This is a genomic window from Sphingopyxis selenitireducens (assembly GCF_051550705.1).
GTDB lineage: Bacteria > Pseudomonadota > Alphaproteobacteria > Sphingomonadales > Sphingomonadaceae > Sphingopyxis.
Window position 1 is genome coordinate 739,018 of sequence record NZ_JBPULG010000001.1, and the last position, 55,913, is coordinate 794,930.

51 protein-coding genes and 1 pseudogene (2 of these 52 only partly in view) are annotated in these 55,913 nt (G+C 65.5%); 21 read left to right on the forward strand and 31 right to left on the reverse strand.

Going from position 1 to position 55,913, the window contains the following annotated elements; translation table 11 throughout:
* The 4 genes from ACSYDV_RS03430 to ACSYDV_RS03445 form a co-directional block, all read left to right on the forward strand.
* On the forward strand, positions 1–340 hold the 3' end of the coding sequence (locus ACSYDV_RS03430) for a M20/M25/M40 family metallo-hydrolase (RefSeq protein ID WP_438322337.1). Its footprint begins 971 nt before the window's first position; the window shows 340 of its 1,311 coding nt (coding positions 972–1,311); its start codon lies beyond the left edge, outside the window; its stop codon occupies positions 338–340.
* Between the two features lie 95 nt (positions 341–435).
* The gene (locus tag ACSYDV_RS03435) at positions 436–1,869 is read left to right on the forward strand and encodes an aldehyde dehydrogenase family protein (protein WP_438322338.1); all 1,434 of its coding nucleotides are present in this window, start codon (positions 436–438) and stop codon (positions 1,867–1,869) included.
* 165 nt (positions 1,870–2,034) lie between these two features.
* Entirely contained in the window at positions 2,035–3,264 is a 1,230-nt protein-coding gene (gene argJ / locus ACSYDV_RS03440; protein WP_438322339.1) for a bifunctional glutamate N-acetyltransferase/amino-acid acetyltransferase ArgJ, read from the forward strand.
* A gap of 101 nt (positions 3,265–3,365) precedes the next feature.
* Positions 3,366–4,379, forward strand: a complete 1,014-nt coding sequence (locus tag ACSYDV_RS03445; protein WP_438322340.1) for a LacI family DNA-binding transcriptional regulator — start codon at positions 3,366–3,368, stop codon at positions 4,377–4,379.
* Between the two features lie 61 nt (positions 4,380–4,440).
* On the opposite strand, the gene trxA is transcribed toward ACSYDV_RS03445, so the two are convergent.
* From trxA to ahcY, 8 genes are all read right to left on the reverse strand, one after another.
* Positions 4,441–4,761 (reverse strand): thioredoxin TrxA, encoded by a 321-nt coding sequence (gene trxA / locus ACSYDV_RS03450; RefSeq protein ID WP_088472922.1) that lies wholly within the window; start codon positions 4,759–4,761, stop codon positions 4,441–4,443.
* A gap of 36 nt (positions 4,762–4,797) precedes the next feature.
* On the reverse strand, positions 4,798–8,304 hold the full coding sequence (addA, locus tag ACSYDV_RS03455) for a double-strand break repair helicase AddA (protein ID WP_438322341.1): 3,507 nt from the start codon (positions 8,302–8,304) through the stop codon (positions 4,798–4,800).
* Positions 8,301–11,294 (reverse strand): double-strand break repair protein AddB, encoded by a 2,994-nt coding sequence (gene addB, locus ACSYDV_RS03460; RefSeq protein WP_438322342.1) that lies wholly within the window; start codon positions 11,292–11,294, stop codon positions 8,301–8,303. The genes addA and addB overlap by 4 nt, the downstream gene beginning before the upstream one ends.
* 186 nt (positions 11,295–11,480) lie before the next feature.
* The gene (locus ACSYDV_RS03465; RefSeq protein ID WP_438322343.1) at positions 11,481–12,200 is read right to left on the reverse strand and encodes a nucleotidyltransferase family protein; all 720 of its coding nucleotides are present in this window, start codon (positions 12,198–12,200) and stop codon (positions 11,481–11,483) included.
* Entirely contained in the window at positions 12,197–13,180 is a 984-nt protein-coding gene (locus tag ACSYDV_RS03470) for an aminoglycoside phosphotransferase family protein (protein ID WP_438322832.1), read from the reverse strand. The genes ACSYDV_RS03465 and ACSYDV_RS03470 overlap by 4 nt, the downstream gene beginning before the upstream one ends.
* On the reverse strand, positions 13,180–13,629 hold the full coding sequence (gene tsaE, locus ACSYDV_RS03475) for a tRNA (adenosine(37)-N6)-threonylcarbamoyltransferase complex ATPase subunit type 1 TsaE (protein WP_438322344.1): 450 nt from the start codon (positions 13,627–13,629) through the stop codon (positions 13,180–13,182). The genes ACSYDV_RS03470 and tsaE overlap by 1 nt, the downstream gene beginning before the upstream one ends.
* The gene (locus ACSYDV_RS03480) at positions 13,626–15,989 is read right to left on the reverse strand and encodes a PAS domain-containing sensor histidine kinase (protein ID WP_438322345.1); all 2,364 of its coding nucleotides are present in this window, start codon (positions 15,987–15,989) and stop codon (positions 13,626–13,628) included. Before ACSYDV_RS03480 ends, tsaE begins: the two co-directional genes overlap by 4 nt.
* A 181-nt stretch (positions 15,990–16,170) precedes the next feature.
* Complete coding sequence (gene ahcY / locus ACSYDV_RS03485; protein WP_438322346.1) at positions 16,171–17,577, reverse strand: adenosylhomocysteinase; 1,407 nt, start codon at positions 17,575–17,577, stop codon at positions 16,171–16,173.
* Between the two features lie 382 nt (positions 17,578–17,959).
* Between ahcY and ACSYDV_RS03490 the strand changes: the two genes are divergently transcribed.
* Positions 17,960–18,358, forward strand: a complete 399-nt coding sequence (locus tag ACSYDV_RS03490; protein ID WP_438322347.1) for a hypothetical protein — start codon at positions 17,960–17,962, stop codon at positions 18,356–18,358.
* 101 nt (positions 18,359–18,459) lie between these two features.
* Here the strand turns inward: ACSYDV_RS03490 and ACSYDV_RS03495 are convergent, their stop codons facing one another.
* Positions 18,460–19,026, reverse strand: coding sequence for a YqgE/AlgH family protein (locus tag ACSYDV_RS03495; protein ID WP_438322348.1), 567 nt, complete (start codon positions 19,024–19,026; stop codon positions 18,460–18,462).
* A gap of 131 nt (positions 19,027–19,157) precedes the next feature.
* Here ACSYDV_RS03495 and ACSYDV_RS03500 point away from each other — a divergent pair, with 131 nt between their 5' ends.
* Together ACSYDV_RS03500 and ACSYDV_RS03505 are read left to right on the forward strand one after the other, a co-directional pair.
* Complete coding sequence (locus tag ACSYDV_RS03500) at positions 19,158–19,640, forward strand: peroxiredoxin (protein ID WP_438322349.1); 483 nt, start codon at positions 19,158–19,160, stop codon at positions 19,638–19,640.
* A 183-nt stretch (positions 19,641–19,823) separates the two neighbouring features.
* Positions 19,824–21,308, forward strand: a complete 1,485-nt coding sequence (locus ACSYDV_RS03505) for an AMP nucleosidase (protein WP_438322350.1) — start codon at positions 19,824–19,826, stop codon at positions 21,306–21,308.
* A 224-nt stretch (positions 21,309–21,532) separates the two neighbouring features.
* Here the strand turns inward: ACSYDV_RS03505 and ACSYDV_RS03510 are convergent, their stop codons facing one another.
* The gene (locus ACSYDV_RS03510) at positions 21,533–21,898 is read right to left on the reverse strand and encodes a hypothetical protein (RefSeq protein ID WP_438322351.1); all 366 of its coding nucleotides are present in this window, start codon (positions 21,896–21,898) and stop codon (positions 21,533–21,535) included.
* A 276-nt stretch (positions 21,899–22,174) separates the two neighbouring features.
* On the reverse strand, positions 22,175–22,657 hold the full coding sequence (locus ACSYDV_RS03515; protein WP_438322352.1) for an SRPBCC family protein: 483 nt from the start codon (positions 22,655–22,657) through the stop codon (positions 22,175–22,177).
* 50 nt (positions 22,658–22,707) lie between these two features.
* Between ACSYDV_RS03515 and ACSYDV_RS03520 the strand changes: the two genes are divergently transcribed.
* Positions 22,708–23,034 carry an ArsR/SmtB family transcription factor gene (locus tag ACSYDV_RS03520; protein WP_438322353.1) on the forward strand — a complete coding sequence of 109 codons (327 nt, stop codon included), beginning with the start codon at positions 22,708–22,710 and terminating at the stop codon, positions 23,032–23,034.
* 55 nt (positions 23,035–23,089) lie between these two features.
* On the opposite strand, the gene ACSYDV_RS03525 is transcribed toward ACSYDV_RS03520, so the two are convergent.
* The 3 genes from ACSYDV_RS03525 to ACSYDV_RS03535 form a co-directional block, all read right to left on the reverse strand.
* Positions 23,090–24,940, reverse strand: coding sequence for a M2 family metallopeptidase (locus ACSYDV_RS03525; protein WP_438322354.1), 1,851 nt, complete (start codon positions 24,938–24,940; stop codon positions 23,090–23,092).
* 74 nt (positions 24,941–25,014) lie between these two features.
* On the reverse strand, positions 25,015–25,764 hold the full coding sequence (locus ACSYDV_RS03530) for an alpha/beta fold hydrolase (RefSeq protein WP_438322355.1): 750 nt from the start codon (positions 25,762–25,764) through the stop codon (positions 25,015–25,017).
* Entirely contained in the window at positions 25,761–26,408 is a 648-nt protein-coding gene (locus tag ACSYDV_RS03535) for a 2-hydroxychromene-2-carboxylate isomerase (protein WP_438322356.1), read from the reverse strand. Before ACSYDV_RS03535 ends, ACSYDV_RS03530 begins: the two co-directional genes overlap by 4 nt.
* 133 nt (positions 26,409–26,541) lie before the next feature.
* Between ACSYDV_RS03535 and ACSYDV_RS03540 the strand changes: the two genes are divergently transcribed.
* From ACSYDV_RS03540 to ACSYDV_RS03550, 3 genes are read left to right on the forward strand one after another with little or no spacing between them, the layout of a single operon-like run.
* Positions 26,542–26,982, forward strand: a complete 441-nt coding sequence (locus tag ACSYDV_RS03540) for a MarR family winged helix-turn-helix transcriptional regulator (RefSeq protein WP_438322357.1) — start codon at positions 26,542–26,544, stop codon at positions 26,980–26,982.
* Complete coding sequence (locus ACSYDV_RS03545) at positions 26,979–28,088, forward strand: HlyD family secretion protein (protein ID WP_438322358.1); 1,110 nt, start codon at positions 26,979–26,981, stop codon at positions 28,086–28,088. The genes ACSYDV_RS03540 and ACSYDV_RS03545 overlap by 4 nt, the downstream gene beginning before the upstream one ends.
* A 51-nt stretch (positions 28,089–28,139) precedes the next feature.
* Complete coding sequence (locus tag ACSYDV_RS03550) at positions 28,140–29,729, forward strand: MDR family MFS transporter (RefSeq protein ID WP_438322359.1); 1,590 nt, start codon at positions 28,140–28,142, stop codon at positions 29,727–29,729.
* Between the two features lie 40 nt (positions 29,730–29,769).
* Here ACSYDV_RS03550 and ACSYDV_RS03555 read toward each other — a convergent pair whose 3' ends face one another.
* The 9 genes from ACSYDV_RS03555 to ACSYDV_RS03595 all read right to left on the reverse strand — a co-directional run bounded on the left by ACSYDV_RS03555 (position 29,770) and on the right by ACSYDV_RS03595 (position 35,917).
* Positions 29,770–30,393 (reverse strand): DUF2238 domain-containing protein, encoded by a 624-nt coding sequence (locus ACSYDV_RS03555; protein WP_438322360.1) that lies wholly within the window; start codon positions 30,391–30,393, stop codon positions 29,770–29,772.
* A 189-nt stretch (positions 30,394–30,582) separates the two neighbouring features.
* Positions 30,583–31,365 carry a dimethylarginine dimethylaminohydrolase family protein gene (locus tag ACSYDV_RS03560; protein ID WP_438322361.1) on the reverse strand — a complete coding sequence of 261 codons (783 nt, stop codon included), beginning with the start codon at positions 31,363–31,365 and terminating at the stop codon, positions 30,583–30,585.
* Positions 31,362–31,739 (reverse strand): hypothetical protein, encoded by a 378-nt coding sequence (locus tag ACSYDV_RS03565; RefSeq protein WP_438322362.1) that lies wholly within the window; start codon positions 31,737–31,739, stop codon positions 31,362–31,364. The genes ACSYDV_RS03560 and ACSYDV_RS03565 overlap by 4 nt, the downstream gene beginning before the upstream one ends.
* A gap of 43 nt (positions 31,740–31,782) precedes the next feature.
* A complete protein-coding gene (locus ACSYDV_RS03570) occupies positions 31,783–32,808 on the reverse strand; it encodes an aspartate-semialdehyde dehydrogenase (protein ID WP_438322363.1) in 1,026 nt (341 codons plus the stop codon).
* Positions 32,809–32,851: 43 nt separating this feature from the next.
* Complete coding sequence (locus ACSYDV_RS03575) at positions 32,852–33,460, reverse strand: DUF1287 domain-containing protein (RefSeq protein ID WP_438322364.1); 609 nt, start codon at positions 33,458–33,460, stop codon at positions 32,852–32,854.
* Positions 33,461–33,562: 102 nt separating this feature from the next.
* Entirely contained in the window at positions 33,563–33,937 is a 375-nt protein-coding gene (gene rplS, locus ACSYDV_RS03580; RefSeq protein WP_438322365.1) for a 50S ribosomal protein L19, read from the reverse strand.
* Positions 33,938–33,942: 5 nt separating this feature from the next.
* On the reverse strand, positions 33,943–34,680 hold the full coding sequence (gene trmD / locus ACSYDV_RS03585; protein ID WP_438322366.1) for a tRNA (guanosine(37)-N1)-methyltransferase TrmD: 738 nt from the start codon (positions 34,678–34,680) through the stop codon (positions 33,943–33,945).
* Positions 34,677–35,003, reverse strand: a complete 327-nt coding sequence (locus ACSYDV_RS03590) for a hypothetical protein (RefSeq protein WP_438322367.1) — start codon at positions 35,001–35,003, stop codon at positions 34,677–34,679. The genes trmD and ACSYDV_RS03590 overlap by 4 nt, the downstream gene beginning before the upstream one ends.
* Positions 35,000–35,917 carry a LysR substrate-binding domain-containing protein gene (locus ACSYDV_RS03595; RefSeq protein ID WP_438322368.1) on the reverse strand — a complete coding sequence of 306 codons (918 nt, stop codon included), beginning with the start codon at positions 35,915–35,917 and terminating at the stop codon, positions 35,000–35,002. Before ACSYDV_RS03595 ends, ACSYDV_RS03590 begins: the two co-directional genes overlap by 4 nt.
* Before the next feature lie 101 nt (positions 35,918–36,018).
* Between ACSYDV_RS03595 and ACSYDV_RS03600 the strand changes: the two genes are divergently transcribed.
* The gene (locus ACSYDV_RS03600) at positions 36,019–36,219 is read left to right on the forward strand and encodes a hypothetical protein (protein ID WP_438322369.1); all 201 of its coding nucleotides are present in this window, start codon (positions 36,019–36,021) and stop codon (positions 36,217–36,219) included.
* A gap of 89 nt (positions 36,220–36,308) precedes the next feature.
* Here the strand turns inward: ACSYDV_RS03600 and ACSYDV_RS03605 are convergent, their stop codons facing one another.
* From ACSYDV_RS03605 to ffh, 4 genes and pseudogenes are all read right to left on the reverse strand, one after another.
* The gene (locus ACSYDV_RS03605) at positions 36,309–37,826 is read right to left on the reverse strand and encodes a serine hydrolase domain-containing protein (protein WP_438322370.1); all 1,518 of its coding nucleotides are present in this window, start codon (positions 37,824–37,826) and stop codon (positions 36,309–36,311) included.
* Between the two features lie 41 nt (positions 37,827–37,867).
* A complete protein-coding gene (gene rimM, locus ACSYDV_RS03610; protein WP_438322371.1) occupies positions 37,868–38,365 on the reverse strand; it encodes a ribosome maturation factor RimM in 498 nt (165 codons plus the stop codon).
* Positions 38,366–38,527: 162 nt separating this feature from the next.
* A pseudogene (rpsP, locus tag ACSYDV_RS03615) lies at positions 38,528–38,965 on the reverse strand (30S ribosomal protein S16); the annotation flags it as partial.
* A gap of 41 nt (positions 38,966–39,006) precedes the next feature.
* Positions 39,007–40,461, reverse strand: coding sequence for a signal recognition particle protein (gene ffh / locus ACSYDV_RS03620; RefSeq protein ID WP_438322372.1), 1,455 nt, complete (start codon positions 40,459–40,461; stop codon positions 39,007–39,009).
* A 247-nt stretch (positions 40,462–40,708) separates the two neighbouring features.
* On the opposite strand from ffh, the gene ACSYDV_RS03625 reads away from it, so the two are divergent.
* The 6 genes from ACSYDV_RS03625 to ACSYDV_RS03650 all read left to right on the forward strand — a co-directional run bounded on the left by ACSYDV_RS03625 (position 40,709) and on the right by ACSYDV_RS03650 (position 46,700).
* A complete protein-coding gene (locus ACSYDV_RS03625) occupies positions 40,709–42,349 on the forward strand; it encodes a putative bifunctional diguanylate cyclase/phosphodiesterase (RefSeq protein ID WP_438322373.1) in 1,641 nt (546 codons plus the stop codon).
* A gap of 50 nt (positions 42,350–42,399) precedes the next feature.
* Positions 42,400–43,206, forward strand: a complete 807-nt coding sequence (dapF, locus tag ACSYDV_RS03630) for a diaminopimelate epimerase (RefSeq protein WP_438322374.1) — start codon at positions 42,400–42,402, stop codon at positions 43,204–43,206.
* Complete coding sequence (locus tag ACSYDV_RS03635) at positions 43,203–44,444, forward strand: MiaB/RimO family radical SAM methylthiotransferase (protein WP_438322375.1); 1,242 nt, start codon at positions 43,203–43,205, stop codon at positions 44,442–44,444. Before dapF ends, ACSYDV_RS03635 begins: the two co-directional genes overlap by 4 nt.
* Positions 44,441–45,367: a signal recognition particle-docking protein FtsY gene (ftsY, locus tag ACSYDV_RS03640; RefSeq protein ID WP_438322376.1), complete on the forward strand. Its 927-nt coding sequence runs from the start codon at positions 44,441–44,443 to the stop codon at positions 45,365–45,367. Before ACSYDV_RS03635 ends, ftsY begins: the two co-directional genes overlap by 4 nt.
* Positions 45,364–46,047 carry an inner membrane-spanning protein YciB gene (locus ACSYDV_RS03645; RefSeq protein WP_438322377.1) on the forward strand — a complete coding sequence of 228 codons (684 nt, stop codon included), beginning with the start codon at positions 45,364–45,366 and terminating at the stop codon, positions 46,045–46,047. The genes ftsY and ACSYDV_RS03645 overlap by 4 nt, the downstream gene beginning before the upstream one ends.
* An 80-nt stretch (positions 46,048–46,127) precedes the next feature.
* Positions 46,128–46,700 (forward strand): urate hydroxylase PuuD, encoded by a 573-nt coding sequence (locus ACSYDV_RS03650; RefSeq protein ID WP_438322378.1) that lies wholly within the window; start codon positions 46,128–46,130, stop codon positions 46,698–46,700.
* Between the two features lie 139 nt (positions 46,701–46,839).
* Here ACSYDV_RS03650 and ACSYDV_RS03655 read toward each other — a convergent pair whose 3' ends face one another.
* The 4 genes from ACSYDV_RS03655 to ACSYDV_RS03670 form a co-directional block, all read right to left on the reverse strand.
* On the reverse strand, positions 46,840–47,394 hold the full coding sequence (locus ACSYDV_RS03655; protein ID WP_438322379.1) for a gamma carbonic anhydrase family protein: 555 nt from the start codon (positions 47,392–47,394) through the stop codon (positions 46,840–46,842).
* Positions 47,391–49,646: a spermidine synthase gene (locus ACSYDV_RS03660; protein WP_438322380.1), complete on the reverse strand. Its 2,256-nt coding sequence runs from the start codon at positions 49,644–49,646 to the stop codon at positions 47,391–47,393. The genes ACSYDV_RS03655 and ACSYDV_RS03660 overlap by 4 nt, the downstream gene beginning before the upstream one ends.
* A gap of 127 nt (positions 49,647–49,773) precedes the next feature.
* Complete coding sequence (hemB, locus tag ACSYDV_RS03665) at positions 49,774–50,772, reverse strand: porphobilinogen synthase (protein ID WP_438322381.1); 999 nt, start codon at positions 50,770–50,772, stop codon at positions 49,774–49,776.
* A gap of 45 nt (positions 50,773–50,817) precedes the next feature.
* Positions 50,818–52,362 (reverse strand): peptidoglycan DD-metalloendopeptidase family protein, encoded by a 1,545-nt coding sequence (locus ACSYDV_RS03670; RefSeq protein WP_438322382.1) that lies wholly within the window; start codon positions 52,360–52,362, stop codon positions 50,818–50,820.
* A 287-nt stretch (positions 52,363–52,649) separates the two neighbouring features.
* On the opposite strand from ACSYDV_RS03670, the gene ACSYDV_RS03675 reads away from it, so the two are divergent.
* The 3 genes from ACSYDV_RS03675 to fdxA all read left to right on the forward strand — a co-directional run.
* Positions 52,650–55,424 carry a helicase-related protein gene (locus ACSYDV_RS03675; protein ID WP_438322833.1) on the forward strand — a complete coding sequence of 925 codons (2,775 nt, stop codon included), beginning with the start codon at positions 52,650–52,652 and terminating at the stop codon, positions 55,422–55,424.
* Positions 55,424–55,783, forward strand: a complete 360-nt coding sequence (locus ACSYDV_RS03680) for an RNA-binding S4 domain-containing protein (protein ID WP_438322383.1) — start codon at positions 55,424–55,426, stop codon at positions 55,781–55,783. The genes ACSYDV_RS03675 and ACSYDV_RS03680 overlap by 1 nt, the downstream gene beginning before the upstream one ends.
* 113 nt (positions 55,784–55,896) lie before the next feature.
* A protein-coding gene (fdxA, locus tag ACSYDV_RS03685; RefSeq protein ID WP_438322384.1) for a ferredoxin FdxA crosses the window boundary here: on the forward strand, positions 55,897–55,913 show its 5' portion. The gene runs 322 nt beyond the window's last position; the window shows 17 of its 339 coding nt (coding positions 1–17); its start codon is at positions 55,897–55,899; its stop codon lies off the right edge, out of view.

Here is a 55,913-nt window from a genome sequence, read left to right on the forward strand (position 1 = left end):
GATCGTCGCCGACCATGCGCCTGCCACGGGAGCGACGCTGGGGTTCGATCCCGTGGGCTATCCCGCGATGGCGCCGACCGACGGCAACCGCGCCTTGCTCGCAAAGCTCAACGGCGTGAACCGCGACCTCGGCCTTGCCGAAATGGCGCCGCTCGACCCGCTGAAGCGCGGGGCGGGCGACATCAGCTTCGTCGCCGCCGATGTCGACGGGCTCGCCGGACTCGGCCCGCACAGCATCGGCGATCATGCCCCGGGCGAAGCGGTCGACATCCCCAGCATCAGCCGCCAGGCGACCCGCGCTGCCATATTGATGTCACGCCTTGCTGCTGAAAAGCGCTAACCCGCCAGTTTTCACAGTTGGCCTTCCTTGATTCATCCGCCACAGTGATTAGGTAGCAATCCGAGACGGAATCCACCGCCGATGGGAGAAGAATGATGAGCACCGAACAGCATCTGAAACAAAATTACATCGGCGGCCAATGGGTCGACAGCAAGGGCGGCAAGGCGCACGACGTCATCAACCCCGCGACCGAAGAAGCGGCTTCGACGATCGTCCTCGGCACCGCCGCCGACGTCGACGACGCCGTCGCCGCCGCGAAGAAGGCCTTCAAGACCTTCTCGCAGACGAGCCGCGAAGAACGCCTCGCGCTGCTGAACCGCATCGTCGAGGAGTATAAAAAGCGCGGTGCCGACCTCGCCAAGTCGATGGCGGCCGAAATGGGCGCCCCCGTCAGCTTCGCCGGAACCGCACAGGTCGGCGCCGGCATCGGCGGCTTCCTCGGCACCATTGCGGCGCTGCAGGATTTCTCCTTCACCGAAAAATATGCTGCAGGCGTTCTCGCCTATGAACCGATCGGCGTCGTCGGCATGATCACCCCGTGGAACTGGCCGCTCAACCAGATCGCGCTCAAGGTCGCCCCCGCGCTCGCCGCCGGCAACACGATGATCCTGAAGCCGTCGGAAGAATGCCCCGGCAACGCCACGATCTTCGCCGAAATCCTCGACGCCGCGGGCGTACCCCCGGGCGTGTTCAACCTCGTTCAGGGCGACGGCCCGACCGTCGGCAACGCCATCTCGTCGCACCCCGGCATCGAAATGGTGAGCTTCACCGGATCGACCCGCGCCGGGATCATGGTCGCCAAGGCAGCTGCCGACACGGTCAAGCGCGTCCATCAGGAACTCGGCGGCAAGTCGCCGAACGTCGTCCTGCCCGACGCTGATTTCGCCGCCGTGCTGCCCCCGACGGTGCAGGGCGTGCTCGTCAACACCGGCCAAAGCTGCATCGCCCCCACCCGCATCCTCGTCCAGAAGGATCGCGCAGCCGAAGCCGTCGGCGTCATCAAGGCGATGTTCGACGGAACGCAGGTCGGCGACCCGATGGCCGAAGGCGGCCATATCGGCCCGGTCGTGAACAAGGCGCAGTTCGACAAGATTCAGGGCCTGATCCAGTCGGCGATCGACGAGGGCGCGACGCTCGAAACCGGCGGCACCGGCCTGCCGTCGAACGTCAACCGCGGCTATTACATCAAGCCGACGGTCTTCTCGGGCGTCACCCGCAACATGCGGATCGCCAATGAGGAAATCTTCGGCCCCGTCGCAACCGTCATGGCTTATGAAGACCTCGACGAGGCGGTCGATATCGCCAACGACACCGAATATGGCCTGTCGGCGGTCATCTCGGGCGACCCCGCCAAGGCCGCCGCCATCGCGCCGAAACTGCGCGCCGGCATGGTCGCGGTCAACGCATGGGGGCCCGGCCCGGGCGCAGCCTTCGGCGGCTACAAGGCGTCGGGCAACGGCCGCGAAGGCGGCCTGCTCGGGCTCAAGGATTTCATGGAAGTGAAATCTATCAGCGGCATCCCGGCGTAAGCCGACAAACTCCCCTCCCGCCTGCGGGAGGGGTCGGGGGTGGGCCAGCGACGTCGCCATTGCCCACCCCGCTGCGACTAACGAACAAGTTCGCAAGTCTCGCTGCCCCTCCCGTTTACGGGAGGGGTTTTGCGTTGTGCCAACACCCGCTATGCGCAGCGCATCATGACCATGACCCGCTCCCCGCTCGCGCCCGAAAGCTTTCCCGCCCTCCCCGACATCGCCGGGGTGACACGCCGCGTCGCGCGCGCGCAGTACAAAAATTGGGACCGCTGCGACCTCACCTATATCGAGCTGTCGCCGGGCACGACCGCCGCGGGCGTATTCACGCGCAACATCTGCTGCTCGTCCGAGGTTGAACTCGGCCGAGAGCAGGTGAAGGGCGGCGTCGGCCGCGCGCTGATCGTCAACGCCGGCAACAGCAACGCCTTCACCGGCTATCGCGGCCGCGAAGCGGTCGAACAGATTATGGCGCAGGTCGCCGATCATCTCGGCTGCGAGCCCGGCGAAGTTTTCGTCAGCTCGACCGGCGTCATCGGCGTACCGCTGCCCAAGGACAAGGCTCGCGCCGGGGTCGCCGCCGCGCTCACCGCGCCGTCCTGCTCGTGGGAAGCCGCCGCCGAAACCATCTGCACCACCGACACCTTCGCCAAAGGCTCGGCCGCCAGCGCGATCGTCGGCGACCGGACCGTGCAGGTTGCGGGGATCGTCAAAGGATCGGGGATGATCGCCCCCGACATGGCGACGATGCTCGGCTATATCTTCACCGACGCCGCGGTCGCCCCCGCGCTGCTGCAGGAGATGCTGAGCGAGGCGACAGGCGGCAGCTTCAACGCCATCACCGTCGACAGCGACACCTCGACCAGCGACACCGTGCTGCTGTTCGCGACGGGTCAGGCGGGAGGCGCCCCCCTCACCACCCGCGACGACCCCGGCGCCGACGCGCTTTACGCCGCGATCCGCGCCGTCTCGCTCGACCTCGCGCAGCAAGTCGTGCGCGACGGCGAAGGCGCATCGAAATTCATCGAAATCCAGGTGAGCGGCGCGGTCAGCGACGACAGCGCGAAGCGCGTCGCGCTCGCCATCGCCAATTCGCCGCTGGTGAAAACCGCGATCGCGGGCGAGGATGCGAACTGGGGCCGCGTCGTGATGGCGGTGGGCAAGGCCGGCGAACCCGCCGACCGCGACCGCCTTGCGATCCGTTTCGGCGATCATTGGGTGGCAAAGGATGGACTGCCGGTCGACGGCTATGACGAGACGCCGGTCGCCGCGCACCTCAAAGGCTTCGAAATCCGCGTCGGCGCCGATCTCGGGCTGGGCGAAGGCCGCGCCACAGTCTGGACCTGCGACCTGACCCACGGCTACATCAGCATCAACGCCGATTACCGGAGCTGAATTTGTGACGCCGCGACAGCCATCGACAGGACGGATCGGGCCCGGCGGCTGAAGCCCGCAGGCCGGTTCGTCATGCATGCGGGGACAAGAATATGCCGGCCATGGTGACGACCAAAGATATCGCGATCAAGCTCGGCTTTTCGATCTCCACAATCGGACGCGCCCTGTCGGGGGACCCGCGCATCAGCGAAAAGACCAAGCGCGCCGTGCGCATCGCGGCAGAAGAGCTTGGCTATGTCGAAAACCTGCCCGCGCGGATGATGCGCGGGGGGTCGAGCAACCTCATCGGGCTGATCCTTCCCGACATTCGGAATGATTTCTTCGCATCGATCGCACAGGCTCTTTCGGAGAGTTGCGACCGCGAAGGCTATCGCATCGCGCTATCGATCACAGGCGACGATCCCGAAACCGAGACGCGCCATATCCGCGACTTCGTCGGCGCGCGGGTTGCCGGGATCATCCTGGTGCCAAGCGCTGGCCTGAAGAGCGAGAGCGTCACGCTGCTTCGTCAGGTGCCGCATGTGCAATTGCTTAGGTACGCCGATGGTCCCGACGATCTCTGGTTCGGAATCGACGACGATGATGCGATGGAACGCGCCGTCGGCCATTTGCTCGACCTGGGACATCGCCGGATCGCCTATGTCGCCGGTTCCGAACGCCTATCGACCGGGCGCCGACGGCTCGAAGGCGTCCACGAGGCTTATCGCAAGCGCGATGTTCCCTTGTCGATGCTCACCGCCCTTCTCGACAAGCCGACCGCAAGCTGGGGTGAACGGGCAGTCGATGACGTCATGGCGCTGCCCGATCGTCCCACCGCGATCCTGTCAGGGTCCGCCCATGTCACCATGGGAATCATCGCGTCCCTCCGCCGGGCCGGGGTCGATATCCCCACGCAGATGTCGGTCATCGGCTTCGGCGATCCCAGTTGGAGCCTATGGTGGCAGCCGCCGCTTACGGTGATCCGTCCACCCATTCAGTCGCTGGCAACCCATTGCGCCCTCTGGTTCATGGACCGGCTGCGCACGGCCGGGGATCAGCTGGTCCAATCCCATCATGCTACCAGTGCGTCCGAACTGGTGGTGCGGGGCTCCACCGGCCCGCCCCGAAACAGCTGAACTCAGTTCATGGATGCTCGCCGGAGGACATGCCCCCGCCGAAGCGGGGGCAGGATCATTCTTAAAGCGCGCCTTCCAGCCAGCCCTTGAGCGCGCTCTTCGGCGCCGCTCCGACCTTGGTGTCCGCGACTTCGCCATTTTTGAACAGGATCATCGTCGGGATGCCGCGCACGCCATATTTGGCGGGGGCGTTCGGATGATCGTCGATGTTCAGCTTGGCGATCACCACTTTCTCTCCGAGTTCGTCGGCGATTTCTTCGAGCGACGGGCCGATCATCTTGCACGGACCGCACCATTCGGCCCAGAAATCGACGAGAACGGGGGTGTCGCTGTCGAGCACATCGGCCTGAAAGCTGTCGTCGCTGATCGCCTTGGTACCCATAATCTGTCTCCTGAGAATATCCTGTTGGCACCCAAACTAAGGCGTCGGTGCCTCCGGCTCAAGGGCCGAGGCCGCCAAATTCGCCTTCGCCGCCACCAAGCCGGGCTTGTGCGCCGCCAGGACCGCCGCATCCAGCGCGATCAATTTCGGTCCCGCCGTATAGAGCAGCGCCGCCTCGACCCGCTTTTGCGGAAAAATTACCCCTAGCGCATCGCGATACGCCGCCATCTGGCGCAGATAAGCGGGCGCGACCTCGGCGGCGCTGGCGGGGACATGCCGCCCGGTCTTGTAATCGATCACCGTCACGGCGTCGTCGGTGACACAGAGCCGGTCGACAATCCCCGCAACGACGACGCCGTCGCCGACCACCGCCGACAAGGGCACTTCGGCGAGTGATCCGGGGCCGAACAAGGCTGCGTGGGCCGGGTCATCCAGCACCGCCAGCACTTCACCGACCATCGCCGCCCGCGCCGCAGCGTCCAGCTCGGGCGCCTGCGCCGCCAGCCAGCGCAGCGCCGCCGCCTCCCGCTTTTCCGCCGCGACGGGCGGTAGTCGCTCGAACAACGCGTGAAGCAGCAATCCACGCGCCACCGCCGCCACGCGGTTGCGGCCCTGCGGCGGGGTCGCGACATCATCCTCACCCAGTGCCGACGGCGCCAGCGGGCGCGGCGGGCGCGCTTCTTCGGGGGCGGGCTTTGTCGCCCAGTCGGCTATCACCAGCGGCGGCGCTGCCGCCACGGCCTTGCGCTCCGATGCCCGCGCCCATTTCTTCGCATTGACCGCGTGAACGCGCTTGGTCCCCCATGTCGGCCCGGCGTCCTGCCAGTCGCAGCCCATATCGGCCATCACCGCATCGACCGCACCATGCCAGCTGCCTTCCGCTACGCTCAGATCCTCGGCCTTGGTGATCCCGGTGACAACCAGCAGCTCCTCGGCGCGCGTCATCGCGACGTAAAGCAGCCGCCAATGCTCCTCGATCTCGGCGCGCGCCTTGGCGTCATGCGCTTCGGCAATCCGGCCGTGCCGCTCGTCCTTGCCCAGCCCGAACACCGGCAATTTGTCCCAGCCCGCCAGCGACAGATCGAATTTGGTCTGGCGCGGTTTCGGATCGTCGGTCGCGTCGGCGAGGATGACGATCGGCGCCTGCAACCCCTTTGACCCGTGCACCGTCATCACTCGCACGACGTCGCTGCGCGCCTCGGTTTGGCGCTTGATGTCCGCAGTGCTCGCCGCGATGCGGGTCAGGAAACCCAGCAGCGACGCGGTTTCCAGCCGCTCGAAGCTCAGCGCCTGATTGAGCAGTTCATCGATCGGGTCGCGCGCTTCCTTTCCCAGCCGCGCCATCAGCTTGCGGCGCCCGCCGATCGGCCCTGACAGGATGGTTTCGAGGAAACGAAAGGGGGTGGTGAAATCAGCCATCGCCAGCAGGCTGCGCAGGGCGGCCATCGTTTCCGCCGGCACCTCCTCTTCGCGGTCACGCAGATTCTGCCACAGCGACTTCGCCTTGCGGCCATGGGCGATGCGGAACAGATCGTCCTGGCTCCACCCGATCAGCGGCGACACGAGCAACGCGGCAAGATTCAGATCATCGAGCGGTTGAACTGCAAAGCGCATCGCCGCCAGCAGATCCTGCACCCCCAGCGGCTGGGTCAGCGCAAAGCGATCGACCCCGGCGACCGGGACATGCAGCGATTGCAGCCGCGCGACGATTCGCGCCGCAAGATCGCGGCGGCGGCGGACGAGGATCATGATGTCGCCCGGCGCGACGCTGCGCCCATCCTTGCCGTTCGCGATCCAGTCCTTCACCTCATCGGCAATTGCGCGCGACAGGCGAAGGCTCGCGGGATCGCTCGCAGCGGCCAGCGGCTCGCCTGGTCCACTCTCGCCCTCATCCTCGCCCGCCTCGTCTTCCTCCTCGGCTCCGCCGCCGATCGCCTTTCCGACGGGCAGCGGTTGCCACAGCTCGACGCGACCCGGATGCTCGCTCTTGAACGGCAGATGCGGCGGCTCGTCGGAGGCGAGCCCCATCAGTTCGGCCGCGCCCCCTTCGATCCACGCATCGACAACGTCAAGCACGGCGGGGCTCGACCGGTAATTGGTGACCAGGTCGACTTCCTCGAACGGGCGCTCGCCTGCCCGCGCCTTCTCGCCAAAGCGGATGCGCGCGGCCTCGAACGCCGCGGGTTCGGTGCCCTGAAAGCCGAAGATCGCCTGCTTGCGGTCGCCGACGGTGAACATCGTGCGGTTGCGGTCGTCCTTGGCGCCCTGCCCGGCGAAAAACTCACCGGCGAGTGCGGCGACGATCGCCCATTGCCTCGTATTGGTGTCCTGCGCCTCGTCGACCAATATATGGTCCGTGCGCTGGTCGAGTTTGAAGCGCACCCATTCGCCGAAATCGCCGACGCGCAGCAGCGTTCCCGCGATGCTGATCAGATCGTCGAAATCGGCAAGCCCGCGCTCACGCTTCGCCAGCGCATAGGCTTCGGCAAAGCGGCTCCCCAAATCCCATGCCGCCACCAGATCGTCGGCGACGCGCATCGCGGCGGCGGTTGCGGTCAGTTCGTCGGCAACCGCGACAATCCGTTCGGCGGCGGCCAGACAGCCGTGCATCTTGCCCGTCTCTTTGACGAAGTCGGCGCGCATGTCGCCCGTCCCGGTGACGAAGCAGCCGCGCAACGCCGCGAGCAACACGCCCTGTACGGCAGGCGCGGCGCCAAGCCATTCGGCCATGATATCGGCGCGCGCTTCGCCGGTCTTGGTCCCCCACGCGCGCCCGCTCACCGCGACCGCGCCGATATCCGCCGTAGCGATTGCTCCGCGCGCCAGCTCGCCCTCCAGCCACGCCGCCGCATCGCCTTCGGGCAAGCCAAGCGCCGCGCGCACATCGTGCCGCTTCGGCGCAAGTCGCGGCGCATCGGGCGCCGCAAAGGCGCTCGCGCAGCGGTGCAGAAACGCCAGCGCCGCGTCCTGCCCGATGCGCAGCGCCAGCATCGCCGCGACGTCGCGCATCGCATCGCCATCGTCACCCGCCTGGCTCAGCAGCGTGCCCAGCACCTCGCGCTGCAACGCCCCCGCCTCGCTGTCCTCCAGCGCGCGGAAACCCGGCAGGATTTTCGCCTCCAGCGGGAAACTCGCGAGCAGGGTCTGGCAGAAACTGTGGATCGTCTGCACCCGGATCGCGCCGCCCGGGCTATCGATCACCGTCGCGAACAGCGACCGCGCACGGTCGAGGATCGCGGGCGTCTGCCAGTCGGCCCCCAGCGCCTGCAGGTCCAGCCGCAAATCGCCATCGTCCATCCGCACCCACAGCGCGAGACGCTCATGGATACGATGCCCCATTTCGGACGCCCCCGCCTTCGTAAAGGTGATGCACAGGATAGCCTCAGGCGACACACCATCCAACATCAGCCGCAGCACGCGTGCCGACAACACCTGCGTCTTGCCCGTCCCCGCCGACGCACCGAGCCAGACATGATCGTCGGGCCGCGCCGCCGCCTGCTGGCCCTCGTCGAGCCGCTTGAGCAATTTGTCGGGGTGGGTCATGTTGTTTTGCCGTTATCGTTTCCATCACCGCTTCCGAACCATTCGTCGCGGCGCATCAGATGGTCGAAGTCGGTGTAGCGCCGGCCCGCATCGCCCGGAACAAAGGCCTCACCGCCGAGCAGGAAGCGCGCGGTCAGGTCGGCAAGCGCTTCGGCGGCGCGGTCGATCGCTTCCTCGACCGTCTTGAGCTTGCGGCGTCCGCCATGCGTCGGCGAAATCTTGCCGCCCACGCCCTTGGCCCGGTCGCGCTTGAGGCTCCAATATTCAAGTCCGGCGACGTCGGCGCGATCGACATCCTCGGCCGCACCCGCTGCCGCGAGCAGGCCGAGCAGGCCGAGCTGATTGTCGAGCCCTTCGGCGGCGGCATTGCCGCTCGGCGCCGCGCCGCTCTTGTAATCGACGATCGCAAGGCTGCCGTCGGACAGCTGGTCGATGCGGTCGGCCTTGCCGTGCAGCCTGATCCCGCCCACCAGCATTTCGCCGCGCACTTCGCTCGCCACCGGCCAGCGCTCGTCGCGCGCCTGCCACACCGTCTCCGCCGCCCAGCGCAGCGACGGCACGATGCGCGGCAACCAGAAGGCGCGCGCAAGCGCATCGAGCGCGGGATCGCCGGCGAGCGCCGCGAGTTCGCTCTCCAACGCCGCCGGGGTCAATCCCGCCGCCTGCCAATCCTCGAGCAATTTATGCACCCGCGTCCCGAACCATTTGGCGTCGGGACCGCTCGCCAACGGATCGAGTTCGGACAGCCGCAAAATCTTCGCGGCGTAAAAGGCATAGGGATCGCGCGCGAGCTGATCGACGCCGGTGACGCTGATGCTGTCCGGCCGCGCCGCTGCGGGCGGGCATGGCTGCGGCCTGTTGGCGGGCGCATGGCCCCCCGGCTGCACGTCGAGCGCCGCCGCAAGCGCGGCCACGCTGGCGCCATCCAGCATCGCTTCGGGCAGCTCGCCCGCAAGCGCGGTCAGCCGCAGCCAGAAGCGCGACGCGACCACCGGATCGCCGCCGCTCCGCTCCGCGCGGGTGACGACGATGTTGCGCCCCGCGAGCGCCCCGGCGAAATCATGCGCCGCCATTCCCTGCTGCCGCTCGGGCGCCGCGAGGCCGAGCATGCGGCGGATGCCGGGCGCCAGCCACGGGTCGGGCGCCTGCTGCTGCGGCCAGCGGCCTTCGTTGAGCCCGCCGAGGATCATATGATCGGCGCGCTGCAACCGCGCCTCGAGCAGGCCCCAGATGAACAGCCGCGGATGCTTGCCATAGGGCGGCCGCACGCTTTCCCCGCCAAGCAGGTCGGCGAGCATCGCTGGAAATTCGGTGGGCGCGACGAGCGCCGGGCCCGCACCATCGGCGAGCGTCCAGCGGTCGAACAATTCAGCCAGCGCGCGTCCCGCTGCGCCGGTCCACACCGCCTCGCCGGTCAGCCAGCCCAGCCCCGCCTCAAGCGATGCGAGCAGCGTCGCGGGCGGTGCCGGGGCGGCAAAGGGCGCCAGCGCGGCTTCCAGCGCCGCCGCCATGTCGAACCACCAATCGGCAATCGCGCGCGCTTCGCTATGGCGGCGGAGGTCAGGATCGGCGGCAAGCATCGCGATGCGCGCGCTCACCCCGGCCCATCCGGGCGTCAGCCCGGGCTCGCGCAGTACCAGATCGAGCCGCCGCACCTGATCGAGCCAGGCCAGCCGCGCCTCGCCCTTGCGCACCAGCGGGTGGCCGAGCAGCGCGATCAGTCGCACGGGATCGAATTGCCCCGCCAGTTCGGCGAGCAACAGCAGCAGCGCGCCCGGCGGCGATTGCGCCAGCGCCTGCCCCGCGCTGTCGTCGACCGCTATGTCCCAGCGCGCAAGCGCCGCCGCGACGCGTTCGGCCAGCACCCGGTCGGGGGTAACAAGCGCAGCCGTCTCACCCGGTTTTTCGAGCGCAGCGCGCATCATCAGCGCGATCCCCTGCGCCTCCTGCCCGTCATCGGCGAAGACCGCGCTGCGGATGCCCGCAACGCCTGCGCTCACGTCGCCCGCCGCCTGCCAGCGCGCCGTGTAAGCGGCGGGAGCAAAGAGCAACGAGAGGAAGGGCGCGCGCGCGTCGGGCCCATCGAACGGCGAAGCCGCCTCCCAATCGCCCACTTCGGCGCGCCCGACGCCCATCCGGCCGAGCAGCAATTTCAGATGATATTGCGGATGCGTCTCCAGCGGCCGCGCCTGCGGCGCTGTCGGATCGCGCTCGATCGGCCCCAGCGCCTCCCACTCGGGCTCGGCCATATCGAGGTCGAGCCCGGGCAGCACGACCATCCCGCGCGGGCAATCGGCAACGGTGCGCAGCAGCCGCGCGATCGCCGGCGCCGCAGTGGTGATCCCCGCCGCGACGAGGAAGTGCGGCGGCGGCGCGCTTCGCCAGCCCGCGCTCACCCGGTCGAGCAGACGGTTGCGGCGGTCGGCGCGATCGATCATCCGGGCTTTCGCTAGCAGTTCCGGCCAATGATCGACGAGCAATCGCAACCGGACGAGCGACGCCTGCCAATGACTGGCAAATTCGCCGAGGTCGAGGTCGACCAGCGCCTTCGCCGTCACCTCTTCATAATGAAGCTGATCGATGACCCGCCCCAATCCATCAGCCAGCTGAAACGCCGCCGCGCCGGTGATTGCAGCCTCACCCGGCGGATTATGACGCTCGATCAACTCCGCCAGCGTCAGACGACGGCGCAGCGCGTCGATCGCGGGCGGGATGGGTTCGGCGGCGTCGATCGCATCGAGCGCCAGCGCGACATTCTCATCCAGATCGGCATCGCCGATCACCGCGAGGCGCGGCATCAGCAAGCCGTCGCCCCCCGCGCGCACAAACGCCGCCTGCACCGCGCTGCGCGCGCGGTTGCTGGGGAGCAGGATCATCCCATCGGCGAGGCCCAGGGCGCCATCGGCAAAGCGCGCGATCAGCCCGGCGGCGAGCGCATCGGCAAAGGCCCGCTGAACGGGGATGGAATGAACGGTGGGGCGTTTGGTCATCATCTCTGTCTATCTAGAGCGAGGCAGAGATACGCAAGCCGATCCTCCCTGTCGCGCAGCGTTGGGGAGGGGGGCCGTCCGCGAAGCGGATGGTGGAAGGGCCGTGCAACGGTAGCGCAATTGCCCCTCCGTGAGCGCTTCGCGCTGCCACCTCCCCATGGCTGCGTCACGGGGAGGATATGGAGATTAAACCTCGCTCAACGCCGCCTCGGTCGGCGCAATCGCCGCCGGGGTGCCGACATCGAACCATTGTCCCATGTGCGACACGCCGTAAAGCCGCCCCGCCGCTATCGCGCGATCCCACAAGATATTGGTCGAAAACGCACCCTCGGGCGCGCCGTCGAGCAGGCGCGGCGAGATCAGCTGGATGCCGGTGTAGACGAAGGGTGCAACACGTCCCGGCTTACGGCGCGACAATTGCCCATTGGGGTCCATATGGAAATCGCCGTTGCCGCCATGCCCGGTGGCGCTCGCCTGACGGATCACCAGCAGCAACGCATCCATGCGGTCGCCGTCCCAATGGCGCGCGAGATGCTGGATGCTGTCCTGCGGACCGTCGGTCCAGATATTGTCGCTGTTGACGATCAAAATCGGGTCGCCGGTGAGCTGCGGCAACGCCTTTACCATCCCGCCGCCGGTTTCCAGCAATTGCGCCCGCTCATCGGAAATCGCGATGCTGAACGGCCATTTCTGACCAGCCAGATGCGCTTCCAAAGCGTCGGCGAGATAATGGACATTGACCACGACATGGCCGACCCCCGCCGCCGCGAGCCGGTCGAGGCTGTGGTCGATCAGCGGCTTGCCCGCGACGCGCACCAGCGGTTTGGGCCGGGTCGCGGTCAGCGGACGCATCCGCTTGCCGAGCCCAGCCGCCATCACCATCGCGCTTTCGATTTTCACGCTCATGCCCCCGCTGCTTCCCATGCCGCCGCGCGCTTGCCGGCGGGAACATAGGTATCAAACCACGCCCGCACCGGCGCCAGCGCGGGATGCGCGAGATCGCGTTCGAGCAGCCCCCACATGCGCGGCTGAAACGACTTGTAATGCGGCTTGTCGTCGCGCTTCCACAGCCGGACGAAGACGCCCAGAATGCGCGTGTTGCGCTGCGCCGCGAGCGCCCAATAGGCCGCTTCGATGTCGCGCCCCGTCGCTTGCGTATAGCGCGCGAGCATCGCCGCCTCGACCGCGGGGCTTACATCGCGCCGCGCATCTTCGAGCACCGAAGCGAGATCATAGGCGGGGTGGCCGACCAGCGCGTCCTGAAAATCGAGGAGGCCATAATGGGCGATCCCCTGCTGCCCGGCGACCAGCATGATATTTTCGGCATGATAGTCGCGAAGCACGGTCACGCGCGCCAGACCATCGGCTTCGACCGGCCCGAGCACCGCGGCCCACGCCGCACGAAACGCATCGCGGTCGACCTCCAGCCCCAGCGCCGGACAATACCAGTCGGTGAACAGCATCACCTCATCCAGCCATTGATCGATGCCGTGCACCGGCAGCCCGGCCATCGGCGGCCGTGCATGGAGGTGGACGAGCAAATCGGTCACGCCGGAATAATGGTCGGTTTCGGTGTGCGGGTTTTCTTCGACCGTCTCACGCAGCCGGACGTCGCCGAAATCCTCGATCAGCAGCAGCCCCTGCACCAGATCGCGCGCGAGGATCGTCGGCGCATTGAGCCCGCTTTCGCCCAGCCATTCGGCAACCGCGATGAAGGGGCGCGGGTCTTCGTGCGGCGGCGGCGCATCCATCAGCACCGCGCGCCGGTCGCCATCGACGACCCGGAAATAGCGGCGAAAGGAAGCATCCCCGGCAAGCGGCAAAATCTGCGCATCGCCCCAGCCATGCGCAGCAAGGAAGGCGGGCGCATGGGCGGGCGGAATCATCAAAGCGGCCATCGCGCTTCCCAAGCGGGCGGCAGCGATGCTGTCAAGACGCGGGCGTCGCCGTCGCCCGAAATCGCAAGCGTCAGCGTGCCGGGCCAGCCGCCATCGCCCAGCCGTTCGGGCCATTCGATCAACAGCGCGCCGTCGTACAGATAATCGTCGAGGCCGAGTTCGATCAGCTCGTCCGCATCCTCGATGCGGTACAGATCGACATGCGCGATCGGCATTTCGACCTCGGGCGGGGCATAAGGCTGGACGATCGCAAAGGTCGGGCTCGGCGCCTCGCCCGCCAGCCCGCGCGCCTTCAGCATCGCGCGCGCCAGCGTCGTCTTGCCGGCGCCGAGATCGCCCGACAGCGCGACGACGTCGCCCGGACGCAAGACGGCGCCAATCGCCGCGCCGATCCGTTCGGCGTCGTTCAATGTGTAATCCAGCGTGAAGATCGTCATACGCCGCGCGGCAGGCTGACCCGCACCATCGTGCCCTGCCCCTTTTCGCTCATCACTTCCATCGTCCCGCCATGTGCCGCGACGAGTTGGCGCGCGAGCGCAAGCCCGATGCCTCCCGAAGAGGTTCCCGCCTGTTGCCCCTGGGTCACTGCCGCAACCGCTTCGGGCATACCGGGGCCATTGTCGGACACGACGATCTCGACGCGCTTTGCATCGCCTTCGGCATGGAGCAGCACGCGCCCGCCGCTGCGCCGGGTCGGCGCGGTAAAGCGGATCGCATTGTCGAGCAGCCCGGCGACAAGCCGCGACAGCCGCGGCGCATCGCCCTCGATGCTCCCAAGCTCGCCCGACAGGTTGCCGACCAGCTCGATCTTCTCCCCATTGGCGAGCGGCTTCGCTTCGGTCAGGGCCATATCGAGCAATTTCCAGACATCGACGGGCGCGCGCTCGATCGCCAGCATTCCCGCCTCGCCCTGCGCAAGGTCGAGGACATTGTCGATCTGGCGCCCGAGCACTCCGACCGAATCCATGATCGCGTCGACATAGGCCTGCTGCTGATCGGCGAGCTTGCCGACATAGCCCGCCTGCAACATCTCACCGAACCCGCCGATCGACGTCAGCGGGGTGCGCAGTTCATAGCTCATCCGCGACAGGAAGGCTGTCTTGACCTTGTCGGCCGCCTCCAGCGCCTCATTGCGTTCGCGCAGCGCGCTTTCCATCCGCCGGCTGTCGCTGACGTCGAGCATGATCAGCAGCGCATTGCCGTCGGGCAGCGGGATCGACGCAAAATCGAAATGGCGCCCGTCGGCGAAACGCACCTCGCCCACGCGCTGGGTGCGCTCGAGCGTCGCGGCGCGGATGACTTCCTGGACGATGCTGATCTGGTTCGGCTTGGCCAGCCGGTCGGCGAGCCCGCCCATCAGCACATCGACGCGCGGATGCGCCGCCAATGTCCCTTCGTCGACGCCCCACAGGCGGCGGAAACGCTGGTTCCACAGATGCAGCCGTCCGTCGGGCGCGAACACGGCGATCGCCTCGAACAGATTGTCAAAGGTCGCGGTACGCACGCGCAGCAGCGTATCGCGCGTCGAGGCGAGCTGAACCTGTTCGGTGCGATCCTCGGCAATCAGCAGCAAGCCGCCATCGGGCGTCGGCTGGGCAACGACGCGCAAATGCGTCCCGTCGCGCAGCAGCCAGTCTTCCTCGGCCGCGTCGGTGCGCGCGAACCAGTCGACATGCGCCTGCCGCCACATCGGATAGTCGCGCACTTCGGGGGTCCGGCCGCCCTCGCGCCATGCGTCGAGCAGGCGCGCAAAGGGCGGTGCCTCGGCGATGACATCGACATCGAGCGCGAACAGCCGGCGGAAGGGCTGATTGGCGAAGTCCAGCCCCTGATCGGGTCCGAATTGCGCGACTGCCGCCGAAAGACGGTCGAGCAGATCGCGCTGGGTGTCGGCAAAACGGCGGTGCGCACCGCGCTCGCTCTCCAGCTCCTGAATGTCGATCGCATAGCCCGCGATCCCGATCGTCCGGCCGCCTTCGGGGGCGAGCGGGATATCGACGACGCGCATGATCCGTCGCTCACCCTCGATCGTGACCGGAATGGTTCGCGTTTGCGCGGCGCCATCGATCCGCGCCTGCTCGGCAGCCTCGGCGGCGCTGATCCCCGCGATCGGTTCGCACAGTTCAATGCCCTCGCCGATCACCGCCGCCGCGTTCGCCGCCTCGACCGCGCGGACATAGGCGCCGTTGACCAGCGCGAGCTGCAAGCCGGTATCGCGGAACCACATCGGATAGGGCGCAGCTTCGATCAGGCCCGACAGCGCCTCGAACGCCGCCATCGCTTCGTCGCGCTCGCCCTGCGCCCGCGCCAGCGCCTGCTGGCCATCGGTCGCGTCGCTCAGCCACAGCAATACGCTGCCCGCCCCGCCCACCGCCTGCGGCGCGGCGGCGCCGTGGATGACGATGGTGCGCGCGCTGCCTTGCGGCCGAATGCTGAGGGTGAAGGGCTTCGCACCGCGCTGCGCGCCGATGATCGCCTGACGCAGCGCCTCGTGCCCCGCCGGGTCGAAGCCGGCGTCGATTCCGCGCAGCTCATCAAAATTGCGCGGGCCGCGCTCAAGCCCCAGCCAGCGCCCCAGCCGCTCGCCCGCCTCGATCCGCCAGTCGCCGCGGACGATCACCGGCAATTGCGGCGATGCTTCGACCAGGCTGGCGAGCCGCTCACTTTGCCCGGAAACAAAGGCCGAACGGCGCTGCATCGCGATGCCGCGTCCGACCGCCCACAGTCCGGCGAGCAGCCACAGCGCGGCAAACAGGCCGATCGCAAACAAGCTTGTCGGGGACAGCGCATCGCTCATCCCGCAATTTTTCCTGATATATCCGGTGTCGGCCCTGCTCGCATGACCGCCAGCCCTACCGGCGATGCCGGGATGTTTCAATCGCGCGTCATCGCGGATTACCGCGCAGCGTCGTCCGGTGGGCGCGCACGCCCCTGAAACACCGCCATCCCGGCCACACGCCGGGATGGCGGATCAACGATCAGTAGCGGTAATGTTCGGGCTTGAACGGCCCTTCGACCGGCACGCCGATATAGTCGGCCTGCTTCTGGGTCAGCTTCGACAGCTTCACGCCCAACTTTTCAAGGTGCAGCGCAGCGACCTTCTCGTCGAGATGCTTGGGCAGGACGTAAACGTCGTTGCCGTAATTCTCGCCCTTGGTGAACAGCTCGATCTGCGCCAGCACCTGATTGGTGAAGCTCGACGACATCACGAACGACGGGTGGCCCGTGGCGCAGCCGAGGTTCACGAGGCGGCCCTTCGCCAGCACGATGATCTGTTTGCCATCGGGGAATTCGACGAGGTCGGTGCCGGGCTTGACTTCGGTCCACTTGTAATTGGCGAGCGCCGCAATCTGGATCTCGCTGTCGAAGTGGCCGATGTTGCAGACGATCGCCATCGGCTTCATCGCCGCCATATGTTCGGCGGTGATGACGTCGGCGTTGCCGGTCGCGGTGCAGAAAATGTCGGCGCGCTGGACGGCTTCGTCCATCGTCACGACTTCAAAGCCCTCCATCGCGGCCTGCAAGGCGCAGATCGGATCGATTTCGGTGACGAGCACGCGGGCGCCGCCGTTGCGGAGCGACTGGGCCGACCCCTTGCCGACGTCGCCGAAACCGGCGACCGCAGCGACCTTGCCGGCCAGCATCACGTCGGTGGCGCGGCGGATCGCGTCGACCAGCGATTCCTTGCAGCCATAAAGATTGTCGAACTTCGACTTGGTGACGCTGTCGTTGACGTTGATCGCGGGGAAGGGCAGCTCGCCCTTCTTGGCGATTTCATACAGGCGGTGAACGCCGGTCGTCGTTTCTTCCGACACGCCCTTCAGCGCCTTGACGGTCTTGGTCAGATAGCCGGGGTTTTCCGCGACGAACGCCTTCAGCGCGCGCTGGAATTCGACTTCTTCTTCATTCTCGGGGGCCGGCAGCGTCGCGCCGGCCTCGATCTTCGCGCCCCACAGCGCGAACATGGTGGCGTCGCCGCCATCGTCGAGGATGATGTTCGAAACCGTGTCGCCCCAGGCGAAGATGCGGCCGACATAGTCCCAATAATCGGCAAGGCTTTCGCCCTTCACCGCAAATACGGGAATGCCCTGCGCGGCGATCGCCGCAGCGGCATGATCCTGGGTCGAGAAGATGTTGCAGGTCGCCCAGCGAACTTCGGCGCCCAGCGCGACGAGCGTTTCGATCAGCACAGCGGTCTGGATCGTCATGTGCAGCGAACCAGTGATGCGCGCGCCCTTCAGCGGCTGCGACGCGCCAAATTCGGTGCGGAGCGCCATCAGGCCTGGCATTTCGGTTTCGGCGATATGGATTTCCTTGCGCCCGAAATCGGCAAGCGCGATGTCGGCAATCACATAATCACGGGCGTCGGCGGCGAGAGTGGCCACGGTTAGTCTCCTGTAGACGAGTTCGGCCGCAGGCGAGCGGCCACGAAATTATGTTGCGCGCCCTAGCCGAAACGGCGCTTCGGATCAAATATAAACTTTTCTTTATATCGCAAGTCCAGCACCGCTGAGCGGACGCGAATCACCCACCGCACAACCATGCGGGCGCGCAAATTATTTTTCCGCGAGCGCAATTGTGACAATCGCGACGGTCATGGCGCAGCCGAATGTCACAATCGCCAAGATTCTGAAAATTCAGACTTATAATGCGCCTTGCGTGAAGCATAATCGCATATTGTGACAACTATGTTACAAACCCCCGAAAAGATTGACTTTTTTGTTGAAGAGGGTGAAAATCAGCCCAAGTTTTCGGGGAGATACCTAAATGAAAAAAATATTGCTAACCGCCGCCGCCCTCGCCTTCGCAGGCCCCGCCATGGCGCAATCGATCGTTGTCGTGACCGCGCCGCAGGCCGATGATTCGGTCCTGCCAGTCGCCTATGGCGAACTGAAGGCCGGCGACAATCAGGCCGCGATCGCCAAGCTCACCGGCGAAACCAGCCTCGACGCACGCGACCCGTCGCGGCTGATCAATCTTGGCACGGCATATGCCCGCCTCGGCCGCAGCGCCGATGCCGCCGCCGCCTATGACGCGGCGATTTCCAGCCCGATCCGCTATGATCTCGAACTCGCCAGCGGACGCTATATGGACTCGCGCTGGGCCGCGCGCACCGCGCTGGCCAATCTGTCGCAAGGCCGTCCGCTGCTCGCGCTCGCGCGCTAACAAAACGTCGCCCCTGCGAAGGCAGGGGCCGCCGGAAACCTGATCCAGCATCGCTGCGTAAACCGACAGCGGCCCCCGCCTACGCGGGGGCGACGGCGACGCTAAGCTTCGCCGCCCTTGGTTGTCAGCAAGCGGGCGTCCACTCCCGCTTCGGCAAACGCCGCCTGCCAGCGTTCGGCGGGCGGCGTGTCGAACAACAAGGCATCGCTGCCCGGGGTGACGTGCCAGCCGTGGTGGACCAGTTCGCCCTCCAGCTGCCCCGGCGACCAGCCAGCATAGCCAAGCGCGACCAGCCAGCGCGAAGGCCCGCGCCCTTCGGCAATCGCACGCAAGATATCGTGCGAACTCGACACCATCCAGCGCCCCGACACCTGCACCGCATTGTCGCCGCCCCAGTCGCGGCTGTGCAGCACGAAGCCGCGCGACGGCTCCACCGGCCCGCCCAGAAACACCGGCTGATCGAGCGGATCGTCGTCATGCGCGATGTCCAGCTGGTCCAGCACGGCCCCGACGGTCATGCCCTGGATCGGATCGGCAATGCCGATCCCCATCGCGCCCTCCTCATCATGGCTGATCATCGCGACCACCGCATGTTCGAAACGGGGATCTCCTATTCCGGGTAGCGCGAGCAGCAATTGCCCGGTGAACCATGGGGGCGCCTTATCCATGGAACCACCATGCCCCCGCATGGCTTGCGGGTCCAGCATTTCGATCAATTTCTCGCCCCCGCTTGACTCCGGCGTCGCCCCACCCAAATGTCTGCCGCGACACCAATCCCCTCAACAAAAGGATGCCGACGATGACGATCCAGACCGGAGACAAGCTGCCCGAAACCAAGCTGGTGAAGGTCACCGAAAACGGCCCCGAACAGGTCAGCACCGCCGATTATTTCAAGGGCCGCAAGGTTGCGCTCTTCTCGGTTCCCGGCGCCTTCACCCCGACCTGCTCGGCCAAGCATCTTCCGGGCTTCGTCGGCAAGGCCGCCGAACTGAAGGCCAAGGGCGTCGACGAAATCGTCTGCACCGCGGTCAACGACGCGTTTGTGATGGGCGCTTGGGGCAAGAATGCCAACGCCGGTGACGCGGTTACGATGCTCGCCGACGGCAATGGCGATTTCGCGCAGGCGGTCGGCCTGACCATGGACGGCAAGGCGTTCGGCATGGGCCAGCGCGGCCAGCGTTTCTCGATGATCGTCAACGACGGCGTCGTCGAACAGCTCAACGTCGAAGCCCCCGGCGAATTCAAGGTGTCGAGCGCGGACCATATGCTCGAACAGCTGTAAGAAAGATGGGGCGGCTGCGAACGGAGCCGCCCCTCCTTACTTCGTCACCCCGGACGTGATCCGGGGTCCATAGCGCCAGATCGCCATATCCGCATGGATGCCGGATCAAGCCCGGCATGACGAGAGATGGGATGCGTTTCCCCGCTCTTCCCATCTGTCATATTTTCATGCAAGAACGTCGCGATGACATCATCATCGCACACCCCCGACATCCCCGGTCCCATCGCCCTCGTCGAAGAGGTGATCGCCGAACTGCAAACCCGGTTCCGCGCGTCGGTCTCTGCGCTCAAATCCGCCATCGCCGCCTATGTCCGCGACGGCACGCTGCCGCCGGCGGATGCCGCCGCCACCGGACTGTTCGACTATCCGGCGCTACAGCTCGTCACCACCGGCGAACGACGCGAAGGTCAGGTGAGCCACAACCTCGCCTTTGGCCGCTTCGAACGCGCCGGCGAGTTTGTCACCACGGTCACCCGCCCCGACCTGTTCGCCGATTATCTGCGCGACCAGCTGAACCTGCTGGTTCGCCATTATGACGTCGAGCTGTCGGTGACGCGCACGGGGCAGCAAATTCCCTTTCCCTATGTCCTGGATGCCAGCGACGGGTCGGACATGGGCGGCATCACCCCGCTCGAACTCGCGCGCCACTTCCCGACCACCGAGCTTGCCGACATCGGCGACGAACTCGCAGACGGTCTGTTCGGGCTCGATCCGGCGAAGCCGCAGGCGCTCGCGCTGTTCGATGCGCTGCGCACCGATTTCAGCCTCGCGCGCCTCCGCCACTACACCGGCACCGCGCCCGAGCATTTTCAGCGCTATATATTGTTCACCAACTATCATCGCTATGTCGACGAATTCGTCGCCTGGGCGGGCTCGCAGGTCGGCCAGGGCCGCTACACCGCGCTCGCCGGCGCGGCGGGCCTTTATGTCGATCAGCCCGGAGTCAACGCAAGCGCGCTCGTCGCCGACAGCGCCTGGCGGCGGCACCAGATGCCCGCCTATCACCTCATCGCCCCCGACGGCGCGGGCATCACCCTGGTCAACATCGGCGTCGGCCCGTCGAATGCCAAGACGATCTGCGATCATCTCGCGGTCCTGCGGCCCGAGGCGTGGCTGATGATCGGCCATTGCGGCGGGCTGCGCCCCAGCCAGCGCATCGGCGATTATGTTCTCGCCCACGCGTATCTCCGCGACGACCACATCCTCGATTCGGTTCTGCCTCCCGAAATCCCGATCCCCGCGATCGCCGAAGTCCAGCTCGCGCTCGCCGGCGCCGCCGAAGCGGTGTCGGGGACCAGCGGCGCAGACCTCAAGAAGCGGATGCGCACCGGCACCGTCGTCACCACCGACGACCGCAACTGGGAACTGCGCTACACCGACAGCGCGCTGCGCTTCTCGCAGTCGCGCGCGATCGGCATCGATATGGAATCGGCGACGATCGCGGCGCAGGGCTACCGCTTCCGCGTCCCTTACGGCACGCTTCTCTGCGTCAGCGACAAGCCGCTCCACGGCGAACTCAAGCTACCCGGACAGGCGAACCGCTTCTATGAAGAAGCGATCGCGTCCCACCTTCAGATCGGAATCAAGGCGTGCGAAAGTCTGCGTGACGAGGGGGCGAAGCTGCACAGCCGCAAACTGCGCGCCTTCAACGAACCGCCGTTCCGGTGAGGAGCGGCAAGGCGCCGCACCTTCGCGTTGTTCCGGCGCCGTGCGAATGACAGCAAACGACCGATAGCCTCCCTCTTATCCCGTTTGCATCGAGCGAAGTCGAAATGCCCCTCGGCTTGGCGCTATCCCGACGGGTGTCTCGACTTCGCTCGACACGAACGGGAGGGGGGATGTCGGAAAACGACCGGTTTCGGCCAATTGCGGACATTGCGCGATGGCCGGGCCTATCGCCTCCGCTCGTGATACATCACGATCACCGATTGCAGCTTGCCGTCATCAGTCCAGCCGTATTCATCTGCCATATTATGTTGTTGCGGGGGCTCGTCAGGAAAGTGAGCCGTAACCTCAAAAGAGCATTCCGGCGTCGCGATGTAATAGTCGCACGACACATTGGTCACAGACACCAAAACGGGCTTCTGCGACGAACGAGACGCAAATCGAGCAAATCGTGGGCCGTAGTCAACTTCCCATTGCGAGAGGATGTAGGCGGCAACCTCGTCAGATGTGGGAAGCCTCTCTTCTGCACGAGCCTGCTCCACCGAGATTGCATGATTTGCACACCCAGAAAAACAAAGCAGAGCGAGGGCCATCGGGACACTTTTCATTCGCTTGAACCTAGCAGGCATAGGTCGGCGTTCCACCCCTTTGCCGCCCCCGCCATCATCGTCACCCCGGGCTTGACCCGGGGCCTGCCTTGCCTTTGCAAGGTCGCGCGGGAGGAAGGCGGGTCCCGGGTCAAGCCCGGGATGACGAAAGGAGAGGTCGGCTCCCCCACTCCCGAAAGGACCTTCCTCGTCATCTTCCCCGATCAGGCCCGAAATATCGGAAAGAAACCCGGCCCGTTTCAGATCACCATCAACACCGCCTCAAACATACATGCCCTCGCGCAAGTTGATGCCATGCTCCAGCCACGCCTTGAGCGCGCACAGCATTTGCGCCCAACCCTGGCAATTTCCATAACTCGCCTTCAGCGCGCCCTGATTTTCGCGCCAGCCCTCCTCGGCGATTTCGACCAAGGTGCGGCCGTCGTCGAGGCCCTTGAAGCTCATCGTCACCTTGGTGCGATAATCGCTGTCGGTCATTTCGCCGCCCTCGACATTCGGGGGCTCGCCTTCATTCGCCTGCCATTCGAGGATGATACGCTCGTCCTCCACCACTTCGGTCACAAAGACGGGAAAGGCGCCCGGAAAATCGGCAAAATCCCACGTCACCGTCGCGCCGGTTTCCAGCCGTCCTTCGGCGCCGCCGGTGGTGAAATATCGGGACAATGTCTTGGGATCGACGACCGCTTCGAACACCTCGGCCACCGGCTTGGCGATCCGCGCCGCAACCCTGAATTTCAGTTCCATGATCCATTCTCCGCTTGAGTCGGGGCAATTTTATGTTATAAATTTACAACATGTCAATCCACGAAGAATATGACCGTGTTTTCAAGGCTCTGGCGTCGCACATCCGTCGCCTGATGCTCGACACGCTCAAGGATCAGCCGATGACCACGGGCGCCCTGTGCGCGAGTTTTGATCAAATGGACCGCTGTACCGTGATGCAGCATCTGAAGGTGCTCGAGGATGCCGGGCTGGTGATCGCCGAACGCCGCGGGCGCGAGCGCTGGAACCACCTCAACGCAATGCCGATCCACGATATTCACGAACGCTGGATCGGCCCGCATGCCGCCGCGGCAAGCGCCAAACTGGCGCGCTTCAAACAGTCGGTCGAAGCCAAATGAAAATGGCCGGGAAGTTTCCTTCCCGGCCATCCCATCTTCATTGCATCCGCCCGGCTCACCAGCCCTGCGGCTTGCCTTTATTCTGTTCGTCGAGCCACACCTTCAACGGCGCGAAATAATCGGCCATCGCCTTGCCCGACATGTCGCGGTTGCCGGTGAAGGCCTCCAGCGCGTCGGGCCACGGCTTCGACGCCCCCATTTCGAGCATCGCGTTCAGCTTCGCGCCGACTTCTTTGTTGCCATAGAAGGAACAGCGATGAAGCGGCCCGGTCCAGCCCGCCTGCTTGCATGCCGCTTCGTAGAACTGGAACTGCAGCACGCGCGCGAGGAAATAGCGGGTGTAGGGCGTATTGCCGGGAATGTGGAACTTCGCGCCCGCGTCGAACGCATTGGCGGGGCGCTCGGCCGGCGGGGTGATACCCTGATATTGCAGGCGCAGCTGGGTCCATGCCGTGTTGTAATCGGCGGGCTTGATCGTTCCGTCGAACACGCCCCAGCGCCAGCGATCGACGAGCAGGCCGAACGGCAGGAAGGCCACCTTGTCCATCGCCTGACGCAGGAGCAGCCCGATATCCTTGTCGGCACTCGGCACCTTCGCCTTGTCGAGCAGGTTGATGTCGACCAGATATTGCGGGGTAATCGACAGCGCGACGAAATCGCCGATCGCCTCGTGGAAGCCGTCGTTGGCGCCGTTGAGATAGAGGAACGGCTGTTTGTTATAAGCGCGCTGGTAATAATTATGGCCCAGCTCATGATGGATCGTGGTGAAGTCGTCGGCGTTCACCTTGATGCACATCTTGATGCGGATATCGTCCTTGTTGTCGACATCCCATGCCGAGGCGTGACACACGACCTCACGGTCGGCGGGCTTGGTGAACAGGCTGCGCTTCCAGAAGGTATCGGGCAGCGGCGCCATGCCGAGCGACGAATAGAAATTCTCGCCCGCCTTGACCATATCGAGCGGCCCCTGCCCCTTGGCTTTCAAGAGGTCGCCGACGTCATATCCCAGATCGCCCGAGCCCTTCGGCGCGACGAGCGGATAGATATTGCCCCATTCCTGCGCCCACATATTGCCGAGCAGATCGGCACGGATCGCGCCGGTCTTGGGCTGCACCGCATCGCCATATTTCTCGTTCAGTTTCCAGCGGACATAGGTGTGAAGCGCGATGTAGAGCGGCTTCACTTCCTGCCACAAACGCTCGGTCGTCTTCGCGAAATCATCGGGCGACATGTCATAACCCGAACGCCACATCGCGCCGGTGTTGGCAAAACCCAGTTCCTTCGCGCCGGCGTTCGCGATGCCGACCAGCTTGGCATAATCATCCTTCATCGGCGTGCCGACATTATCGTGCCAGCTCGTCCACATTTCGGCGAGTTCGGCGGGGGTACGCTCGACATTGCCCATCTGTTCTTCGATGTCGGAGCCCGAGATCTCCTTGCCATTCAGCGTCCCGCGACCCTTGCCATATTGCGACTGCAGGTCGGTCGCGATCTGGTTGAGTTCGGTCGCGGCGCCCGGGGTGGTCGGCGCGGGCAGGACCAGCCCGGTGCGCAAAATGTCGAGCTTGCGCTTCGTGTCCGCGCTCAGCCCGGCGACACCGGAATATTTGGCCGCCTCAATCGCATATTGGACCGACTTTTCGGTGCCGACCGCGTTGATCCGCGCCGCCATCGCGTCGGTATCCTCGGTCAGATAGGTGCTGTTGACCCAGTTCACCTGGCTCGCCTCGACCGTATAGTCGAACAAATCCTTCTCGACCGCCGCGATGAACGCGTCGGCATCGGCGGCGGTCGGCGCCGCGGTCTTGGTCGCGGCGGGCGCGTCCTTCTTCTTTTCCGCAGCGACGGCGGGGCCGGCGAGCGCAAGCGCCGTCGCAAGCGACAGGCAGGAAATCATCGTCTTCATGGAGTGCGTCCTCTGACATATTGATTGCGCTCTGTGGCGCGATGGCGTGAATTTGGACCGCGCCCGCGGCCCGGTCAAGCCGTCAGAAAGGTCGCGATCGCCTCACCCAGCTCGGGCTGGGTCACGCTTGACATATGCGTACCCGGGATCGTCGCGAGCTGCGCATCGGCCAATGCCGCGACCAGTTCGGGCGCCGATCCATTGTCCTGATCCTGTTCGCCGCATACGACCAGCACCGGCATGATCAGCGCGGCCAATGCTTCGGGCGGGGTGTCGGTAAAGCTGTCGAGCAAATGCCCGGCGGCGATGCGGTCGACCTTCATCGTCTTCATGAACTGGATCGACAGCCAGGTGTCGTCACCGCGTTTCGCGCTTTCATATTCGGCGATGACGCGCTTGAAGAACTGCCCGCGCTTCGCCCAGCCGGCCAGCCCCGCGAGGCCCATGCCGCCGAGGATCAGCCGTCGCGGCTTCACCCCCGCGACGACCGCGCGCACGCTGGTCCGCGCGCCGAGCGAAAATCCACCGAGGTCGAAATCGTCCAGCCCCAGATGCGCGATCAGGTCTTCGAGGTCGCGGACGAGCACGTCGGCGGGATAATATTCCTCCTGGTGCGGCGCTTCGCTGTCACCGTGAATGCGCAGATCGGGCATGATCACGTGATAGCCCTCGGCCGCGATCCGCGCTGCGGTACCGAATTTGATCCAGTTGACCTCAGCGTTCGAAAACAGGCCGTGGAGCAGCAACAGCGGACGCCCTTCGCCCAGCTCGCGCCATGCCAAGCGCACGCCGTCGCGCGCCTCGAAAAACTGCACGTCGCTCATCGCGGCCTCAGGCCCTTTTGTTCCATGCGCCACTTCGCCATCTCGATCCGGTCCTGTCCGAAAAAGGGTTCGCCCTCGAACACCAGAGTCGGCACGCCCCAGTGGCCCGCGATTTCGAGCGCAACCTGGTTCGCGGCGATTTCGGTATCGAGCGCCTCGGCGTCGCTTAGCGCCTCGGCATCGAGTTCGGCAAGATTGAGTCCGGCGCGGCGTGCCGCGTCGGCCAGATGATCGCCCAAATGCCAGTCCTGTGCCCCGCCCCATATCAGCTGGCCGACCTCATGCGCAAAGGCGAGACTCTTGCCCCGCCGCGATGCCGCCTGCCCAAGCCGGGTGAGGCGATAAATATAAGGCTGTTCGGCGGATATCTGGCGCGTCGCGATATTCTGGACGATCGGGTCGGGACGCGGCGGGCCGAAGGGAATGCCGTGAAACTGTGCGACGCGGATCATGTCGCGCATCGTATAGCTCAGCCAGTTCGGATGGGCGCGCTCGAAGAAATCGGGCTGCCGGATCGCGAGCGGATAGACCGGCCGCAGGTTGATCGTCACGTCATGACTTGCCGCCAGCGCGCGATAGCGGCCGACCGCGAGATAGGAATAGGGCGAGCGAAAGGACCAGAAAAGGTCAGCAGCAAGACTCATGACACTATCCATGCCAAAAAGACCGACAGCAGCGCAAGCTTTGTGCACGAATTTTAGCACCAAGACGGATCATTTCGCAGGTGCAGCAAATCCGGGATTGAACATAGTAGCAGTTGCTATTATGTCGCATGCCATGACTGAAACGATCGGTTTCCTGCTGAACGACACGGCGCGGCTATACCGCCGCGCCTTCAACGCGCGTACCCGCGACAGCGGGATTACCGCGCTGCAATGGCGGTTGATTACCTATCTGCGCCGCCACGAAGGGATTCGCCAAGGACCGCTCGCCGAACTGATCGAGGTGGAACCGATCACACTGTCGCGGATGATCGACCGGCTGGCGGAGGCCGGGCTGGTCGAACGCCGTGCCGACCCTGCCGATCGCCGCGCCTGGCGGCTCCACCTGACGCCGCGCGCCAACGAATTGCTGAGCGGCATACGCGAGATCGCCGAAACGCTTACCGATGAAGCCGCCGAGGGCTTGTCCGAGGACGAGCGCGACCAACTGATCGCGCTCGTCGAGCGCGTCCGTTCCAACCTGTCCCGCCGCGCGTGCGTGAAAGAAAGCCAATGACCGACCCTATCGCCCCCACCCGGCCCAAGGCCGAAGCGCTGTCCGAACCCACCGCCGCGATCGCCCGGCCCGACCCCGTGCCCGCGCGCACGGAGGCCGGGACGGAGGCAAAGGAAACGCCCAAATGGCGCACGCGGCTGTTGATGTTCGGCGTGCCGCTGGCGCTCGTCGCGGCGGGCGCCGGCTGGTGGCTCACCAGCGGCGGATCGGTGTCGACCGACAATGCCTATGTCCAGATGGACAAGGTGTCGGTGGCGGCCGAAGTCGGCGGGCGCATCACCGAAGTCGCGGTGCGCGACGGGCAGCAGGTCGCGGCCGGGCAATTGTTGTTCCGGATCGATGGCGAACCCTATGCGCTGACGGTCGCGCAGGCGACGGCGGCAATCGATGCCGCCGAGGTCGAAGTCGGCAATCTGTCGGCGAGCGCGCGCACGTCGAATGTCGACATCGCCGCCGCGCGTGAGGATGTGGCCTTTGCGCAGGTCAATTTCGAGCGTCAGGCGGCGCTGATGGAAAAAGGCTTCACCACCAAGACGGCCTATGACGCGTCGCGCCATGCGGTAACGCAGGCGCGCGAGCGCGTGCGTCAGGCGGAAGCCGCCGCCGCCGAGGCGCGGACCAAGCTCGCCGCCGGGCCGTCGAGCGGCGTCAACCCGCAGGTCGAAGCGGCGCGCGTCCAGCGATCGCAGGCCGAGGTCAATCTGGGCCGGACCGAAGTGCGCGCGCCCAGCGCGGGACGCGTCGCCCAGTCGGATCGGCTGCAGCTTGGCCAGATGATGGTCGCGGGCCTGCCTGCGGTCACCCTCGTCGATACCGGGCATCCATGGGTCGAGGCCAATTTCAAGGAGACCGACCTTGCCGAGATGCGCGTCGGCCAGCGCGCGGAAATCAGCTTCGATGCCTATCCGGGGCTGAAGATACGCGGCCATGTGCTGACCATCGGCGCCGGCACCGGCAGCGAATTTTCGGTACTGCCTGCGCAGAACGCGACCGGCAACTGGGTGAAGGTGACCCAGCGCGTTCCGGTGCGCATCGCCTTGGACGAAAAGCCCGCGCGCAACATGATCGCCGGCCTATCGGCCGACGTCACCGTGTTCACGAAGTAATCGGGTGCCGGCCCCTGTTCTCCTTCGGGTGACGGACGCGCAGCGCTAGCCATGGCAAGCCGCGCCCTTCCCCGACGGTCGCCCGCCACGGCGCTGCCCGGCGACGACAGCATCCCGCTGCACGAACGTGTGCGCTATCGCGGTCTGTTGACCGTCGCCGTCATGGGCGCATCGATCATGCAGATCCTCGACACGACGATCGCCAATGTCGCCATCCCCCACATGCAATCCTCGCTCGGAGCGACGAGCGAGACGGTGAACTGGGTGCTGACAAGCTATATCATCGCCAGCGCGATCGCGATGCCGATCACCGGCTGGCTCGCCGATCGCATCGGCCGCCGCCAATTGTTCCTCGCCGCCGTCTTTGGCTTCATCCTCGCGTCGATGGCGTGCGGCGCCGCACAGACGCTGGAGGAAATGGTCGCCTTCCGCTTTGTTCAGGGCATTTGCGCCGCCTTCATCGGCCCGCTCAGCCAGTCGGTGATGCTCGACATCAACCCGCCCGAACGTCACGCGCGCGCCATGTCGATCTGGGGCATGGGAATCATGATCGGCCCGATCCTTGGTCCCATATTCGGCGGCTGGCTGACCGAATCGGTCAATTGGCGCTGGGTCTTCTACGTCAATCTGCCGGTCGGGATCATTACCCTGGCGATGATGTGGGCGCTGCTGCCCGCGACCAAAAAGACCGACCGCAAATTCGACCTGTTCGGATTTTCCATGCTCGCGCTGGGGCTCGCCGCGCTCCAGCTGATGCTCGACCGCGGAGCGCATGAGGACTGGTTCAACAGCATCGAGATATGGATCGAACTTGGCGTCGCGATCGCCTGTCTGTGGATGTTCGTCATCCATATGTTCACCGCCCGCGCGCCGCTGTTCAGCCGCAAGATGCTGGCCGACCGCAACCTCGTCACCGCAATGGGGTTCATGATCGTCGTCGGCCTCGTCATGTTCGCCTCGATGGCGCTGCTGCCCCCCATGTTGCAACGCCTGTTCGGCTGGCCCGTGATCGACACCGGCTGGGCCCTCGCGGTGCGCGGCGTCGGCATCCTCTTCAGCATGGCGGTCGCCGGGCAATTGCTGGGCAAGATCGATGCGCGCTGGCTGGTCAGCACCGGGCTGGCCATCGCCGGCTATTCGTTATGGCAGATGAGCCACTGGTCGCTCGCAATGGGAATGCAGCCAGTCGTCATCAGCGGGCTGGTACAGGGCATCGGCATGGGCCTGATCTTCATCCCGCTCAATACCATGGCCTTCGCCACCATCCCGCCGCAATATCGGACCGACGGCGCGAGCCTGCTCAACCTGTTCCGCAGTATCGGCGCATCGGTCGGCATTTCGGTCGTGACGACCCTGCTCGGGTCGAACACCCAGACGAGCCATCAGGATCTGGCGTCGCACGTCACCAACAGCTCGATCAGCCTGATCGATCCGTCGACCGCCGACCGCTTTGGCGTCGCGGGCGACACGCTGATGGCGATGCTCAATGCCGAGATCAACCGACAGGCCGCGATGATCGCCTATCTCGACAATTTCTGGGCCATGATGTGGGTCACGCTGGCCTCGATCCCGCTGGTCATTCTGCTGAGGCCCCCCAAGCCCGGCGCACCGCAGGCGTCGGCCGCCGACATGGGTCATTAAGAGCGATACCACTGTTGCCCGCAGCGACAGCCACCGGTGATTATGATCGCCTCCGCGTCAGGACCATCGCGGCCATGGCACCCAATGTCGCAAGCGCCATATCCTTTTGTGCGTCCCAGATGTCGCCTTGCTGCCCATTGTAGCGGTCGGCGGTCTCGCCCGCCGCGGCGATGGTCAGCAACCATTCGAAGATTTCATACAGCGCCGAAATGGCGAGCACCCAACCGAGCCCCGCCAGCGCCGCGCCGCGCGTCCCGAGCCCGCCCCAGCGCCGCACGACCTCGGCCACCGGGATCACCGACAGCGCGCCAAAGGCGAAATGAACGAGCCGGTCATAATGGTTACGGTTCCAGCCGAAGAGGTCCGACAGGCTCGTGCCGGTCAGCGCCCGCGCCCAGTCATCATAAGGGACATTGCTATAGGCATAGCGCCCGCCGAGCGTGTGGAGCGCCATGAAAAGGACAATGCAGGCGACCGAAGCGGTCGAGAGCGGCCAGCGGCGCAGCAACCAGGGCGAAGCCACGATCAGCAGCATCGTCGGGAGATGCTGGAGCAGCGCAACCTCGGGATAGGGCTGTTCGATCTGCGCGAGGAGCAGCAAGATGAGGAGCAGGCCGGTCAGGCGGCGCTGCGCGGGCGGAATAGAAGAAATGGTTGCGGTCATTCGCCCTCCCCTACCCGTTCGCATCGAGCGAAGTCGAGATGCCTATCGTCAGCGCTCCCCCTCACGGTGTCTCGACTTCAGCCGAAGGCTGAAGTTTATCCTGAGCGCCCGCCCTGCGGGCAGCCGAAGGGCTCGACACGAACGGAAATTATGGGCGGTTTGGGAATTGGGGACGGTTTCGCGCGGCGCTCACCAGCGCAGCGACATGCAGCTGAGCCCCGCATCGATATGCGCGATCTGCCGCGTCGGCAGCGGCCGGAATGCGATGCCGCGTGCGCCAAGCAACGCGTGCGTCGCGGTCCAGCGGTCGCCGACAAGGACGGTATCGCCGATGCGCAATATATTGGCCGCAGCCTCTTCGCCGGGCGGGGTGGTCACGACCTCCAGCCCTTCAAATTGCGGACAATCGGCGAGCGCGGGGACGGTCAGGATCGTGCCGTCGTCGATCAGCCCGCAGCCGGTCTTGAAATGGAGGACGCCGGGCGGAGTCTCGGCGATCTCGGCGCGATAGCCGAGTTCGGCCAGCCGCTCCGCGAGTTCCCCGGCGCCGGTGCGGTCCGTCCGCGCCGACAGCCCGATAAGCACCCGGTCGGCGAGGCGCAGCACGTCGCCGCCATCGGCATAGCCGGCGCCGGTCATTTCGAGCAGGCGCGGGTGAAGCGCGGCGAGCGGCTCGCGCATATGCTCGACCTCGCCCGCGCGCGTTGGCGCGCCCGGACGGAGCAAGATCGCGCCTTCGGGAAAGGTCAGCGCAACATCTTCGGTGAACAGCGCGTCGGGGAAGTCATCAAGCGGCGGGAGGACTTCGACTGCAAGGCCGAGTTCGCGAAGCGTCGCGACGTAGGCGGTGTGTTCGGCGACGAGGTCTGCGAAATCGGGATCAGGGCCGCCGTCGGCGCGGATGCCATGGACCGCCGACGGCGCGGGCGCACGGCAGAGGGCATGGGTAAAACGCGTCGGCCCGCGGCTCATTCGTTCGTCCGCTCGAAAATCCGGCCGCACAGGAAAACCGCTTCGCCCTCGCTCCAGTTTTCCAGACGGCCGTCCACGAGATCAAATTCGTACAGGACATCGGCGAGCTGGATCGTCAGCGGCGAATCGCGCATTTGTTCGACGCGATAGCGTCCACGCGACGTCCAGCCTTCGACCGTAAGTTCATAGCGGAAGTCCGGTTCGAAGCGGATGAGCGCATCCACCTGTTTGGTGCTGGGGGTTTCGCCTTCCTCGCATTTCTCGCCGACCATTTTCCAGGTGCCGAGAATGTCTTCGGGAACGACCGCGAGATCGCCGGACAATTGCGCCGGCGGGCTTTCGGCTGCGGCGGACGGGATACCGGACGCCGCCAACGCGAGCATCCCTGCGAATATCATCGTCCGCCGCGCCACAGGATCAGCCCTTCTTCAGGTGGCGGCGGCCGAGCAGTTCGGCGATCTGCACCGCGTTCAGCGCCGCGCCCTTGCGCAGATTGTCGCTGACGCACCACAGGTTCAGGCCGTTGTCGACCGTGCTGTCGTCGCGGACGCGCGACACGAACGTTGCATAGTCGCCGACGCATTCGACGGGGGTGATGTATCCACCGTCCTCACGCTTGTCGACGAGCATCACGCCCGGCGCTTCGCGCAGAATCTTCTGCGCGTCCTCGGCCGACAATTCCTTTTCCATTTCGATGTTGATCGCTTCCGAATGGCCGACGAACACCGGCACGCGAACGCAGGTCGCGGTGACCTTGATCTTGGGATCGAGGATCTTCTTGGTCTCGGCGACCATCTTCCATTCTTCCTTGGTCGAGCCGTCGTCGAGGAAGCTGTCGATGTGCGGGATGACGTTGAAGGCGATCTGCTTGGTGAACTTTTGCACATCCTTCTCGTCGCCGACAAAAATCTGGCGCGTCTGGTTCCACAGTTCGTCCATGCCGGCCTTGCCCGCGCCCGACACCGACTGATAGGTCGAGACGACGACGCGCGTGATCTTGGCAGCGTCATGCAGCGGCTTCAACGCGACGACCATCTGTGCGGTCGAGCAATTGGGGTTCGCGATGATATTGCGCTTCTTATAATCGTCGATCGCGTCGGGGTTCACTTCGGGCACGATCAGCGGCACGTCGGGGTCCATGCGATAGAGCGAGCTGTTGTCGATCACGACGCAGCCTGCGGCGGCGGCTTTCGGCGCGTGAACCTTGGTCGCGTCGCTGCCGATCGCGAAAATCGCCATGTCCCAGCCGGCCCAGTCGAAATTGTCGATGTTCTGGCATTTCACGGTCCGACCGGTGTCGCCGATTTCGACGTCGAGTCCCTGGCTGCGCGACGAGGCGACAACGGCCAGTTCGTCGATCGGGAATTCGCGCTCGGCGAGAATGGCGAGCACTTCGCGCCCGACATTGCCCGTGGCTCCGGCGACAACGATACGATAACCCATTTACTCACTCCTCAACGTAATAACCGTGATTGAAAAACGAAGATCAGACCTTCCAGCGAAAATGGCCGGTCAGCCTGTGGTCGAACAAGGCGTCTTCTTCGCGCGCACCCGCCCCGATATTGTGGATGACGAGCGGCACGCCGGCGGCAGTCTTGCGGTCGGACACGATGCCCGTGTGCGGCAGGCGTCCCCCGATCAGCGAGGTAAAGACATCGCCCGGACGCCAGTCGGCGGCATCGGTGGTGACGGGCAGTGCCGCCCCCTGCCGCTTCCAGTAGGCCGCGAGATTGGGCACCCGCCGGTGGTCGATGTTGCGGTCGGGGCGGCGCAGCCCCCAGTTTTTCGGATAAGCCCCAAAATTAGCGCGCATGTCGGCATTTACAAGCGCCTGAAGGTCGGCGCCCATCGCATCGCGATAGGCGCGGATCAGGACGTCGGTGCACACGCCCTTGGCGCGGGGAACATCGCCGCCCGGAAACGCCAGCACGCTATAGGCCGGATCATAGGTCAGGGTGACGCCGACCTGCCTCCGCGCCGCCGCAACCAGTCGCTGCGCGCCGGTCGCAGCCAAAGCCCCGCCCGACATGCCAAACGCCAATGCGGCGCCGATGAAGGCGCGCCGTGTCGGCTGAAATGGCACTCGCTGATGCATGATTTGCTTTGCCCACAAGAAAACGACCGGCTCTGCCTGTTGGCGGAACCGGTCGTTTTGGAAAGCTGTTTCGGCTTTGGGGGAGAGTAGCTCTCCTTAGCCTTAGCTCTTGGCTTCCGACCGGTTGTCGCGGCGCTCCGCAATACGTGCCGATTTACCAGTGCGACCACGCAGATAGTAAAGCTTCGCACGACGGACAGCGCCCTTACGGACGACGGTAATCGAATCGATGTTGGGCGAATAGAGCGGGAAAACGCGCTCGACGCCTTCGCCGAACGACATTTTGCGCACGGTGAAGTTGGAGCCCATGCCCTTGTTCGAGCGTGCGATGCACACGCCTTCGAAATTCTGCACGCGGGTGCGTTCGCCTTCGACGACCTTCACGCCGACCTTCAGCGTGTCGCCGGGGCGGAATTCGGGGATCGTCTTGCCAGCCTTGGCAATTTCTTCGGCTTCGATCGTCTGGATGAGGTTCATGTCCTCTAGTCCTTTTCTTTTCGCCGCGCGCCAGAGGCAGGTCGGGCCCGAGCATCGATATGACGCTCCCAAAGGTCCGGCCTGCGTAACCGTGTATGATCTTGTGCCTGTTGTTTCCGCCAGGCCGCGATCTTCGCATGATCCCCCGATCGCAGCACTTCGGGGATCGTGCGCCCTTCCCAGTTCACGGGTCGGGTATAGTGCGGATATTCGAGCAAACCGTTTTCGAACGATTCGTCGTCACCACTAGAAGCCGCGCCCATTACGCCGGGAAGCAGGCGAATGCAAGCGTCGAGCAGCAACAGCGCCCCCATCTCGCCGCCTGACAGGATGATGTCGCCCATCGACACTTGTTCGATGTCGCGCGCCTCGAAAATTCGCTCGTCAAAGCCTTCGAAGCGGCCGCAGAGGATGATCGCGCCGGGACCGGCGGAAAGACTCCGCACACGCGCCTGTGTAATCGGGGTGCCGCGCGGCGTCATCGCAAGGATCGGAAGGCCCGGATGCGCGGAGCTGGCATGATCGACCGCGGCGGCGAGCACATCGGCCTTCAGCACCATTCCCGCGCCGCCGCCCGCAGGCGTATCGTCGACGGTGCGGTGCTTGTCCGTTGCGAAATCGCGGATCTGCACCGGGGCGCAATTCCACGTCCCGCTTTCGAGCGCGCGCCCCGCCATGCTGTGCCCCAGCGGACCGGGGAACATGTCGGGATACAGGGTGAGGGGAACAGCGGTGAAGGTCATGGCCGGCGCTCACCATAAATTTGGCGCCAAGTCCACCGCATCAAGCCGTGCCCCGACAGCCATGCCAAAACAGCGCCAACCGGCCCCCACCAAAGGAAAGAAACGGCAAGCGCCCAACCAAAAGCAGCTGAATAGGCCCACAATCCGATCATAACCGGGATCAACAGCAATGTCGGCACGATCACGGGAGCGACGATCACGGCTTCCCGGAAACCAACCCCGCCCTTACCCGCACGACGTAGCGAAGCGCGATACACGAGCATCATCCCGAGTTGCATCAGCAGCATGAACGAGATCAGAGAGATGGCCGGAACGATGCTCATGATAGCGGCTCCCATAACTCGTCGGGAAGCAAGTGGCGATCCTTCTCCATCTCCTCGTGCAGCCATTCGCGAAACCGCTCGATCTTGCGTACCCCGACGCGGTTGTCGCGGTGGACGAGATAGTTGCCGGTTCCGGGCTGATAGATGGTGTCGAACGGCCGCACGAGCCGCCCGCTGTCGAGCTCGACCTGCCAGTAAAGCGGCGTCATCAGCGCGATCCCGAAGCCGCCCTGTACCGCGGTCGATTCCTGAAGCTGGCTGTCGAGTTCGACGCCGCGGCGCGGCGCGGGCGGTGTGCCGATTCCCGCCTCGGCGAACCATCCCGCCCACCACGGATCATTGGGCGCCAGCCGCTCGACGCGCAGCAAATCCTCGGGCGCCGCGATCGCATGGGCGTCGCGGAACATCGGCGAACAAAGCGGCGTCACATAGCTGCGGAACAGGAAATCGCTGCGCAGGCCCGGCCACAGACCGCCGCCGGTGCGGATCGCGACATCGACATTGCTGGAATCGAAATCGACCAGATCGTTCGACATCAACAGCCGCACCGCAAGATCGGGATAGGCAAGCTGAAAACGCCCGATGCGCGCGCTGAGCCAGGTGCCGCCAAAGGTGATCGCGGCATTGATCGTCAACACATCGGCATCATCATTGCTGAGCGCGCCAAAGGCATCGGCCATGGTCGCAAAGGCATTGCTGATCGCCGGGAGCAGGCGCTGTCCGGTTTCGGACAGCCGAACGCGGCCCTTTTCGCGCACGAAGAGAGCGCGGCCGAGACGATCTTCCAATTGGCGAATCTGATAACTGACCGCCGCCTGCGTCAGCCCCAGTTCCTCGGCCGCGCGCGAGAAATTCTCCAGACGACCGGCGGCTTCGAAGGTCCGTATGGCAGCAAGGGGCGGCAGCCTGGGCATACAGCTTTATAAGTTCAGCTTATGATATGGTCTACGGCTTTTGTTGGCCGCCTGGCGCGGGTGCGTGCATATTCTCCCCATCAAGCGAAAGGAGATGAACGATGAAAGACGAGCATTTCATGCGCGCCTGGAATGAGGGTCATGACCATTTCAGCGCCGATATCACCCGCGGCCTCCATTGGCTCGCCACCCCCTTCCGCTGGCTTGGCGAATGGATCGCCCTGCCCAGCGCGCCGGGCGAAGACAGCGCCTTCACCCGGATCGCGGCGCGTTGCGGCGCGGAGCCCCGGCGGGCGCGATAATATCCGGCCCCCGGGTTGATGAAGAAACCTGGGTTCGGCAGGAAAACGGGGTGAGGCCGCTCCTTGCACAGGGCCTCACCCCGTAAACCCTATCGGTTTTCAGGCGGCACGACGCGCAGGCGCAGGGCCTGAATTGTGGCGGGCGTCGTCGGGGCCAGCAACAGCACCCCGTCGAGTTTCCCTTTTTCGCAATCGAGGCGGAAAGCGGCCGACATCGCGCCCGTCGGTGCCAGCGGCTCGGCCGCAGGACAGGCGCCAACCTCGGCTTTGAGCCTCGCAAATTCCGCCGCCCAGTTTTCGGCAGAACGGTCGAGCAGGAAGTTCATCGCGAGCTTGCCCCGCAGCGGACCGAGGTCGCCCGCAGCATAAGCTGCCCTTGCCGCCGCATAGGCATCGGCGATCGCAGGCGACACCGGCACGGCGCGCGCCTCAAGCAGCCCCGCCTTATCCAGCGCGACCGCGGTGTCCCACGCCGGCGACGACGGCCCGGCATAGGTGCGGTTCGACAGCGCGAACACCCCGACGCCATGGTCGGGCATCAGCATCACATGGCTGCCATAGCCCGGATAGCCGCCGCCGTGCGCGAGCGTCAGGCCAAGGTCGCAATCCTGCGCGACGCGCCAGCCCATGCCATAGGCAGCGGCCTGCTTGCACGCCGTCGGACCACTCGCGCCGATGCGGTTCGCCACCGACACGAAATTCAGCCCCTGCGCCATTTCGCGCACCGTCGCGCGCTTGACCGGTCCGGTGTCGGCATCGTCGCGCGGCGGCCAGGCCGACAGCAGGAAGGCGACCCATTTGGCATAGTCATTGGCGCTGACCTGCAGCCCGCCCATCGCGTTGAACGCGCCATCGATCATCTCGGGTTCGGGGGACCAGCGCTCATTCTCCCAGCGATAGCCAAGCGCATAGCGCGCCTTGGGCGCGTTCGGCGCATCGAAGCCGCTGCTCGTCATGCCGAGCGGGGTCAGGATCGTCTTCTGGACATATGCGGTATAGGCCATGCCCGACGCCGCGGTGACGATCCGGCCGAGCAGCGCGTAGCCGAAGTTCGAATATTCGTGCTGGCTCTGCGGCACGCGGCTGAACGGCACACCCGCCGCGATCATCCGGGCGAAGTCCTCATGCGGCAACACCTGTTGCCGGTCGCCCCACGGATCGTCGGTGACGAGGCCGCCGACATGCTGGAGCAGATCGCGGACCCGGATGCGCGGGCTGTCGCTGGTCGGATAGGTCCAGCCCTTCATTTCGGGCACATATTGCTCGGCCAGATCGTCGAGGCGCAGCTTGCCCTCGTCGCGCAGGTTCAGAATCGACAAGGCGGTGAACGCCTTGGTCATCGACGCGATGCGGAACAGACTGTCGGCGGTGACGGGGCGTTTGGCGGTCAGATCCTGAACGCCGACGCCCTTTACATAGGCAAGCTTGCCATCCTTGACGATGCCGTAAACCATGCCGGGGACATGCGCGTCGGCCTGAAATTTCGCGAACAGCGCGTCGATTTCAGGAGCAAGCCGGTCGAGGCTTTTGGGCGCGTCATCCTGCGCCAGCACCGGAAGCGGAGCCGCCGACAGCAACGCAAAAGCCAATCCCGATTTCCAGCGCATGCCATTCCCCCTTAACGATTGGGGCGACGCTATCAGCGCGGTCAGGCCTCGGCAACAAAGGCGGCGTTGACCACCACCTGCTCGCCCCATTCGGGAACGGCGTTTGCATTCATCGGCACCATGAAACGCTTGCCGTTCGGGCGCTGGATTTCGAGGATGTCGCCCGCACCGAAATTGTCGATCGCGACGACTTCGCCCACCGCTTCGCCATCGGTCGAAACGCACGGCAGGCCCAGCAGATCGTGATGATAATATTCGCCTTCGCCCAGCGGCGGCAGCGCCGAACGCGGGACGGTCAGCAACGTGCCGCGAAGCGCCTCCGCGGCGCTGCGGTCGGTGACTTCGGCAAAGGTCGCAACCGCGCCCTGATTTGCCGGACGCACCGATTTGAGCGTCAGTTTGCTTGTCCCCGCGTCGAAAACGGAAAAGGCGCGGAGAGACTCCGCGCCTTCGCCGAATAATTTGAGGCGCACCTCGCCCCGTACCCCGTGCGCACCAGCGATGGCGGCGAGGGTGACGGGGCGCGACGCGTCGACCAAGGCTTAGCCCTCGGCCTTTTCTTCGCCAGCTTCAGCAGCCGGGCCGCCTTCGGCGACTTCCTCGGCGATCGCGGTCGCGTCGGCGGGGGTTGCGTCGGCGGGGACTTCTTCAGCCACGGCGTCGGCAACGGCTTCAGCGGTTTCTTCGCTCTTCACCGAACCGGTTGCATCCGATTCAGCGGCTTCGGGAGCAGCAGCTTCTTCAACCACTTCGGGTTCCGGCGCCGGAGCGGCGGCGGCAGCAGCAGCAGCTTCTGCAGCGTCAGCAATCTTCTGAGCCTTTTCTTCGGCGCGTTCCTTGGCCTTTTCGCCCGGGACAGCCTTGTTCGGGTTGTTACGCGCGGTGCGCTCGAGGACGCCAGCAGCGTCGAGGAAGCGGGCGACGCGGTCGGTCGGCTGCGCGCCAACCGAGACCCAATGCTTCGCACGATCGGCGTCGAGCTTGATACGCTCGGGATTATCCTTGGCGAGCAGCGGGTTGTAGCTGCCGATACGCTCGATGAAGCGGCCATCGCGCGGGCTGCGCGAATCGGCGACGACGATCTTGTAATAGGGACGTTTTTTCGAACCGCCGCGTGCGAGGCGAATGGAGGTTGCCATGATATTTTCCTTCAGTTTTAAAGTTTGGAAGTTCAGTCGAATTATTTCTTTTTATTCATAAGGTTGGCGAGTTCTGGCGGAATGCCGCCACCACCGCCCAGGCCGGGAAGCCCGCCAAGGCCACCCGCACCGCCGCCGCCCATACCGGGAATGCCGCCGCCCTTGCCGAACAGCGCGCCGAGCCCCTTGAGCCCGCCCATCTTGCGGATCTTCTTCATCGCGCCGGCCATTTCCTGATGCATTTTCAGCACCCGGTTGACCTGCTGCACCGTCGTGCCCGAACCGTTGGCGATGCGGATCTTGCGCTTCGCGGTCAGGATTTCGGGCTTCGCGCGCTCCTTGGGGGTCATCGACCCCATGATCGCGTCGAAATGGATGAGCATCTTGTCGTCGGCGGCGCCCGCCGCCATCTGCGCCTGCGCCTTCTTGATCCCGGGGATCATGCCGGCAAGCGCGCCGAGGCCACCCATGCGGCGCATCTGGTTCAATTGGGTGCGAAGGTCGTTGAGGTCGAAGATGCCCTTGGCCATCTTCGCCGCCATCGCCTCGGCCTCTTCGGCCTGGATCGTTTCGGCCGCGCGTTCGACGAGGCTGACGACGTCGCCCATGCCGAGGATGCGGCCTGCGATGCGCGACGGCTGAAAAAGTTCAAGCTCGCCCAGCTTTTCACCCGTGCCCGCGAACTTGATCGGCTTGCCGGTGACGGCGCGCATCGAGAGCGCGGCACCGCCGCGCGCGTCGCCGTCCATGCGGGTGAGCACGACGCCGGTGAGCGGCACCTGATCGGTGAAGCGCTGTGCGACCTGCACCGCGTCCTGACCCGTCAGACTATCGACGACGAGCAGGGTTTCGGCCGGATTGGCGGTGCGCGACACCGCCTGCATCTCGTCCATCAGTTGCTGGTCGACGTGGAGACGGCCCGCGGTGTCGAGCATCAGAACGTCATAGCCCTGCAGCTTTGCCGCCTGCATCGCACGCTGGGCGATTTCGACCGGCTGCTGGCCCGCGATAATCGGCAACGTCGCGACGTCAATCTGGGTGCCGAGGACGGCTAGCTGTTCCTGCGCGGCGGGGCGATTGACGTCGAGCGACGCCATCAGCACCTTCTTGCGTTCTTTTTCCTTGAGCCGCTTCGCGATCTTTGCGGTCGTCGTGGTTTTACCCGAACCCTGCAGACCGACCATCATGATGACGGCGGGCGGGGCGACGTTCAGATCGAGCTCGGCGGTTTCGGAACCAAGCATTTCGGTCAGCGCGTCGCTGACGATCTTGACGACCTGCTGCCCCGGGGTGACCGAACGCAGGACATTCTGACCGATGGCGAGTTCGGTGACCTGATCGACGAAGCTGCGCACGACGGGCAGCGCGACGTCAGCCTCAAGCAGGGCGATTCGCACTTCGCGCATCGCTGCGCGCACATCATCCTCGGTCAGCGCGCCGCGGCCGCGGAGCTTCCCGAAAACATCGCCCAGGCGGGTGCTCAGATTGTCGAACATGGCGCCTTCAAATCCCTTCCTCGGCCCGCAACGCAAAAGACGCCGGTGAGCGAAACCTCGCCAACCAGCGTTATCCGTGGACAGAGTTTTTCCGTCGCGGAGTCGATATGCCCGGACGCAATATGTGTCCGAACGCGGGCTCCCTACACAAATCGGCGCGCAAAGGCAAGGCGCGCGGGCGGCTCGCTGCTTAACGCAAATTTCATCGCTCTGCGCCCAAAAGGCAGCGTGTGTGGGGAATATATATATGTCAGCAGCTATGACCGAGCCGAAGCCATATGATCGCAGCGAGGGTGCCAAACGCGACATCATCGCGGGCGGAGTCGTCATTGCGGCGACCCTGTTGTTCGTCGGCACCGGCGGCAAGGTCATGCAGGCAGTCGTCGGCACCCTTATCGGCATCGGCGGCGGACCCGACAAGGTCTTGTCGGTTGCACTGATTCTCAACATCGCGCTGATCCTGTTCGGCTGGCGCCGCTACAAGGATCTGAACCGCGAAATCCGCGAGCGCACCGAAGCCGAACGACGCGCCCGCTACCTCGCCGACACCGATCCGCTGACCGGCTTCCTCAATCGCCGCGCACTGCTGGCCAGAGGACAGCGGCTGATCGCCGACGCCACCGCCGAGGGACGCCATGTCGCGCTCTTTCTGCTCGACCTCGATCATTTCAAGACGGTCAACGACATTCACGGCCACGCTGCGGGCGACCGCGTGCTGCACGTCGCGGCCGAGCGCATTTCGGCCATCCTGCCGCCCAGCGCGACCATGGCGCGGCTCGGCGGCGACGAATTTGTCGCCATGCTGCCGTTCGAGCCCGCCGCGCGGCCCGACATCGACGCGCTTGCCGCCCAGCTTGTCGCGGCGCTCGAAGAATCGGTCGCGCATGACGCGCAGATGATTCGCATCGGCGCATCGCTCGGCATTTCGCTGGCGACCGACGCCAGCGCGGTGATGGAAACGATGGTCCGCCAGGCAGACATCGCCATGTATCATTGCAAGGACAAGGGACGGAACCGCCATATCTGGTTCGAAAACGGGATGGAGATGGCAGTGCAGGTCCGCAACCAGATCGAAACCGGCATCCGCGAGGGCATGCCGCGCGGCGAGTTCGTCCCGCATTTCGAACCACAAGTCGATATCGCCAGCGGGCGGCTGGTCGGCTTTGAAATGCTGATGCGCTGGGAATCGCCCGAATATGGCATGATCCCGCCCGAACGCTTCATCCCGATCGCCGAAGAAAGCGGGCTGATCGGCGAATTGTCGTTGCAGGTGATCAAGGAGGCGATGGAAGCCGCCAAAGCCTGGGACCCGTCGATCATGCTGGCGGTCAATATTTCGCCGCAGCAATTGAAAGACCCCTGGTTCAGCCAGAAACTGACCAAATTGCTGGTCGAGACCGGCTTCCCGGCCAGCCAGCTGGAGGTCGAGATCACCGAAAGCTCGCTGTTCGAAAATCTGCCGCTCGTCCGCTCGATCGTCACCAGCCTGAAAAATCAGGGCGTGTCGCTCAGCCTCGACGATTTCGGCACCGGTTATAGTTCGCTGTCGCATCTGCGCGCGCTGCCGTTCGACCGGATCAAGATCGACCGCAGCTTCATTGCCGCCATGCGGGGCAGCCCGGACACGCTGGCGATCATTGTCGCCATCGTCCGGCTCGGCGAAAGCCTTGCGATGCCGATCACCGCAGAGGGGGTCGAGGATGAGGCGACGGCGAGCGAACTGACGCGGCTCGGCTGCGCCAAAGGCCAGGGCTGGTATTATGGCCGCGCCATGTCCGCGACCGACACCGCGCGCATGCTCGCCGATCGCGACCTGCTGCGCGCATCGTTGCCGCCTGCGACCGGTGCGTCGACGTCCGACGCCGAACCGCTGCGCAAGTCGGCCTGACCCACCCGCATCGCTAGACTTCGCGGGCCCGCGCCCTTACATGCGCGGCTATGGCAGATCGCTTCACCAAGATGCACGGGCTGGGCAACGACTTTGTCGTGATCGACGCGCGCGCGGCCCCCGTCGAGATGACCCCGGCGCGCGCGCATGCGATCGCCGACCGGCGCCACGGCATCGGCTGCGACCAGTTGATCCTGCTCGAACCGTCGACCAGCGCCGACGTTCGCATGCGTATCTTCAACGCCGATGGCGGTGAGGTCGAGGCGTGCGGCAATGCCACGCGTTGCGTCGCGACCCTGATCGGCAAGCCCGCGGTGATCGAAACGCTGGGCGGCATGCTGCGCGTCACGCCGGCTGATGGTGGCGCCGAAGTCACGCTGGGCGAACCCGTTTTCGACTGGGAGCATATCCCGCTGGCGATGCCGATGGACACGCGCGACATGCCGGTCGCATGGGACGAGCTGGAACATGGCGCCGCCGTCAATGTCGGCAATCCGCATATCATCTTCTTCGTGCCCGAAGCCGATGCCGTTGCGCTCGACGAACTCGGCTCGCGGATCGAAACCGACCCGCTGTTTCCCGAACGCGTCAACGTCAATGTCGCGAGCCTCGACGGCCCCGACCGGCTTCAGCTGCGCGTGTGGGAACGCGGCGTCGGCCTTACCCAGGCGTGCGGCACCGGCGCCTGCGCGACCGCCGTCGCTGCGATCCGCGCCGGCCTTGTCCAATCGCCCGTCACCATTGCGCTGCCCGGCGGCGACCTGATCATCCGCTGGGCGACGGGCGAGCCGATCATCATGAGCGGCGCCGCAACCCGGGTGTTCGAGGGCGAGACCGATTGGGCGCAGTTCGGATGAACGCTGCCGTCACGGGCCAGGTCGAAGTCGTCAATTTCGGATGCCGGCTGAACATCGCCGAGGGCGAAGCCGTGCGCGCCGCCGCAATGCAGGCCGGTGTGCAGGACGCCATCATCTTCAACAGCTGCGCCGTCACCGACGAAGCGGTACGGCAGGCGCGGCAAGCAGTACGGCGCAGCTTGCGCGAACGTCCCGATGCCACGGTGGTCGTCACCGGATGCGCGGCCGAGCTGGAGGCCGAACGCTTTGCCGAGATGGGCGCCCGCGTGGTTCGAAACGACGCGAAAGGGCTGGCTGCGAGCTATGGCGACGAGCCCGCATCGCCGGCCGGTCCCCAGCCCTACGCCCCCGCTCTCTCCGGCGCCGATCATGCCCGCGCCTTTCTTGGCGTCCAGACCGGCTGCTCGCACAGCTGCACCTTTTGCGCGACGGTGATGGCACGCGGAGCGGCGCGATCGGCAAGCGTCGATGCCATCCTCGACGCCGCCCGCACCGCCCTCGATCGCGGCCAGCGCGAGATCATCCTGACCGGGGTCGATCTGGCCAGCTATGGCGACGACAGCGGCACCACGCTCGCCGCACTCGTCGAGGCGCTGCTCACGCTTCCCGGCCTCGACCGGCTGCGCCTCTCGTCGCTCGACCCCGACCGCATCGACGATGCGCTGTTCGCGCTGCTGACCGGCGAGGCGCGCGTGATGCCGCATGTCCATTTGTCGCTGCAGGCTGGCGACGACATGGTGCTGAAACGCATGAAGCGCCGCCACAGCCGCGCCGACGCGGTCGCACTGGTCCGGCGGCTGAAGACCGCCCGCCCCCAAATTGCGATCGGGGCCGACCTGATCGCCGGATTTCCCACCGAGGATGACTCTATGTTCGCCAATTCGCTGGCGCTGATCGACGATTGCGACATCGTCTTTGGCCATATCTTTCCTTACAGCCCGCGCGCCGGAACCCCCGCCGCACGGATGCCGCAGGTCGGCCGCGCCCTGTCGCGCGAGCGCGCGGCGCGGCTGCGCGAAGCCAATGCCCGCCGCCGGCATGGCTGGCTCGACGCCCAGACGGGAACGACGGCGAGCATGCTGGTCGAGCGCGACGGCCTGACCGGCCATGCCGAGAATTTTGCTCCGCTCGCATTGGCAGCTCCCGCCGCACCCGGCACCGTCATCGCGGTGGAACTGACAAACCGCGACGGTGACCGCATGATCGCCGCCCAAATCCACAAGGACATCGCAGCATGAGCGGCTCAAGCTGGAGCGAGCGACTGTTCGGCGGCCTCAAGCGCACATCGGAACGGCTGGGCGAAAATCTGGCGGGGCTGACCGGAAAGTCGCGCCTCGACGATGACGATCTCGACCGGATCGAAGAGGCGCTGATCACCGCCGACCTTGGCCCCGCCATGGCCGGACGTATCCGCGACCGCCTGGCGGCCCGGCGCGATGCCGTCGCCAGCGGCGTCGAGGAGCTGCGCAAGATCGTCGCCGAGGAAATCGCGATGGTCCTCCGCCCCGTCGCCGAACCGCTCGAGATCGACGCCTTTCCGCGTCCGCAGGTCATATTGGTGATCGGGGTCAACGGGTCGGGCAAGACGACCACCATCGCCAAGCTCGCGCATCTGTTCCAGGAACAGGATTATGGCGTGATGCTCGTCGCGGGCGACACCTTTCGCGCCGCAGCGATCGGCCAGCTCAGGGTCTGGGCCGAACGGCTGGGCATCCCGATCATGGCGGGACCCGAGGGCGGCGATTCAGCTGGCATCGTGTTCGACGCGGTCAAACAGGCGACCGCGACCGGCATCGACGTTCTGATCGTCGACACCGCCGGGCGGCTTCAGAACAAGCGCGAGCTGATGGACGAACTCGCCAAGATCAAGCGCGTCCTCGGCCGCCTCAACCCCGCCGCGCCGCACGATGTCGTGCTGGTGCTCGACGCGACGACCGGACAAAATGCCCTGTCGCAGATCGACGTGTTTCGTGAAGTTGCCGGGGTCACGGGCCTTGTCATGACCAAGCTCGACGGCACCGCCCGCGGCGGCGTTCTGGTTGCCGCCGCCGAACGCCATGCCTTGCCGATCCACGCGATCGGCATCGGCGAAACCATCGACGACCTTCGCCCCTTCGACGCAGACGAGATCGCCGCGATCATTGCAGGAAATATACGATGAGCGAACCGCTCGAACAGCTGCCCTCCGGCCCGGAGATCGTCCCCGCGCCCCCGCCCGCCAAACATGGCTGGCTCAATTTCGCGATCGATTTCGGCCCGCTGCTGGTCTTTTTCCTCACCTATAAATTCACCTCGGGCGGGACAAGCGCCTTTGCCTCGACTACCGGTGCGATCAAGGGCACCGTCGCCTTCATGGCCGCGATCATCGTCGCCATGGCGGTATCGAAATGGAAGCTGGGCAAGATTTCGCCGATGCTGTGGCTGTCGGGTGTCCTCGTCATCGGTTTCGGTGCGTTGACCATCTGGTTCCACGACGAACGCTTCATCGTGATGAAGCCGACGATCATCTATGGCGCCTTTGCGGTCCTGTTGCTCGGCGGCTGGTGGTTCGGGAAACCGATGCTCAAATATCTGCTGCAATCGGCGCTCGAAGGCGTCACCGAGCGGGGCTGGCTGCTCCTGTCGCGCAACTGGGGACTGTTCTTCGGCGCTCTCGGCATCGCCAATCACATCATGTATCTGATGATCCAGCGCGGCGATTTCAGTTTCGACACCTGGCTGACGGTCAAGGTCTGGGGGATCACCGCCCTCTCCTTCGTCTTCACCTTGACCCAATTGCCAGTGATGATGAAGAACGGCCTCGCGCTGCCCGAAGACCCTGCGGCTGACAAGCAAGGTTGAGCCATTCCCCCGACGCTGGCATAGCAGCTGTTATTGGCAAAGGGTCGCTGCCCGCGCCGGATAACAGAGGGGGAATTGCAATGGACAAGTTTTTCGGAAATCTGCACGCCGTATTGGGGGCGGGCCTCGTGCTGGCGATCATCCTGATGCTGGGCCTCAATGGCCAGAATTTCGAGGATGGCATCGCCGCCGGCAATGCCATCATGCGCTGGCTGCACACCTTTTTCGGCGTGCTGTGGATCGGCCTGCTTTATTATTTCAACTTCGTCCAGATGCCGACGATGCCCAAGATTCCGGCCGAACTGAAGCCCGGCGTGTCGAAGCATATCGCGCCTGCCGCGCTGTTCTGGTTCCGCTGGGCGGCACTGATCACCGTCCTGCTGGGCGTCGCGATCGCCGGCCATGCGAAATATCTTGCGCCCGCGCTGGGCCTTCAGGATCCCTATAAGCTGATCGGTGTCGGCATGTGGCTGGGCCTGATCATGGCGTTCAACGTCTGGTTCCTGATCTGGCCGAACCAGAAAAAGGCGCTGGGTCTTGTCGAAGCCGACGATGCGACCAAGGCGAAGGCCGCACGCACCGCGATGATCTTTTCGCGGACCAACACCCTGCTGTCGATCCCGATGCTCTATGCGATGGTGAACTTCAGCTAAGCGGGCCAAAGACTGAAAAAGAAAAGGCGCTCCGGGAAACCGGGGCGCCTTTTTCATTTCCGCCGCCCCCGCAAAGGCGGGGGCCGCTGGCAACCTTGCGCACCGCCGATGGCGGCCCCCGCCTTCGCGGGGGCGACGATCAGGATTCCACCGCCGCCTTGTGCGCCCGGCCGTTCATCACATAATGCGCAACCCCGACCTGCATCCCGGCCGCCTGCGCATCGTCGATCTCGCGCACCCGCCGCGCCGGCGATCCAGCCCACAGCTCGCGGGTCGGGATCTCCTTATTCTCGGTCAGCAGCGCGCCCGCCGCCAGCATCGCATCACTGCCGATCCGGCATCCGTTCATCACCGTCGCCTTCAGCCCGACAAAGGCGCGGTCGTCGAGGACGCAGCCGTGCACCATGGCAAGGTGGCCGATCAGCACATCTTCGCCGATGATCGTCGGAAAGCCTTCGGGACGGTGGGGCATCGGACCGTCGCAATGAACGACGCTGCCGTCCTGGATGTTCGACCGCGCGCCGACGACGATCCGGCTGACGTCGGCGCGCAGCACGCAATTATACCAGATGCTGACATCAGGCCCGATGACGACATCGCCGATGATCCGGCATCCCGGCGCGATAAAGGCGCTGGGGTCGATCTGGGGCGTCTTGCCATTGATGCTGATGATGCTGACGTCGGGATAGATCATTCGCGGTTTCCGATCAGATGCTTCCACATAAGGACCGGCAACGTCGAAGCGTAATCGTCGGTCCAGCGTTCGAAATTCGCCCGCGCCTTCAGCGGCACCCAGGCACCTTCGTCTTCGGCGTCCTTGCGCGGCCTGATGCCGCCGGTCAACTGCTCCATACGCTGCGGCGTCGCGGTCAGGACAACCCAGTTTGACCCGGTGAGGTCGCTGAAATCGTCGCCGATCGGCCCCGGATCCTTGCGGATCGCCGCGCTCCAGCCCCGTGCCTTTGCCTCGGCAGTCAGCACGGGTTCCAGATCGAAAAAGCGGTTGGAAATATGGATCAGCAGCACGCCGTCGGGCTTCATCGCCCGCGCATAAATGCCGACTGCCTCCTTGGTCATCAGATGAAGCGGAATGGCGTCGGACGAAAAGGCATCGATGACGAGAATATCGAAACGCCCCGGCGGCTGGTTCGCAAGCTGCAGTCGCGCGTCGCCGAGGACGATCGGCGTGTCGCCCGCGCATTCGGAAAGGAAGGTGAATTTCGCCGGATCGCGCGCGATGTCCACCATCACCGGATCAATCTCGAAAATCGTCCATTGCTGGCCGGGCTTGCGATAGCAGGCAAGCGTCCCCGCCCCCAGCCCGACGATACCGACCGCCGCATCGGGACCGGCGAGCGCTTCGGCCTTGTCGAGCGTCAACCCGACCCCCGACTGGTGGCCATAATAGGTTGTCGGCTCCAGCTGCTTTCCGGCGTCGGTGCGCTGCAGCCCATGTAGCGTCGTCCCATGCGCAAGGCGCCGCTGTTGACGCTGAGGATCGTCGGTGACCGTATAAACGCCAAAATAGCTGCGGACCCGCATGCCGGTGAAGCTTTCCTGCACCGTGTCCCAGCCGCCCAGGCCGAGCATCAACAAGGCAAGAACCGGGACGAAAGCCCAGCGCCAACCGATCACGAGCAGGCCGATAACGAAAATGGCGATGCCCCACCACATCACGTCGTCAATCGCGCCGGTCCAGCCGTCGACCATCTTCCAGCAGGAAAAGGCCGCAATGGCGACGAGCAGCGCGGCGGCCAATCGCGCGGCGCGCGGCTTCAGCCCCAGCCACTGGTCCCACGGGAACAGCGCCGGCAGTGGCAGCAGCATCGCCGACGCGAGGACGAGCAACGGATGTTCATACACCCAGTCGAAAACCAGCGGCGCAAACAGCGCGGCGAACAGCCCGCCGAGCACGCCGCCCGCCGACATGATGAGGTAGAAGAGCGTCAGATACCGCGGCGCGGGGCGAAGGTGATAGAGATAGCCGTGCAGCGCGGTCGCGACGAGGAACAGCATCGCGAGGCTGGAAAGCGCGATCGTCATCGACCCGCCGCCGGAACTCAGCAGCGACAGCCCGCCCACCGCCAGGAGACCGGCGGGGGCAACGACGGTGATCGTCTGAACAAGCCGGTCCATCGTCGAAAATGCGATCACAAAGCTGAGCAGATACAGCCCGAGCGGCAACACCCACAGCAAGGGCATCGCGACGATATCGGTGGTGAGATGCGTGGTGGTCGACAGCATCAGCCCCGACGGCACCGCAGCGATCAACAGCCAGTGGATCTGGCGCCGGAGCGTCGGGGGCGCTTCGCCGGCTTCCGCAACCTCTGCGCCGACCGTCTCCGCTCCGGCCCGCCAGCGCGTCGCCGCGCTGATCGCGACCAGCGCCACCAGCAACGCATAGCCCGCCGTCCAGCCCCAGCTTTGTGCCGCGAGCGGCAGCGACGGTTCGACAAGCGCCGGATAGCTGATCAGCCCGGCAAAACTGCCGAGGTTCGATGCCGCGTAAAGAATATAGGGATCGCCTGCGCGGGTGTCGGCGGCGAACCAGCGCTGCATCAGCGGAGCCTGCGCCGCGACGACGAAAAAGACCGGACCGATCGACGCGATCAGCAGCAAGGGCACCCACAAAGCCTCCTGCCCCGCTGCGGGCGGTGCGATGTTCGCTATGCCGATCGGCAGCCAAAGCGCTGCAGCGACGAGCAATGCGACGTGGATCGCCGCCTGGCGGCGTATCTGAAACCGCCCGAGCCAATGGGCATAGGCATAGCCGCCGAGCAGCAGCGCCTGATAGACCAGCATCGCGCTGTTCCACACCGCGGGAGCGCCGCCCAATTTGGGCAACACCATCCGCGCCACCATCGGCTGGACGAGAAAGAGCAGGAAGCTGCCGACGAGGATCGTCATGACGAACAGCCAGCGGCGCGGCGAAGCAGAAGCGGTCATGCGGTTTCCCATGCCAGGCGTGAAAGTGAGTAAGTGATGTGCGGGCGCAGCGGGTCGCCGCCGGCAAGCTTTGGATGATCGAAGTCGAGACCCGCGCAATATTGCATGCCAAGCCGCCCGGTCCTGATCATCCGGCGAGAAGTCGCGCCGCGTGAAGTGCGTGATAGCTCAAGACACCCGATGCCCCCGCGCGGCGGAAAGCGAGCAGGGTTTCGAGGACGAGTGCGTCGCGGTCGCCCGCACCGGCGGCAGCGGCGGCCTCGATCATCGCATATTCGCCGGACACCTGATACGCATAGACGGGCACCGCGAAATTCGCCTTCACCGCAGCGACGATGTCGAGATAGGGCAGACCCGGCTTCACCATCACGCTGTCGGCGCCTTCGGCCAGATCCTGCGCGACCTCGCGCAGCGCCTCTTCGGCGTTGGCGGGGTCCATCTGATAGGTCTTCTTGTCACCCTTCAGCAGCCCGCGCGAACCGACCGCATCGCGGAACGGACCATAGAAGGCCGAGGCATATTTGGCGGCATAGCTCATGATCTGGACGTGGCCGAAGCCTTCAGCCTCCAGCGCCTGCCGGATGGCGCCGATGCGGCCGTCCATCATGTCGCTGGGGGCGATGATGTCGGCCCCGGCGCGCGCCTGATTGAGCGCCTGCCCGACGAGCACCGCGACGGTTTCGTCGTTGAGGACATAGCCCGCATCATCGATCAGCCCGTCCTGCCCATGGCTGGTATAGGGGTCGAGCGCGACGTCGGTGAGCACGCCGATCTCGTCACCCAGCGCGTCCTTGATCGCGGCGACCGCGCGGCACATCAGATTATCGGGATTGAGCGCCTCGGCCCCGTCGGGGCTGCGCCGGTCGGGCTCAGTATAGGGGAACAGAGCGAGGCACGGGATGCCCGCTGCGACCGCATCCTTTGCCCGCAGGACGATCTGATCGACCGACCAGCGCGAGACGCCGGGCAGGCTGGCGATCGGCTCCTCGGTCCCGGAACCCGGGCAGACGAACAGCGGCCAGATCAGGTTCGCGGGCGAAAGCCAGGTTTCGCGCACCATCGCGCGGCTCCATCCGGTGCGTCGGGTGCGGCGAAGGCGCAGGTCGGGAAATGCGGCATGAGTCATGCAGCGTGCATAGCCGCGCCGCGACGGAGGGCAAATGGATATTGGCTAAATGCCCCCGTCCGCCCGCTTCGACGCGACATCGGCGAGCGAACCCAGTTTCGGCCCCTCTGCCTGCATCGGCGCGATCGGCGTCAGCGCCGCGCCGGGGGTGATCGACAGCATCGAACGGATCCGGGCGCGGAAGGCGGCCAGTTCCTTGCCCTCCAGCGCCGCGCGGGTGACGAAGGTCACCGACGCAGGGTTCACCGCCCGGCCGTTGCGATAAAGTTCGTAGTGAAGATGCGGTCCGGTCGAAAGCCCCGTCGAACCGATATAGCCGATCACCTGCCCGCGCGTGACACGCTGGCCCGAACGGACCGCGATACGGCTCATATGGCCATAGCCGGTGCCGAGGCCGGCGCCGTGGCTGAGCTTCACATAATTGCCGAAGCCGCCATGTCGCCCGGCAATCGTCACCACGCCGTCGCTCACGGCATAGATGGGCGCGCCATAGCCGCCCCCGAAATCCATTCCGCTGTGCATGCGGCGATACCCCAGAATCGGATGGCGCCGCATGCCGAAGGTCGAGGTCACGCGCCCGTTGGTCGGACGCGCCATGCCGCCGCGCTGTTCGCCGACGCCCGACGCCTCGAACCACTGGCTGCGGCCGTCCTTCTGCCATTCGAGCATCGACAGCTTTGGCTTGCCGCCGCGAACGAGGCCCGCATAAAGCAGCTTGCCCGTCTCGCTTTCGCCGGTTTCGGCGCGGCGATAATCGACGATGATATCGAATTCGTCGCCGGCGCGAATGTCGCGGCCGACCGAAATCTGTTTGCCGATGACCCGCAAATAGGACTGGATCGCTTCGGCTGGCGCACCGGCGGCGCGCGCCGAACGGTACAGGCTGTCGCCCACGCGTCCGCGAATTCTGAGCGGGGTCGTATCGACCGCGATCGGGATGCGCCGCATCACCAGTTGCCCGCCCTCACGCTCCATTTCGATACGCAGATCGAAACGCGCGCGCATCGCCAGCGCGTCGACGGGCCGCGGCATGGTGCGGGCGGCGCGGCGACCGAGGATCAGGTCGATGCGCGTACCCGGCGCGATATCGGCGAGCGGCACTGCGCCCGACACCTGGTTAGCGAGCGCCTGCGCCTCGCTGCTGCCGACACCCGAGCGTTCGAGCAGGCGCGCGAAGCTGTCGCCGCTGCCCAATGTGGCGGTCAGTTCGATCTGCGGCCGTTCGGGGGTCTGGGTGAGCGGGCGCACCGCATCGGTCGCCGCCATATGCCGTCCGGTGTCGCCGCCAAATGCCTGCGGCACGATCATCTGCGCGCGCGCCTCGTTAAAATCGGCGGCGTCGAGTGCGGGAGCACCGCCGACCTCGATCGGCTGGACGCCCGGGAAGGTCGCGATCGCCGTCCCGCAGAGCAGAGTTAATGTTGCCAGACCCCGCCACCAGATCGCCGAGCCGATATTGTCGCCGAGATCGGGAACCAGCTCGATCTGCGCCAGACGTTCGCGCCACGACGGCTGGAGCGCCCCGCCGGCAGCGCTGCGTCCCGCAGATATGGCCTGCGACATAGCGAGCGCGGCCGTATTGCCCGACATTCCCGCAATGGGTTCGTGACGCTGGAACAAAAAGTGCAACCCCCATTCGGCGACTTGCCCCTCGCGAGCGCCGCCGATGATGTTTCCGTGCCAATGTCTGTAAACAAAGGCCGTTAAAGTCAATTTAACGGCCCCCGAGCCGTTTCGCCTTGCGGTCAGCCGTGTCCGGGTCGGGACGCGATGCAGGATATGGCGCGGGATATGGCAAAAATTTCACCTTTCCGCCGCCGCGGAGCGATCGCCTGTTGCGCGCCGCCGCCCACCATGCCAGCGTAGCGGACAAGACAATGTCATCTCCCTCACCCCACCCGGTCAAGGCCGTCCTTGGCCCAACCAACACCGGCAAAACCCATTTGGCGGTCGAGCGCCTGACCGCCCATTCGAGCGGCATGATCGGCTTTCCGCTGCGCCTTCTGGCGCGCGAGGTTTACGACCGCGTCGTCGCGATCAAAGGCCCGGCGCAGGTCGCACTCGTCACCGGCGAAGAACGCATCATGCCGGCGCAGGCACGCTATCTGCTCGGCACGATGGAGGCGCTGCCCATCGAACGCGACGTCGCCTTTGTCGGGATCGACGAAGCGCAATTGGGCGCCGACCCCGAACGCGGCCATGTCTTCACCGACCGCCTGCTTCGCGCCCGCGGCCGCGAGGAAACGATGATCCTCGGTTCCGCCAGCATCAAGCAGCTCGTCCGCAAGCTGGTGCCGGAGGTGGATATCGTCACCCGCCCCCGCTTTTCGACCCTGAGCTATGCCGGGTCGTCAAAGCTGTCCCGGCTCCCCAAACGCTCCGCGATCGTCGCCTTTTCGGCCGAGGAGGTTTACGCGATCGCCGAAATGCTGCGCCGATTCTCCGGCGGCGCCGCTGTGGTCATGGGCGCGCTCAGCCCCAGGACGCGCAATTCGCAGGTCGCGATGTTCGAGGCGGGAGAGGTCGATTATCTGGTCGCCACCGATGCGATCGGCATGGGGCTCAACCTCGACGTCCAGCATGTCGCCTTCGCTTCCCTGCAGAAATTCGACGGACGGCGGCTGCGTCGCCTGACCATTTCGGAAATGGCGCAGATCGCCGGGCGCGCCGGGCGGCACCAGCAGGACGGCAGTTTCGGCACCGTCGGCCTGCCGCAAGGCGGCTTCACGCCCGAGGAAATTGCCGCGATCGAGGGGCATCATTTCCCGCCGCTTGCCAGTCTCTTCTGGCGCAATCCGACCCCCGGCTTCGGTTCGCTGGAGCAGCTGTTGTCTGACCTTGCCCAGCCCCCGACCGATCCCGCGCTGCGCCCCGCGCCAGAGGCGGTCGATATCGCCGTGCTCAAGCATCTGGCCGGCGACCTCGAAGTCCGCGCGCGCAGCGGCGACTTCGATGCCGTCCAGCGCCTCTGGGACGTCTGCGGCCTCCCCGACTTCGAGCAACTCGGCGCCGAACATCACAGCCGCACCGTGCTGAAGCTATGGCAATGGCGCACCAACGGCGACGGGATGATCGACCCCGACTGGTACGCACGAAAACTCGCCAGACTGAACGATGTCGAGGGCGATATCGACCAGCTTGCCAGCCGCATCGCCGCCGTCCGCACGCTCTGCTTTATCGCCCAGCGCGGCGACTGGATCGCCGGCGCGGCAGGGTGGACCGAACAGACGCAGGCGCTGGAATCGCGCCTGTCGGATGCGCTGCACGCCGCGCTGGCGCAGCGCTTCGTCGATCGCCGCCTCGCGCTGCTGCTTCGCGACGCCGGCCAGCGCCACGCCGCGCTGCCGGTCGCGGTCGCCGCCGACGGCACCGTCGCCGTCGATGGCGAAGCGATCGGCACGCTCAACGGTTTCCAGTTCAGGGTCGATCCGGTCGCGCGCGCCAGCGATCATAAGATGCTGCTCGCCGCCGCCGAAAAACACCTGCGCGCCGAACTGGCGCGCCGCGCGGCGGCGCTCGCAGAAGGCGACGACAACGCCCTCGCGCTGGTCAGCGAAGCCGGCGCACCGCCGCGTCTCGCCTGGCACGGACATGTCGTGGCGACGCTCGGCCGCGGATCGACGCTAGTCCAGCCGTCGATCCAGATTGACCCGTCGCTGCGCCGGCTCGAACCCGGGCAGGTTCAGGCGATTTCCGAACGGCTGCAACAATTTGTCGCACAGCAGCTGGCGCGCCACGCCGGACCGCTTGCTGCGATGGGCGCCGCTGCCGGTGACCTTTTCACGCCGCCCCGCGTTCGCGCATTGCTCGCCGCGCTGGTCGACGGCAGCGGCCTCGTCGCGCGCGCTGCGGTCGATGAACAGCTCGCGGCGATGACCGCCGAGGAACGCCCCCTGCTTCGCAAGCTCGGGCTCACCATCGGTTCGCTCGACCTCTTCCATCCAACGCTGCTCAAGCCCGAAGCGGTGCGCTGGCGCGCCGCGCTGATTGCCGCACAGCAGGGCGGCGCCATCGCGGCGCTGCCCCCGCATGGCGCGGTGTGGCAAAAAGAGGGCATCGGCATCGCTCTTGGCATCGCCGGGTTCCGCCGCTGCGGGACCGGCTGGCTGCGCATCGACATGGCCGAAAAGCTGGCGCGTCAGGCGCATTCCGCGCGGCTGCAGGCGGCAGCCCCGCCGCCCGCCCCGATCGCCGGCGCCGACACGCATCACGACCATGAGCCGGACCGGCCGGACGAGAATGAGGACGGCCTTCCCGCCTCCGCCCCGCCGGGCTTTGCGATCGATCCCGCCCTCGCGACCTCACTTGGCCTCGACGCAGAGGCGCGCCGGGCGCTGCTGCAAAGCTTCGGCTTCCGCACGATCGGCGAGCCAGCGCTCGATCGCTGGCGCTGGTCGGGGCTTAAAAACGCCGAGAAGCGCCCGCGCCGGAAGCACGGGCACAAAAATGGCGGCCGCGCCAAGGGCGCTCCGCGCGGCGTCACCGGCGATGCGGCGCGGCCCTCCGCAAAGCGGGGCAAAGGCCCGCCGCCCAAATCGCACAATCCCGCGCCGCGCCCGCCGGAGCGCGACCGCGCGCCCCGTCGCGGCCCGTCGCCCAACAGCCCGTTCGCCGGACTTGCCGCGCTCCTCGCCGGCGCGCGCGAGGATTGATGGCCAGCCCGGGCGCCGCGGGTAGCATCCGGCTCGACAAGCTGCTCTGGTATCTGCGTTTCGCGCGCTCGCGCAGCATCGCCCAGGCGATCGTCGCTGCGGGACATATCCGCCTCGACGGGCGGCGCGTCACCCGGTCGTCGTGCGCGGTCCATATCGGACAGACGCTTGTCCTGCCGGTCGGCGAACATATCGAGGTGGTCCGCCTGCTCGCGCTGCCTTTGCGCCGGGGACCGCCTGGCGAAGCGCAAGCCTGCTATGCGCGGCTCGGCGCCAACGCCCCTGCCGCTGGCATTTCCGCTATCAGCGCACAAGAAAATGCTGTGCCGCGAAAACGCGCCGATGGCCCTATGCAATGAGAGTGATTCGCAACTGTCGCAAAGCGTTGACGCGTCGCCGCCGTGCGGCATAGGAGGCAAAGAATCGCAATTTCGGGCGGCCTGGGGGCCGCCGACCAAGGGAGCCTATACCCATGACCTATGTCGTCAC

What these genes read in the sequence shown, in the direction of transcription:
- ACSYDV_RS03435 (WP_438322338.1), top strand. Translation starts at nt 436, where the DNA reads ATGAGCACCGAACAGCATCTGAAACAAAATTACATCGGCGGCCAATGG.
- argJ (WP_438322339.1), top strand. Translation starts at nt 2,035, where the DNA reads ATGACCATGACCCGCTCCCCGCTCGCGCCCGAAAGCTTTCCCGCCCTC.
- ACSYDV_RS03445 (WP_438322340.1), top strand. Translation starts at nt 3,366, where the DNA reads ATGGTGACGACCAAAGATATCGCGATCAAGCTCGGCTTTTCGATCTCC.
- trxA (WP_088472922.1), bottom strand. Translation starts at nt 4,761, where the DNA reads ATGGGTACCAAGGCGATCAGCGACGACAGCTTTCAGGCCGATGTGCTC.
- addA (WP_438322341.1), bottom strand. Translation starts at nt 8,304, where the DNA reads ATGACCCACCCCGACAAATTGCTCAAGCGGCTCGACGAGGGCCAGCAG.
- addB (WP_438322342.1), bottom strand. Translation starts at nt 11,294, where the DNA reads ATGACCAAACGCCCCACCGTTCATTCCATCCCCGTTCAGCGGGCCTTT.
- ACSYDV_RS03465 (WP_438322343.1), bottom strand. Translation starts at nt 12,200, where the DNA reads ATGAGCGTGAAAATCGAAAGCGCGATGGTGATGGCGGCTGGGCTCGGC.
- ACSYDV_RS03470 (WP_438322832.1), bottom strand. Translation starts at nt 13,180, where the DNA reads ATGATTCCGCCCGCCCATGCGCCCGCCTTCCTTGCTGCGCATGGCTGG.
- tsaE (WP_438322344.1), bottom strand. Translation starts at nt 13,629, where the DNA reads ATGACGATCTTCACGCTGGATTACACATTGAACGACGCCGAACGGATC.
- ACSYDV_RS03480 (WP_438322345.1), bottom strand. Translation starts at nt 15,989, where the DNA reads ATGAGCGATGCGCTGTCCCCGACAAGCTTGTTTGCGATCGGCCTGTTT.
- ACSYDV_RS03490 (WP_438322347.1), top strand. Translation starts at nt 17,960, where the DNA reads ATGAAAAAAATATTGCTAACCGCCGCCGCCCTCGCCTTCGCAGGCCCC.
- ACSYDV_RS03495 (WP_438322348.1), bottom strand. Translation starts at nt 19,026, where the DNA reads ATGGATAAGGCGCCCCCATGGTTCACCGGGCAATTGCTGCTCGCGCTA.
- ACSYDV_RS03500 (WP_438322349.1), top strand. Translation starts at nt 19,158, where the DNA reads ATGACGATCCAGACCGGAGACAAGCTGCCCGAAACCAAGCTGGTGAAG.
- ACSYDV_RS03505 (WP_438322350.1), top strand. Translation starts at nt 19,824, where the DNA reads ATGACATCATCATCGCACACCCCCGACATCCCCGGTCCCATCGCCCTC.
- ACSYDV_RS03510 (WP_438322351.1), bottom strand. Translation starts at nt 21,898, where the DNA reads ATGGCCCTCGCTCTGCTTTGTTTTTCTGGGTGTGCAAATCATGCAATC.
- ACSYDV_RS03515 (WP_438322352.1), bottom strand. Translation starts at nt 22,657, where the DNA reads ATGGAACTGAAATTCAGGGTTGCGGCGCGGATCGCCAAGCCGGTGGCC.
- ACSYDV_RS03520 (WP_438322353.1), top strand. Translation starts at nt 22,708, where the DNA reads ATGTCAATCCACGAAGAATATGACCGTGTTTTCAAGGCTCTGGCGTCG.
- ACSYDV_RS03525 (WP_438322354.1), bottom strand. Translation starts at nt 24,940, where the DNA reads ATGAAGACGATGATTTCCTGCCTGTCGCTTGCGACGGCGCTTGCGCTC.
- ACSYDV_RS03530 (WP_438322355.1), bottom strand. Translation starts at nt 25,764, where the DNA reads ATGAGCGACGTGCAGTTTTTCGAGGCGCGCGACGGCGTGCGCTTGGCA.
- ACSYDV_RS03535 (WP_438322356.1), bottom strand. Translation starts at nt 26,408, where the DNA reads ATGAGTCTTGCTGCTGACCTTTTCTGGTCCTTTCGCTCGCCCTATTCC.
- ACSYDV_RS03540 (WP_438322357.1), top strand. Translation starts at nt 26,542, where the DNA reads ATGACTGAAACGATCGGTTTCCTGCTGAACGACACGGCGCGGCTATAC.
- ACSYDV_RS03545 (WP_438322358.1), top strand. Translation starts at nt 26,979, where the DNA reads ATGACCGACCCTATCGCCCCCACCCGGCCCAAGGCCGAAGCGCTGTCC.
- ACSYDV_RS03550 (WP_438322359.1), top strand. Translation starts at nt 28,140, where the DNA reads ATGGCAAGCCGCGCCCTTCCCCGACGGTCGCCCGCCACGGCGCTGCCC.
- ACSYDV_RS03555 (WP_438322360.1), bottom strand. Translation starts at nt 30,393, where the DNA reads ATGACCGCAACCATTTCTTCTATTCCGCCCGCGCAGCGCCGCCTGACC.
- ACSYDV_RS03560 (WP_438322361.1), bottom strand. Translation starts at nt 31,365, where the DNA reads ATGAGCCGCGGGCCGACGCGTTTTACCCATGCCCTCTGCCGTGCGCCC.
- ACSYDV_RS03570 (WP_438322363.1), bottom strand. Translation starts at nt 32,808, where the DNA reads ATGGGTTATCGTATCGTTGTCGCCGGAGCCACGGGCAATGTCGGGCGC.
- ACSYDV_RS03575 (WP_438322364.1), bottom strand. Translation starts at nt 33,460, where the DNA reads ATGCATCAGCGAGTGCCATTTCAGCCGACACGGCGCGCCTTCATCGGC.
- rplS (WP_438322365.1), bottom strand. Translation starts at nt 33,937, where the DNA reads ATGAACCTCATCCAGACGATCGAAGCCGAAGAAATTGCCAAGGCTGGC.
- trmD (WP_438322366.1), bottom strand. Translation starts at nt 34,680, where the DNA reads ATGACCTTCACCGCTGTTCCCCTCACCCTGTATCCCGACATGTTCCCC.
- ACSYDV_RS03590 (WP_438322367.1), bottom strand. Translation starts at nt 35,003, where the DNA reads ATGAGCATCGTTCCGGCCATCTCTCTGATCTCGTTCATGCTGCTGATG.
- ACSYDV_RS03595 (WP_438322368.1), bottom strand. Translation starts at nt 35,917, where the DNA reads ATGCCCAGGCTGCCGCCCCTTGCTGCCATACGGACCTTCGAAGCCGCC.
- ACSYDV_RS03600 (WP_438322369.1), top strand. Translation starts at nt 36,019, where the DNA reads ATGAAAGACGAGCATTTCATGCGCGCCTGGAATGAGGGTCATGACCAT.
- ACSYDV_RS03605 (WP_438322370.1), bottom strand. Translation starts at nt 37,826, where the DNA reads ATGCGCTGGAAATCGGGATTGGCTTTTGCGTTGCTGTCGGCGGCTCCG.
- ffh (WP_438322372.1), bottom strand. Translation starts at nt 40,461, where the DNA reads ATGTTCGACAATCTGAGCACCCGCCTGGGCGATGTTTTCGGGAAGCTC.
- ACSYDV_RS03625 (WP_438322373.1), top strand. Translation starts at nt 40,709, where the DNA reads ATGTCAGCAGCTATGACCGAGCCGAAGCCATATGATCGCAGCGAGGGT.
- dapF (WP_438322374.1), top strand. Translation starts at nt 42,400, where the DNA reads ATGGCAGATCGCTTCACCAAGATGCACGGGCTGGGCAACGACTTTGTC.
- ACSYDV_RS03635 (WP_438322375.1), top strand. Translation starts at nt 43,203, where the DNA reads ATGAACGCTGCCGTCACGGGCCAGGTCGAAGTCGTCAATTTCGGATGC.
- ftsY (WP_438322376.1), top strand. Translation starts at nt 44,441, where the DNA reads ATGAGCGGCTCAAGCTGGAGCGAGCGACTGTTCGGCGGCCTCAAGCGC.
- ACSYDV_RS03645 (WP_438322377.1), top strand. Translation starts at nt 45,364, where the DNA reads ATGAGCGAACCGCTCGAACAGCTGCCCTCCGGCCCGGAGATCGTCCCC.
- ACSYDV_RS03650 (WP_438322378.1), top strand. Translation starts at nt 46,128, where the DNA reads ATGGACAAGTTTTTCGGAAATCTGCACGCCGTATTGGGGGCGGGCCTC.
- ACSYDV_RS03655 (WP_438322379.1), bottom strand. Translation starts at nt 47,394, where the DNA reads ATGATCTATCCCGACGTCAGCATCATCAGCATCAATGGCAAGACGCCC.
- ACSYDV_RS03660 (WP_438322380.1), bottom strand. Translation starts at nt 49,646, where the DNA reads ATGACCGCTTCTGCTTCGCCGCGCCGCTGGCTGTTCGTCATGACGATC.
- hemB (WP_438322381.1), bottom strand. Translation starts at nt 50,772, where the DNA reads ATGACTCATGCCGCATTTCCCGACCTGCGCCTTCGCCGCACCCGACGC.
- ACSYDV_RS03670 (WP_438322382.1), bottom strand. Translation starts at nt 52,362, where the DNA reads ATGTCGGGCAATACGGCCGCGCTCGCTATGTCGCAGGCCATATCTGCG.
- ACSYDV_RS03675 (WP_438322833.1), top strand. Translation starts at nt 52,650, where the DNA reads ATGTCATCTCCCTCACCCCACCCGGTCAAGGCCGTCCTTGGCCCAACC.
- ACSYDV_RS03680 (WP_438322383.1), top strand. Translation starts at nt 55,424, where the DNA reads ATGGCCAGCCCGGGCGCCGCGGGTAGCATCCGGCTCGACAAGCTGCTC.